Consider the following 57671-nt stretch of genomic DNA (forward strand, 5'->3'; position numbering starts at 1 on the left):
CCCCCGCCCCAAGCGCCAGCGAAAAACGCACTCCAACGCAAAAACACGGAAATTCGATGGGAATCACAGACGATCTCTTCGCCGATCAGGAAGCCGCGCCCGAAGGCGAGCAACTGACCCTCGGCGACTACGCCGAACGCGCCTACCTCGACTACGCGGTGAGCGTGGTGAAAGGCCGCGCGCTGCCCGACGTGTCGGACGGGCAGAAGCCCGTGCAGCGCCGCATCCTCTTCGCCATGAACGAAATGGGACTCGCCAATACGGCGAAGCCGGTGAAGTCGGCGCGCGTCGTCGGCGACGTGCTCGGCAAGTATCACCCGCACGGCGACCAGTCGGCGTATGACGCGCTCGTGCGTCTCGCGCAGGACTTCTCGATGCGCTATCCGCTGATCGACGGCCAGGGGAATTTCGGCTCGCGCGACGGCGACGGCGCAGCGGCGATGCGCTACACCGAAGCGCGCCTCACGCCGATCGCGAAGCTTCTGCTCGATGAAATCGACCAGGGCACCGTCGATTTCATGCCGAACTACGACGGCTCGTTCGAAGAGCCGAAGCTGCTGCCCGCGCGCCTGCCGTTCCTGCTGCTGAACGGCGCGTCGGGCATCGCGGTCGGGCTCGCGACGGAAATCCCCTCGCACAACCTGCGCGAAGTCGCGGGCGCGGCGGTTGCGATGATCCGCGATCCAAAGATCAGCCACGCGGCGCTGATGGACCGGATTCCCGGCCCGGACTTTCCGGGCGGCGGGCAGATCATCTCGTCGCAGGCGGAAATCGCGGCGGCATATGAAACGGGGCGCGGCAGCCTCAAGGTCCGCGCGCGCTGGAAAATCGAAGACCTCGCGCGCGGGCAGTGGCAGCTCGTCATCACCGAACTGCCGCCGAGCACCTCGGGCCAGAAGGTGCTCGAGGAAATCGAGGAACTGACGAACCCGAAGATCAAGCTCGGCAAGAAGGCGCTCTCGCCCGACCAGTTGCAGACCAAGCAGACGCTGCTCGCGCTCCTCGACACCGTGCGCGACGAATCCGGCAAGGACGCGCCGGTGCGCCTCGTGTTCGAGCCGAAGTCGAGCCGCATCGACCAGACCGAGTTCGTCAATTCGCTGCTCGCGCATACGAGCCTCGAATCGAACGCGGCGATCAACCTCGTGATGATCGGCACCGACGGCCGGCCGCGCCAGAAGGGGCTGACCGAGATCCTGCACGAGTGGGTCGGCTTCCGCTTCACGACGGTCACGCGCCGCACGCAGCATCGTCTGGGCAAGGTCAACGACCGGATCCATATTCTCGAAGGGCGGATGATCGTCTTCCTGAATATCGATGAAGTGATTAGCATCATCCGCGAAGCCGACGATCCGAAGCAGGCGCTGATTGCGCGGTTCGGCTTGTCCGAGCGCCAGGCCGACGACATCCTCGACATCCGTCTGCGTCAACTGGCGCGGATGGAGTCGATCAAGATCGAGCAGGAGCTGAAGGAATTGCGCGACGAAAAAGCCAAGCTCGAAGAACTGCTCAACAGCGACGCCGCGATGAAGCGTCTGCTCATCAAGGAAATCGAAGCCGATGCGAAGCAATACGGTGACGACCGGCGCACGCTGATCCAGCAGGAAAAGCGCGCGACGTTCGAGGCGCGCGTGGTCGATGAACCGGTGACCGTGGTCGTGTCGCAGAAGGGCTGGGTGCGCGCGCTGAAAGGCCACGGGCTCGACCCGGCGGGCTTCCAGTTCAAGGCCGGCGACGGCATCTACGCGGCGTTCCAGGCGCGCACGCCCGACATGCTGATCGCGTGGGGCAGCAACGGGCGCGTCTATTCGGTGCCGGTCGCGATGCTGCCGGGCGGACGCGGCGACGGCGTGCCGGTCACCTCGCTGATCGAACTCGAATCGGGATCGCACCTGCTGCATTACTACGCGGCGTCGGTGGAGCAGCCGCTGCTGCTCGCGTCGAGCAACGGCTTTGGCTTCATCGCCAAACTCGGCGACATGGTGAGCCGCGTGAAGGCGGGCAAGTCGTTCATGACCATCGACGAAGGCGCGACGCCGCTGGCTCCAATGCCGGTCGTGCCGGACGCGACGCACATCGCGTGTCTGTCGTCGGGCGGACGGCTGCTCGTGTTCGGCATGGACGAAATGAAGACGCTCGCGGGCGGCGGACGCGGCGTCATACTGATGGCGCTCGATGCGAAGGAGACGCTCAGGCAGGCGCTCGCGATCGATGCGAGCGGCGTGCTGATGATCGGCACCGGTCGCGGCGGCAAGCCGCGCGAGGAGAAACTCGCGGGCGGGGCGCTCGAACCGCACCTCGGCAAACGCGCGCGCAAGGGCCGGGCGCCGGATTCGACGATCAAGGTGAGCGAGTTGCGGCCGGTGTTCGAAGGCTGACATCACGCTCCGACGCCGCGCTGTGTGAACGCAGCGCGGCGTTTCTTCATGCAAAGCCGGAACTGGTCCGCCGGACGCCAGTCGAACGCCCAATCCCGCATCCGCTCAATCCATGGAAACTCAATGACCAAAGCCATCGAAGTGGCGCTCTTCCTGCATTTGCTCGGCGTTGCCGTGTGGATCGGCGGAATGGTGTTCGCGAACTTCTGCCTGCGCCCCGCGCTCGGCGACCTCACGCCGCAAATGCGCCTGCCGTTGTGGGAAAGCGTCTTTGCGCGCTTCTTTAACTGGGTCGCGGCGTCGGTGCTCGTGATTTTATTGACGGGCGGATTCTTGTTGACGCAGTACGGTGGTGCGCATGCCGCGTGGCCGCTGCACACGATGGCGGGGATCGGCATCGTGATGATGCTGCTCTTCGGGCATATCCGGTTTGCCGTGTTTCCGCGCATCAGGCGCGCGGTGCAGGCGCAGAACTGGCCGGATGGCGCGCGCGCCGTTGGGACGGTGCGGCGCCTTGTGGTCGTGAATCTTGTGCTGGGTATCGTGACGGTGGGCGCGGCGGTCTTGTCACGGGGGATTTAGGTGCCGGCGCTGGTGTAAACAACCACCCCCAGGCGAAGCCAGCGACCCTCACCGCGTCCCCAGCCGCTCCGGCAACGAATACCGCTGCATCGTCCGTTCCATGCTGTCGAGAAAAGCCTGCTCCGCCGCGTTCATCTTGCGCGCGCGGTGCCAGAGCAAATGGATGTCGACGTCCGCCAGTCCTTCCTCCGGCGGCAAGCGCCACAAACGCTGCTGCGCGATGTCGTCGCGCACGATGTGCTCCGGCAGGCAGCCGATCCCATACCCCGCGAAAATCAGCCGCCTCACTTCGTCGAGACTCGGCGACGCCGCCACGATTCTTCCCGTGAAGCCGCGCTGATCCCGAAACACGGTCAGCGGCGAAAGACTGTCGCCGATCTGGTCGCTCGTGAACGACACGAAATTCTCGGCGAGCAGGTCGTCCATCGTGAGCGCCTGCCGCCCGAACAGCCGATGATGCCGCCCGCAAAAAATCGCGTAGCGCTGGCGCAGGAAGCAGCGCTGCTCGAGCTTGTCGACGGGCGTGCGGCACAGGCCGAGCCCCGCCGTCGCCGTCTTTTGCAGCAGCGACGAAATGATGTCCGACGAGCGCATCACCTCGATATGCAAGTCGATACGCGGATACGTTCGATGAAACTCCGCGAGAAATTCGTCGTACACGGCCGAATCGATCCGGCTCACGGAGAGCAGGCGAATCGAGCCGGTGATGTCGTCGGTGCGGTCGTCGAGTTCGGTTTCGAGCCGCGACATATGGCCGTAGATATCGCTCGCGATGCGGTACACCTCCTCGCCGGCGCGCGTCGGCTCGAAATGCGGCCCGCGCCGCTGGATCAGGTTGCGCCCGAGCGTATCTTCGAGACGCTTGAGCGCCTGGCTGACGGCCGGCTGCGTAAGGTGCAGCCGAGCGGCGGCGCGGCTCACGCTGCGCTCCTGCATGATCACGAGGAATGTGCGCAGCAGGTTCCAGTCGAGCCTGTCGTTGAGAAAGCGCGCGACATCGGCGCGAAGCTGGGTCATCGGTGTGTCCTGGATATAAGCCAGATTTATACGAGAGATAATAAACCGAAATTTGACTAATGTTTTATGGCTGGCGATAAAACGGTCATCCCACGCCGGCTCGTTCGAAGCGAGACGCGGCCCGAACCACGACAGGAGCCTTCGTTGAGTCCATCCCAGCACACAACCCGCCAGCCGGTGCGAGCCGCGGCTGCGGCGTTCATCGGCACGATGATCGAGTGGTACGACTTCTACATCTACGCGACCGCCGCCGCGCTCGTGTTCGGCGAGCTGTACTTCCCGTCGCACGATCCGTTCGTCAGCACGATGGCATCGTTCGCCACCTTCGCGGTCGGCTTCTTCGCGCGGCCGCTGGGCGGCCTGATCTTCGGCCATCTCGGAGACAAGATCGGCCGCAAGAAAGCGCTGATGACCACGCTGATGATGATGGGCGTCGCGACGGTGTGCGTCGGTCTGCTGCCGAGCTACACCAAGGTCGGCCTGCTCGCGCCGGTGCTGCTCGTGCTGCTGCGCGTGGTGCAGGGCGTCGCGGTCGGCGGCGAGTGGGGCGGTGCGGTGCTGATGGCCGGCGAACATGCGCCCGAAGGTCGCCGTACGTTCTTCGCGTCGTTCGCGCAACTCGGCAGTCCGGCCGGCCTGATCCTGTCGCTGGTCGCGTTCCGCGCGGTGACGTCGATGGACCACGCCGACTTCATCGCGTGGGGCTGGCGCCTGCCGTTTCTGGCGAGCGCGGTGCTGCTCGCGGTCGGCATCTTCATCCGGCTCGGCGTGAACGAGTCGCCGGAATTCGAGCGCGAGAAGCAGTCGAAGCGCACCGTCGAGTTGCCGATGGCCGAAGTGTTCCGCACGTCGGGTGCGCTCGTCGCGCTGTGCATCGGCGCGAACACGATCGGCATCGCGGGCGTCTACTTCACCAACACGTTCATGATCTCGTACACGACCCAGTACGTCGGCGTGACGAAATCGCTGATCCTCGATTGCCTGTTCGCCGTGGCGATCATCCAGTTCCTCGTGCAGCCGCTCGCCGCGTATCTCGCCGAAAAACTCGGCGGCGCGCGTTTCCTCAAGCTCGCGGCCGCCTGCGCGATGGTCTCGCCGTACCCGATGTTCATCCTGGTGCAGAGCGGCAACAGGGTTTCGATGATCGTCGGCATCGCGCTCGCGGTGATCTGCATGGCGAGCTTCTATTCGGTGATCGCGGGCTTCGTCTCGGGCGTGTTCCCGACGCACGTGCGCTACTCCGCGATCTCGCTGTCGTATCAGGTGTGCGGGGCTATCGCCGGCGGCCTGACGCCGCTCTTCGGCACGTATCTCGCGCACCGCTTCGTCGGCCAGTGGTGGCCGCTCGCGGTGTTCTACACGTGTCTCGCGGGGCTGTCGTTCGTGTGTGTCGTCGCGCTCGATGCGCTCAAGCACCGCCGCGCCGATGCGCTCGACGCCGTGCCGTCCCATTGAAGTCCCCACGAGGAATCTGAACTCATGTTGCAAGTGAACGGCCCGCGTCTGTGGGCGAGCCTGATGGAAATGGCGCAAGTGGGCGCGACGGACAAGGGCGGCGTGCGGCGACTCGCGCTCACCGACGAAGACCGCCGCGGCCGCGATTTCTTTGCGAAGTGGTGCCGCGAGGCGGGCATGACGGTGAGCGTTGACCAAGCCGGCAACCTGTTTGCGCGCCGCGAAGGCGCGAACCCGATGCAAAAGCCTGTCCTGATCGGCAGTCACCTCGATACGCAGCCGGAGGGCGGGCGCTTCGACGGCGTCTACGGCGTGCTCGCCGCGCTCGAACTCGTGCGCACGCTGAACGACCACGGCATCGTGACCGGCAAGCCGATCGAAATCGTCTCGTGGACCAACGAGGAAGGCGCGCGCTTCACGCCGGCGATGCTCGGCTCGGCGGTGTTCGTCGGCGCGACGCCGTTGCAGACTGCGCTCGACACGAAGGACGCAGACGGCGTGAGCTTGCGCGATGCGCTCGGGCAATGCGGCTATGCGGGCACGCGCAAGGCGACCGGCCAGCCCGTCGACGCGTACTTCGAGGCGCACATCGAGCAGGGCCCGGTGCTGGAAAGCCACGGCAATCCGATCGGCGTCGTCACGGGCGGGCAGGCGATCCGCTGGCTCGACGTGAATGTGACGGGCGTCGCCGCGCACGCCGGCACGACGCCGATGCCGTATCGCCGCGACGCGCTGTTCGCGAGCGCCGACATGGCGCTGCAACTCGAAGCGGTCGCCGCGCGTTTCGCGCCGCAAGGTCTCGTCACGATCGGACAGGTCGCGATTCCGAACTCATCGCGCAACACGATTGCGGGACGCGTCGGGTTCACGGTCGACCTGCGTCATCCCGACGACGCGCAAATCGACGCGATGGAGCGCGACGTGCGCGAAGCGTTCGACAAGATCGCGCGAACACGCGGTCTCGAAGTCGCCATCGATAGCTATTGGACGAGTCCCGCGACGCCGTTCGATGCGGAGTGCGTCGCGCTGGTCCAGGAAGCCGTGACGAAGCTCGGCTACCCTCACGAGCGGATCGTGAGCGGCGCGGGCCACGACGCGATCCACTTGGCCCGTCACGTGCCGACGGCGATGGTGTTCATCCCGTGCGTCCACGGCCTCTCGCACAACGAAGCCGAGGATGCGCTGCCGGAAGACGTCACGTGCGGCGCGAACGTGCTGCTGAATGCGGTGCTCGCGCGGGCAGTCGCGCACGTCCCCGTCGACGCTTGAAAAAGGAACCTGACGATGCTGACTTATTTCCATCCCGAGCAGTTGAAACACCATCCGCGCACGTACTTGTCGCGCGGCCAGATGCGCACGCCGCAGGAAGTGCCCGAGCGCGCGTTGAGGCTCGTCGAGGCGGCGAAGTCGCTTGATTTCGACGTGCGCGAACCGGCGGATTTCGGCCACAAGCCGCTCGCGGCCGTTCATGGCATGAACTATCTGCGCTTCCTGGAGGAAGCGCATGCCGAGTGGAAGAAGGTCCCGCAGGACTGGGGCGACGAAGTGATGTCGAACATTTATGTGCGCGAGGGCAACCCGTTGCGCGGCGTGCTGGGCCGAGCGGCGCGCTATCTCGCCGATGGCAGTTGCCCGATCGGGCCGGATACGTATGTGTCGGCGTACTGGTCGGCGCAATGTGCGGTGGCGGCGGCCGCGGCGCTCAATGAGGGCGCGCGCGAGGCGTATGCGTTGTGCCGGCCGCCGGGGCATCATGCGCGCGCGGAAGCGGCGGGCGGCTTCTGTTATCTGAACAACGCGGCGATTGCGGCGCAGGCGTTACGGGAGCGCTTTGGCCGCGTCGCGATCCTCGATACCGACATGCATCACGGCCAGGGCGTGCAGGAGATTTTCTACGGCCGCGACGACGTGCTGTACGTCTCGATTCACGGCGATCCGACGAACTTCTATCCGGTCGTGGCGGGTTACGAGGACGAGCGCGGAGCGGGCGAAGGCGACGGTTACAACATCAACCTGCCGATGCCGCATGGGTCGGGCGAAGAGGTGTTCTTCGATCAGCTCGAGGTGGCGTTGCGCGCCGTGAAGAGGTTCCAGCCGGATGCGCTGGTGCTTGCGCTCGGGTTCGATATTTATAAGGACGATCCGCAGGCAATGGTCGCGGTGACGACGGAAGGCTTTGGGCGGCTTGGCGGCGCGATCGGCGGGCTCGGGTTGCCGACGGTGATCGTGCAGGAAGGGGGCTACCACATCGATAGTCTTCGCGATAACGCGCGGGCGTTTTTTGGTGGGTTTTCGAGGGGGGGCGCTGGCGGGTGAGGTTTGGGTGTTTACGCCGTTTGATGGTTTTTGCGCTTCTGTGGAACTTGGTTTGGTGTTGGTTTATTTGCTCTGCCCCTGTCCGGGGCGGGACTCACTTTCTTTGCTGCTGCAAAGAAAGTAAGCAAAGAAAGCAGCTTCACAACGCCAATCCTTGCCAGTCGCCGCTAGACCGTTATGTCGGAGTGGTCCAACCGGGGGAGTGTCGTTAGCGGGGTTTTAGCGTTGTTGGCATGTAGAAAAGGTACGGGCGTCGCACCGCTACACAGAGTGGACCAGCAGTCATACATCCAGTCTCGCGCTACGCGCTCACCCGTCAGGCAAAACCGAAATACGAAACCATCGCTATATCACCATCCGATGTTCTTGCTTGCTGCATGCTTCAATTCACCGCTAGCAGACCTGTCGTCGGGCACGAAGTGCCATGACGGATGAATGACTGCTGATCCACTCCGTGTCGCGGTGCGACGTGCGCGCCTCTTCTACATGCCAACAACGATGAAACTCCGCTAACGACACTCCCCCGGTTGGACCACTCCGAGGGCGCGGTCTGGAGGCGCATGGCAAGGATTGGCGTTGGAAAGCTGCTTTCTTTGCTTACTTTCTTTGCAGCAGCAAAGAAAGTGAGTCCCGCCCCGGACAGGGGCAGAGCAAATAAACCAACACCAAACCAAGTTCCATAGAAGCGCAAAACCATCAAACGGCGTAAACGACCCAACCGCAACCCCAAGCGCCAGCGCCCTCAAACCACATTACGCTTCTCAGTCCACTTATCCCGCACCGTCGGCACAAACCGCTGGAGCAATGCGATCATCGCAGCCGGATCACCGGCTACCTGCAGCATATCGAGATACGCCGCCCGCATGAACCCTTCCTCGACGGTGTGCCGCAGCATCGCCAGCAGCGGATCGTAATACCCATCCACATCGAGCAACGCGACCGGCTTCCGGTGATAGCCAAGCTGCGCCCACGTATAGACCTCGAACAACTCCTCGAACGTACCGACACCCCCCGGCATCGCGACAAACGCATCCGACAGATCGGCCATCTTCTTCTTGCGCTCGTGCATGTCCGGCACGACATGCAACTCGGTGAGATCGGTATGGCCGACTTCCTTGTTCAGCAGCAACTCGGGAATCACGCCGACCGCGCGTCCGCCGCACGCGAGCACCTCATCGGCGATGAGCCCCATCAGCCCGACGCGTCCGCCGCCATAGACCAGCGACATGTCCGCTTCCACCAGCGCACGGCCGAACGCCTTCGCGGCTTCGGCATAAACAGGTTTGGCTCCGTTCGAGGAGCCGCAATACACACAGACCGCCTTGATCATCGTGAATCCTTGCGAGGTTCGGTTTTGGGCACGGTATCGTCGCGCGGCGGCAGGAAGTCGGCGTATTCGCGCATCGGCATCTTGCCGGAGGCGAGGTCGTCGAACAGTTCCCGCGAGCGGCCGCGCAGATACGGCGCCATCACGGAAATGATGTGCAGGCTCGCCTGATGCAACTCCGCGCGGATCGCTTCCTGGTCGTTGTACTTGCGCGGGTTCATCACGTACTGGTACGACAGCCAGTACGTCGCGATCACGCCGATGTTGGTCGCGATCACCTTGATCTCCGCCGGCGTCGCGACCATCTCCTGATCGGCGACCAGCGCCTCGCACAACTGGCCCGCGAAGTGCACCTTGTGCGTGATGATCTGCTTGAAGTGCGTCTCGAGCGTCCGGTTGCGCGCGAGCAGGTCGTTCAGGTCGCGATACAGGAAGCGATACGTCCAGAGAAAATCGGCCATGTACTGCAGATACGACCACATTTCGTCGATGGTCGGACGGTGGTCGTCGGGGAACCGCAGCCGCTTCTGAATCTGCTGCTCGAACTGCGCGAAGATACTGTTGATGATGTCGTCTTTGTTGCGGAAATGGTAGTACAGGTTGCCCGGACTGATTTCCATCTCTTCGGCAATCGTCGTCGTCGTGACGTTCGGCTCGCCGATATCGTTGAACAACTTCAGCGACAACTCGAGTATCCGTTCGCGGGTGCGGCGGGGAGGTTTGGCTTCCATGTCGTCCGTACCTTGTTACCGGGGCGCATCGGCCTCGTTAAAAGCGTCGCGGACCCGGATCGGTTGCTATTTTTGAGAATATCGGACGATTATAAACCGGTCGTTCGAGGCGACGGACGCGGGCCTGGATTCAAGTCGAAGCAGTTTTAAAAGATACGCGCGAGCCAGTGCCACGCGAGCGGCCCGACGATCAGCGCCCAGGTCAGCACGCACACCGCAAGCGCGACCATGACGGCAGCGCTGCCGAAGTCCTTCGCACGTTTCGAGAGTTCGTGGCGTTCGAGCGAGATGCGGTCGATCGCGGCTTCCACGCTCGAATTCAGCAACTCGACGATCAGCACGAGCAGTACCGACGCGAGCAGCGCCGCGCGCTCGACCGGCGCGACCGGCACGGCGATGCCGCACGGCACCAGGATCGCGGCGAGCGTGAGTTCCTGGCGAAACGCGCTTTCCTCGCGGATCGCAACGCGGATGCCGGAGAGCGAGTTCTTCATCGCGTGCCAGGCGCGCGTGAGCCCGCGATTGCCCTTGTACGGATTGAAGGGGAGCGGGGCGAACGGGTCGTCAGGCGAGAGCGGCTCGGGGCGTTCGCGCTCGGTGTCGGGTTCGCTGTCCTGCTCGTCGGTGTCTTGGTCGAAGGGATCGCGCATGGCGCCGATGTTAGCGCGACCTGATGCACTGCGGTTCGCCGCGCGTAGCGTTCCTGCCTTGTGCATCTCGTACCGCTCATGTTGGTCGTGCACTGGTTGCGGGCGCACGTCGCCATCGTGCTCCGGCCGATCGTCGTACTTTCCGGCGTGGTCGCTTTCGTGCGCGCCCTCGCGCGTAGCAGACCCCGCCGCGCCGCCGTCCATGCCCGCCCGCGCCTCTGCAAACGCGCGCCGCGTCACGCGGTCGCCCGTTTCGTGCTCGCCTCACGAGTGCCAAACGGCTTCAAATGCGACGCGAACTGCTCCGATGCCGCGCGCCACGAGAAGCGCTCGGCCCATGCGCGCGCATCGGCACGTTCGATCTTCAGCGCCTGCAGGCACGCTTCGCGGAGATCTTCGTTCAGCGCGCCCGGGCCTTCGGTGCCGAGCACGTCGATCGGGCCCGTCACCGGATACGCCGCGACCGGCGTGCCGCACGCCATGGCTTCGAGCAGCACGAGACCGAAGGTATCGGTGCGGCTCGGGAACACGAAGACATCGGCGGCGGCATAGACCTTCGCGAGTTCCGGCTGCGACAGCACGCCGAGATAATTCACGTTCGTATAGCGCGACTTGAGTTCGGCGAGCGCCGGACCCTCGCCCGTGACCCACTTCGAGCCGGGCAGATCGAGCTTCAGAAACGCCTCGACGTTCTTCTCGACCGCCACGCGCCCGACATACAGGAAGATCGGCCGCGCGGTGTTGAGCACCTTCGATTCCATCGGCTGGAAGATGTCGAGATCGACGCCGCGCGTCCACAGCACGACGTTCGTGAAGCCATGCTTTTCGAGGTCGCTCCTGACGACCGGCGTCGGCGCCATCACGGCCTGCGACCGCTGGTGGAACCAGTGCAGGAACCGGTAGGTCATCGTGATCGGAATCCCGAAGCGCGCGTTGACATACTCGGGAAAGCGCGTGTGATACGCGGTCGTGAACGGCAGCTTGTGGCGGATCGCATACGAACGCGCGGCCATGCCGAGCGGGCCTTCGGTCGCGATGTGCAGCGCATCGGGGGCGTATTCGTCGATGCGCCGCGCGACGCGCCGTCCCGGCATCAGCGAGAGGCGTATCTCGGGATAGGTCGGGCACGGAATCGTGGTGAATTCGAGCGGCGTGAGCAATTCCACGCGATGTCCGAGCGCGGTCAGTTCGCGCGTCGTGTTCTTCAGCGTGCGAACGACGCCGTTGACCTGCGGTTCCCATGCATCGGTGACGATCATGATCTTCATCGGATTCGGCCCAGGTAGTGAGGAGCTCAGGCGGTTGCCCGGGCTTTTTGTGTGGTTTGTTCCGGCGAGCGCATGACAGTCCAGTAGACGATCTGCAATTCGCCGTCGAGCGTCTCGACGAGCGCCGACAGGCTTTCCACCCAGTCGCCGTCGTTGCAGTAGAGAACGCCGTCGATGTCGCGGATTTCCGCCTTGTGGATGTGCCCGCAGACCACGCCGTCGCTGCCGCGCCGGCGCGCTTCGTCGGTCATGACGTGCTCGAACTGCGAGATGAAATTCACCGCGTTCTTGACCTGGTGCTTGAGGTACTGCGAGAGCGACCAGTAGTTCAGCCCGAGCCGCGAGCGCACGCGGTTGAACCCGCGGTTGAGCAGCAGGATCAGCGTGTAGAGCGTGTCGCCGAGATAGGCGAGCCACTTCGCGTGCTGGATGACGCCGTCGAAGAGATCGCCGTGCACGATCCACAGGCGCTTGCCGGTGAGGGTCGTGTGGAACGCCTCGCCGCGCACGTGGATATCGCCGAACGCGAGGTCGCAGAACTGGCGCGCGGCTTCATCGTGATTGCCGGGGATGTAGATGACCTGCGTGCCTTTCCTCGCCTTGCGCAGGATCTTCTGCACGACGTCGTTGTGCGCCTGCGGCCAGAACCAGCCTTTGCGAAGCTGCCATCCGTCGATGATGTCGCCGACCAGATACAGGTATTCCGATTCGTGATGCCGCAGGAAGTCGAGCAGATACGGCGCCTGGCAGCCGCCCGAGCCGAGGTGGATGTCGGAGAGCCAGATGGTGCGGTAGCGGTGCGGCGTGTGTTCGGGATCCGGGTCGTGCGCGGTCTCGTGACCGTCGAGGTGCTCGGGCGTGGCCGCCGTCGCGCTCGCCAGGGCGTTCGGGAGGAACGCGAGGGCGTCGGTGCCCGCTTCGGGCTGGCGCAGTCGATAGGTCGCTGACGATTTGGATGCCATTGGCTCGCGCGTCGGGTTGCAGTAAGCGCATTGCGCCATGCAGCCGTGACGGAGCCATGACAGTCACGAGAAGTTCTTATTACGGGGCGGGTGAATGGTGCGGCTCTTGTGCTGCCGACTTCGCATGCGCGGAATGTTCTTGCGCGCCGCGACACAACCTGGGCGGCGCCGCGCGTCGGTTCAGCTTGCGGGCTGGACCGCAACGATCCGCGTCCCGGCGATGCGATCGTGCAGAAACTGCCGCGCCGGATCGAGCCATACGGCCGCAGCCCACAGCGCGACCCAGACGGCGAATGCGGCGAGCGTCTGCGGCACGGCGAGCCCGAGGAGCGGGTGCAGCGCGAGCGGCGGCAGGAACCAGAGCCACGCGAGCGCGTAACGCACGAGCGCTCGCGCGGGCTTCACGGGCTGGCCCTGTGCATCGACGAGCTTGAGACGCCAGGTTTTCATCGGCAGCGTCTGGCCGCCGTGGGTCCAGAACCACACGAAATAGCCCGCGAGCACGACGCCGATCCACGTCATCAGCAGGTTGTGATGCGTGAGGCCGTTGCGTTGCTGGGTGAGCGTGCTGAACAGATAGCCGGCGATGAAGACGACGCCGAACAGGATCACGCCTTCGTAGACCATCGTCGCGAGCCGTCGGCGCAGGGCGGGCGCGCGCATCAGGGGCACGGCGGAAGCGTCCGGTGCGCGCATGCGTCTCACGAACCGTTGAAGATGGAAGGGGCTTGTTGCGGAGACACCGGAATCGGCGTCGCGGGGACGAAGCTGGCGGCGCCTGGAATCGGCGGCGCCACCGGTTGCGAACCGGGCTGGTTCGCGGCGCCGTGTGCGCCGGACGCGAGTTCCGCGACCTCCGATGCGTGCCCTTGCTCCCGCGCCGTGACGAGGCGATTGATGTCCTTGACCTCGGTCTTGCCCGTCGGCGGCGCGCTGACGACGTTCGGCCGGCGCGTGCGCTCGGTCGCGGCGAGTTTTTTCTTCTGCTCTTCGGAAAGCTTCTGGTAATCGTCCCAGGCGCTTTCGCGCTTCTCGAGCGGCACCGACTTCGACACCTGATAGTTCTCGCGAGCGACCTTGCGCTGGTCGGGCGTCATCCGCACCCATTCGGCCATGCGCTGATGCAGGCGCTTTTGCGCTTCAGGCGACATCTTGTGATAACGCGATGCGATCTTCAGCCACTTTTGTTTGCGCTCTTCGCTGAACTGGTTCCATTGGCCGGCGAACGGCGCGAGCGCGGCGTGCTGCGCCTCGGTCAGGCGATCCCACGACAGCGGGCTCGATGAAGACGACAACCCGGACAGCGGCAGCAGGCCTTCGCCCGAACTGGCGCTCGCGCCGCCCGGGGCGGCGGCGTTGGAAGTCGCGGGAGTTGCTGTCGGCGAATAAAAGCGCGGATACGTTGCGGCGAACGAGACCATTCCCGCAATCGCGCATCCAAAAACAATCGCGAGACCGCGCTTGTAACTCACCCGGAAACTCCCCGCTATTTTAGTGATTGCGCGTCAGGTACGCGTTGAAGCCGTGATCGAGATAGGCGTCGAGCGGCAGGTTGTCGCTCAGCATGGCGGCGTCGATGTCGGCCAGTTCCGCCGTGCGCTGCTGGTCTTCCCAGTACGCGATGCCGGCGAGCCCGATTACGAGGGCCAGAAGCGGCACGGCAAGGCCGAAGCGCCCGAAGCGCGCGAAGCGTCCGCGCGGCTGCGGCGCGGACGGCGGGCCGAACTGGCCGCCCGCCGCGCCTGCGAAAGCAGGCGAGAACGCGGGCGCCGTGACGGCGGCCTTCTCGGGCTTCTTGCGCGCGAGCGCCGCGCGCCGGGCGGCCGCGAGGCGATCAGCGGCCGCGGCCGGAATACCAGACGCGTTTTCGTCGAGCGCGCGAACTACCTTGCGCGCAAATTCGTTTTCCTTCGATTCAAGAGCGGAGCTCATAGCGTGATCCCTTTCGCCTTCAGCGCGTGTGCGAGCGCATGCGTGGCCCGCGAGCAATGCGTCTTTACGCTGCCCTCGGAGCAGCCCATCGCAGCGGCGGTCTCGGCGACATCCATATCTTCCCAGTAACGCATGAGAAAGGCTTCCCGTTGACGAGTCGGTAATTTCTGGATCTCCGCGTCGATCAGGTTGAGCACCTGTTCACGCTCGAGCTTGTTCTCGCTACTTTCCGCACCGACGGAACCGTTCTCGGATTCGAAGGTTTCGAGCGGGTCGAATTCGTCGTCGTCGGCATTGCCGAACGACGAGAAGAGGCTCACCCACGTATTGCGCACTTTCTGCCGACGGAAATAGTCGTGCGTCGCATTCTGGAGGATACGCTGAAACAATAGCGGGAGTTCCGGCGGAGGGCGATCGCCGTACTTTTCGGCGAGCTTGATCATCGCATCCTGAACGATGTCGAGCGCCGCGTCGTCGTCGCGCACGGTGTAGACCGTCTGCTTGAACGCGCGTCTTTCGACGCCCGCCAGAAAATCGGCGAGTTCCTTGTCTGATGCCATCCGTGGGAGCCGGCGCAGCGAGTGTGCGTCGAAAGGGTTCGTGGGTTTTAAGAAACCTGCGGATGCTAGCAAACTTTTGCTCGTCCCGATAGAAACGCGTAGCGGCTTTTCTCCGGCGCGGCACGGAATCACGGGGAAAACCCGCGATAAAGCCGCGTTTGATGCATGGATCGGCAAGTTTTTACTTGACCCATCGATCGTGCCGGGCTATCGTTTCCGACTCGCATCATAAAGTGAATGTCTAATTTGAGGCGAGCCCAAGAAGCACGCCTGTCAAACCAAGACGCGCCGCTTGAACCCGAGCCATAAGCCCGGCAGAGAGCACCCGATCAATTTTTTGCCGAAAATTCGAAAGGTGATTAATGAATATGCCCAGCGCGGAATTCTCCACGTCGGATACGACTCCCTCTCACGAATCTGAATCCATCGGCGGCACCGTGCTCATGCGCGCGCTGGCGGACGAAAACGTCGAGTTCATTTGGGGCTATCCCGGCGGCTCGGTACTCTATATCTACGACGAGTTGTACAAGCAGGACCAGATCCAGCATATCCTCGTGCGCCACGAGCAGGCCGCGGTCCACGCAGCCGACGCCTATGCGCGTTCCACGGGCAACGTCGGCGTGTGCCTCGTGACCTCCGGGCCCGGCGTCACCAATGCGGTGACCGGCATCGCTACCGCCTATATGGATTCGATCCCGATGGTCGTGATCAGCGGCCAGGTGCCGACTGCCGCGATCGGTCTCGACGCGTTCCAGGAGTGCGATACCGTCGGCATCACGCGGCCTTGCGTGAAGCACAACTTCCTCGTGAAGGACGTGCGTGATCTCGCCGCCACCGTCAAGAAGGCGTTCTACATTGCCCGCACCGGCCGTCCCGGTCCCGTGCTGATCGACATTCCGAAAGATGTGTCGAAGGCGCCGTGCAAGTACGAACCGCTCAAGACCGTGTCGCTGCGTTCATACAATCCGGTTACGAAAGGTCACTCCGGCCAGATCCGCAAGGCGGTGCAACTGCTCCTGTCGGCGAAGCGCCCGTACATCTATACCGGCGGCGGCATCATCCTCGCGGATGCGTCGCGCGAACTGAACCAGTTCGCCGACCTGCTCGGCTATCCGGTCACCAACACGCTGATGGGCCTCGGCGGCTATCGCGCGAGCGACAAGAAATTCCTCGGCATGCTCGGCATGCACGGCACGTACGAAGCCAACATGGCGATGCAGAATTGCGACGTGCTGATCGCGATCGGCGCGCGCTTCGACGACCGCGTGATCGGCGACCCGAAGCATTTCGCGTCGTCGCCGCGCAAGATCATCCATATCGACATCGATCCGTCGTCCATTTCCAAGCGCGTGAAGGTGGATATCCCCATCGTCGGCGACGTGAAGGAAGTGCTGAAGGAACTGATCGAACAGCTTCAGACCGCCGACCATGGCCCCGACACGAAGGCGCTCGCCGACTGGTGGAAGGACATCGAAGGCTGGCGCTCGAAAGACTGCCTCGCCTACGACCGCAAGAGCGACATCATCAAGCCGCAGTACGTGGTCGAAAAGGCGTGGGAACTGACGGACGGCAACGCTTTCGTCTGCTCCGATGTCGGCCAGCACCAGATGTGGGCGGCGCAGTTCTATCGCTTCAACAAGCCACGCCGCTGGATCAATTCCGGCGGGCTCGGCACGATGGGCTTCGGCCTGCCGGCGGCGATGGGCGTGAAGATGGCTTTCCCCGACGAAGAAGTGCTCTGCATCACGGGAGAAGGCTCGATCCAGATGTGCATCCAGGAACTCTCGACGTGCAAGCAGTACAACACGCCCGTCAAGATCATTTCGCTCAACAACCGCTACCTCGGCATGGTGCGCCAGTGGCAGCAGATCGAATACAAGAAGCGCTACTCCAGTTCGTACATGGACGCGCTGCCTGATTTCGTGAAGCTCGCCGAGGCTTATGGCCACGTCGGCATTCGCGTCGAGAAGACGGCGGACGTCGAACCGGCGCTGAAGGAAGCGTTGCGTCTGAAGGATCGCACCGTATTCCTCGACTTCCAGACGGATCCCACCGAAAACGTCTTTCCGATGGTCCAGGCAGGCAAGGGCATCACGGAAATGCTGCTCGGATCGGAAGATCTGTAACGGTGGCTTGCCCTTCAAGGTCCGCGTGCGCACGTCTTCACAAAAGACGTTCGCGGCGCGCGGGCCGGACAGGACTGGCTCATTCACTGGATAAATCGGGAACGCGACATCATGAAACACATCATCTCCGTGCTGCTGGAAAACGAACCGGGCGCGTTATCGCGCGTCGTCGGGCTCTTTTCGGCACGCGGCTACAACATTGAAACCTTGACGGTGGCACCGACCGAAGACAGTTCGCTGTCGCGGCTCACCATCGTCTCCATCGGCTCGGACGACGTGATCGAACAGATCACGAAGCATTTGAACCGCCTGATCGAGGTGGTGAAAGTGGTCGACCTGACAGAGGGCGCCCACATTGAGCGCGAGCTGATGCTGATCAAGGTTCGGGCGGTCGGCAAGGAACGCGAGGAAATGAAGCGGATGGCGGACATCTTCCGCGGCCGCATCATCGACGTGACCGAGAAGACCTACACGATGGAACTGACGGGCGCGAGCGACAAACTCGATGCGTTCATTCAGGGCCTCGATGCCACGGCGATCCTGGAAACGGTTCGCACGGGTAGTTCCGGCATCGGCCGGGGCGAGCGCATCTTGAAGGTTTAGGCGCCGCCAGCAGTTCCACGCGACATCACGTCGTAGTTGCACGCAACACCAAATTTCAACGAATCACGACTCAAGGAACCACCATGAAAGTTTTCTACGACAAGGACGCCGATCTCTCCCTCATCAAGGGCAAGCAGGTCACCATCATCGGCTATGGCTCGCAAGGCCATGCGCACGCGCTGAACCTGAAGGAAAGCGGCGTGAAGGTGACGGTCGGTCTGCGCAAGGGCGGCGCATCGTGGAGCAAGGCCGAGAACGCGGGCCTGACCGTCAAGGAAGTGGCGGAAGCCGTGAAGGGCGCCGACGTCGTGATGATGCTGCTGCCGGACGAGCAGATCGCCGAGGTGTACAAGAGCGAAGTGCACGCGAACATCAAGGAAGGCGCGGCGCTCGCCTTCGCGCACGGCTTCAACGTGCACTACGGCCAGGTGATCCCGCGCGCTGACCTCGACGTGATCATGATCGCGCCAAAGGCCCCGGGCCACACGGTGCGCAACACGTACCAGCAAGGCGGCGGCGTGCCGCACCTGATCGCGGTCGCGCAGGACAAGTCGGGCGCAGCCCGCGACGTCGCGCTGTCGTACGCGGCGGCCAACGGCGGCGGCCGTGCCGGCATCATCGAGACGAACTTCCGCGAAGAAACCGAAACCGACCTGTTCGGCGAGCAGGCCGTGCTGTGCGGCGGCACCGTCGACCTGATCAAGGCTGGCTTCGAGACGCTGGTGGAAGCGGGCTACGCGCCGGAAATGGCGTACTTCGAGTGCCTGCACGAACTGAAGCTGATCGTCGACCTGATCTACGAAGGCGGCATCGCGAACATGAACTACTCGATCTCGAACAACGCCGAGTATGGCGAGTACGTGACGGGCCCGCGCATCGTGACGGAAGAAACGAAGAAGGCGATGAAGGCCGTCCTGAAGGACATCCAGACGGGCGAGTACGCGAAGAGCTTCATCATCGAGAACCGCGCGGGTGCACCGACGCTGCAGTCGCGCCGCCGCCTGACCGCGGAGCACGAGATCGAGCAGGTCGGTTCGAAGCTGCGCGCGATGATGCCGTGGATCGCGAAGAACAAGCTGGTCGATCAGTCGAAGAACTAAGCTTGTAGCCGTTCAGTCGCAATACCGAAGAGCCGTCCGGGCGTCGCTGACCCCGGACGGCTTTTGCTATCCTACGGTTTTAAAAAACCCAGAACTCATCCATGAACTATCCTCATCCGATCATCGCCCGCGAAGGCTGGCCGTTTATCGCTATCGCGGTCATCGTCGCCATCCTGATCCAGGCGATCGGCGGCTTCGGCTTCGCCTGGCTCTTCTGGCTGATCGTGATTTTCGTCGTCCAGTTCTTCCGCGATCCGCAGCGTCCGATTCCGACGCAGGCGAACGCCGTGCTGTGCCCCGCCGACGGCCGCATCGTCGCCGTGGAAACCACGCGCGATCCGTACGCGAACCGCGAAGCCGTGAAAATCAGCGTGTTCATGAATGTGTTCAACGTGCACTCGCAGCGTTCGCCGGTCGACGGCGCGATCAGCAAGGTCGAGTATTTCCCGGGCGCGTACCTGAACGCGGCCGTCGACAAGGCGTCCACCGAGAACGAGCGCAATGCCATCGTCATCCAGACGGCCGCCGGGCATACCGTGACGTCGGTGCAGATTGCCGGCCTGATCGCGCGGCGCATTTTGTGCTACGTGCATGTCGGCGAGCCGCTCACGCGCGGCCAGCGCTACGGCTTCATTCGCTTCGGTTCGCGCGTGGACGTGTATCTGCCGGTAGGCAGCCGGCCGCGTGTGTCGATTGGCGAGAAGGTGTCGGCGTCGTCGACGATCCTCGCCGAATTCGCCGAATAACAAGCGATAACCAGCGATAACAAGCGATAACAAGCGACAAAGAGCGGCATAACGGAGAACTCGATGGCGGCATTCAAACCGCGCCGTACCCGAACCAACGGAACGCCTCCGCGCGCGTTTCGCCGCAACAAGGCCATGCAGGACGTCGGCGCCGTGGAGACGCGGCGCGCGAAGCGGCAGCAATTCCTGAGAAAACGCGGCATCTACCTGCTGCCGAACGCATTCACCACCGCCGCGCTCTTCTGCGGCTTCTTCGCCGTCGTCCAGGCGATGAACGTGCGCTTCGAAATCGCGGCCATCGCGATCTTCGTCGCGATGGTGCTCGACGGCATGGACGGCCGCGTCGCGCGCATGACGCACACGCAAAGCGCGTTCGGGGAGCAGTTCGACAGTCTGTCGGACATGGTGTCGTTCGGCGTCGCGCCGGCGCTCGTGATGTACGAGTGGGTGCTCAAGGACCTCGGGCGCTGGGGCTGGCTCGCGGCATTCGTCTATTGTTCGGGCGCGGCCTTGCGGCTCGCGCGCTTCAACACGAATGTCGGCGTCGTCGACAAACGCTATTTCCAGGGTTTGCCGAGCCCGGCGGCGGCGGCGCTGATCGCCGGTTTCGTGTGGCTCGCGAGCGACAACCGCGTGCCGCTCAAGCTCGTGTGGCTGCCGTGGGTCGCGTTTGCGCTGACGATTTACGCCGGCGTGACGATGGTGTCGAACGCGCCGTTCTACAGCGGCAAGGCGCTCGACGTGCGGTATCGCGTACCGTTCGCGGGCGTGCTGCTCGTGGTGGTGGCGTTCGTGCTGGTGTCGTCCGATCCGCCGCTGATGCTGTTCGGCCTGTTCGTGCTGTACGGCTTTTCCGGCTACGCGTGGTGGGGTTACATGGCGATGCGCGGCCGACCGAACCCCGCGCGCAGTTCGCAGCGGGATCACTGAGGTAGAACGAAAGGCGGCTCGCATGGCCGCCTTTTCGTTGTTTTCGCGAATCGCGTGGCCGAATCGAGGCGATGATCGAGCCCAATCTTGCTCAATCGTGCCGATGGGAAAGCCCAATTGCACGCATCCTGAAATCTCGCTATAGTTTGCGGATGAATTTTTCTCCGTTCCCCTTCTCGTCTCTTCTAGCTGGTGCGCCCCTATGCGCGCTATCGCTACTAGCGCGCCTACCGCGCTAATCCGTCTCGCCTCCCGTCTGCTCGTTCGTGGTTTTCGACGCCAGCGGTGGCGCGGACACCCGAATTCCGCTTTAGTTTTCCCTACCGTTTTTCAAAATCCAAAATCTCCCCACTGGAGGCCGACATGGCAGACAAGCTGATCATTTTCGACACGACCTTGCGCGATGGTGAACAATCCCCCGGCGCGTCGATGACGAAGGAAGAAAAGATCCGTATCGCGAAGCAACTCGAACGGATGAAGGTCGACGTGATCGAAGCGGGCTTTGCCGCCAGCTCGAACGGCGACTTCGACGCGATTCAGACGATCGCCGCGCTGGTGAAGGACAGCACGGTCTGCTCGCTCGCCCGCGCGAACGACAAGGACATCCAGCGCGCCGCCGATGCGTTGAAGCCCGCGAACCAGTTCCGCATCCATACGTTCATCGCCACTTCGGCGCTGCACATGGAAAAGAAGCTGCGCATGACGCCGGAGCAAGTGTACGAACAGGCGCGCCTTGCGGTGCGCTTCGCACGCAAGTTCACCGACGACGTCGAATTTTCGCCGGAAGACGGCAGCCGCTCGGATCTCGACTTTCTGTGCCGCGTGCTCGAAGCCGTGATCGACGAAGGCGCACGCACGATCAATATCACCGACACGGTCGGCTACGGCGTGCCGGAGATGTACGGCAATCTCGTGAAGACGCTGCGCGAGCGCATTCCGAATTCGGACAAGGCGATCTTCTCGGTGCACTGCCACGACGACCTCGGCCTTGCGGTCGCGAATTCGCTCGCAGGCGTGCAGATCGGCGGCGCGCGGCAGGTCGAGTGCACGATCAACGGTCTCGGCGAGCGCGCGGGCAACACGTCGCTCGAAGAAATCGTGATGGCCGTCAAGACGCGCAAGGATTACTACGGGCTGGAGGTCGGCATCGATACGACGCAGATCGTGCCGACCTCGAAGCTCGTGTCGCAGATCACCGGTTTTGTCGTGCAGCCGAACAAGGCGGTCGTCGGCGCTAACGCGTTCGCGCACGCGTCGGGCATCCACCAGGACGGCGTATTGAAGGCGCGCGACACCTACGAAATCATGCGCGCGGAAGACGTGGGCTGGGCGACCAACAAGATCGTGCTCGGCAAGCTGTCGGGCCGCAACGCGTTCAAGCAGCGGCTCCAGGAACTGGGCGTAGCGCTGGAATCGGAGGGCGAAGTGAACGCGGCGTTCGCGCGCTTCAAGGAACTCGCCGACCGCAAGGCCGAAATCTTCGATGAAGACATCATGGCGATCGTCTCCGAGGAATCGGCGGAAGCGCAGGCGAAGGAGCACTTCCGCTTCGTGTCGATGGCGCAGCATTCGGAAACCGGCGAGCAGCCGCAGGCACGCGTCGTGTTCGCGGTCGATGGCGCCGAGGTGACGGGCGAATCGCGCGGCAATGGTCCCGTCGACGCGACGCTGCACGCAATCGAATCGAAGGTCGAGAGCGGCGCCGAACTGGTGCTGTATTCGGTCAACGCGATCACGACCGGCACGCAGGCACAGGGCGAAGTCACGGTGCGGCTCTCGAAGAGCGGCCGTATCGTGAATGGCGTCGGTACGGATCCGGATATCGTTGCCGCGTCCGCGAAGGCGTATATCGCCGCGCTGAACAAACTGCATTCGAAGGTCGAAAAGCTGAATCCGCAGCTTTGATGAGTGTTTGCCCGTGGCGCTGATCGCGTCGCGGGCTCTTCCATAGATTTCCGGCGAGGTGTGTTTCAGGTGTCAGGCCGGCCTTGCTTCACCTCGAAGTTTTGCTTTTCTATTACCCAGCCGCGCCCGCGCTTGCATTGAATTTCAGTGTGTAGATAAGACTTCATAATGACTTCCCGTATCGGAGTGCATGCGTCTCCGACATCGAGCACGAACAAAACCGGCTCGTTGCCCGATTCGCCGTTGGATGCGTAGACCGGGGTCTGTTGAGTCGTGATCCATATTTCGTGCTTTTGAGAACAACCGAACATCAAAGCACCTGTCACGATAATCATTCCGACGCTAAGGCTTCTCATAACCCAGACTTTGGATAAAGTCGCTGCTCCTTTACGCGCTTCGAATGTGACAGACCTACGGCGATATCTTCTGGACTGACCATACCAAAGGCCGACCAGCGTGGGTCGTATGCCACGATTCCCACCAGGTTGAGCACGTCCGCAATGTTCGATGAGCAACTGTTGTCGAGCAAGCTGTATTCGTGATTTCGTGGATCGCGATTGGTTACGGCTGCGCGGCGCATCAATTCCGTTTTGATCAATCTTTTCGTGCGGAGAGACCCGCACTATATATCCAACAGAACCGCGAAAAGTCTCTTGAATCGAAATGTACTGCGAATATGTCTTTTTTGAATCGTAGCCGTCATGGGCTCGCGAGTATGCGATGCCATCGACGACGATCGCTACGTGACCAAATTGCGATCCTCTGCTAATTAGGCGTGAGTCGCTGACGATGACTTCGATGCTATCGGTTTCCACCCGAATTTCCTTCGCTTCCGCATCCGTCGCTGGCGTGGTGGTCCTGGTTCCGATTAATCGATACTTCACACCGTCAGGTGAGGTGAGCGTCTGTTCGGCCATGCTTATCCTGCAAGGTAGACATTGATGTTTTCTTTGAGTGCCGTGGACGACAGCAAATGCGTGTGGCCGTCCGGGTCGGTTTTGCCATACTCGACGTCGCACGTTTCTCGTTGAATCGCATAGGCAAGGTTGACGAGCGGCTTGCCCGTCGAATCCTTTAGTACGAATCGGTCGTCGAAACAGATCGTGCGATGGGCAACCGCCTCGCATGTTTTCACTTCCGCCTTGCCACTCGGGCCAGGCGGGACGGTGATGAAGATTCCAGGGTTACTGCCCACGATGACTCTGTTTTTCATACACGGACAAAGCACCCGATCGCCGTCGACGACAACGGCTCGTCCTTTCTCGGACATTCCCTCGCCGGTGCCGAATATCTTGAATACGCCCTTGTAGTTGCCGCACGTTGCGTCGTCGTCGGGTCGCCGTGCCATACCGCCGCCTTACGCATCGATATACAGCGTCATTGCTTGACGTGCTGCCTCGATCATTACCTGTGCAACACGTGCGACGCGCTTCGTGGGTGAATTGACGGCGCCGACGTGATGCATCGTTTCGTTGTTTTCTCTATCCGGCATATTAGGTTTCTACGTAGCGCCGCATCTGACGGCAACCTCGTAAAAATAACTTATATTCATCAGATCATTTGTTAAAAGTGATCGACGTTTGAAAGCGCCGCCGCGCGGCGGAAGCCTCGCGTAATAAATTCGCAGAAACCGCTGACATCGGTCATTCGATAAAGAAAATGCCGCCTTCGCAGGCGGCATTTTCTTCGATCATTGAGCGGGTCGGAAAAAGCAAAACCGTCAGAACATATTCCGTCGATCCGGATCATGCAGCGGATCAGGCGTCTTCTGCGTGAGCCGCAGGATGCCCTGATCGTCGAAATAAAAGCTATACATCATGTACCAGACGTTTGCCTCCATATACCGGTAGGTCCAGACCTCGCGCTTCATCAGCGGAAAGTAGGAAGTCTCCACCGGCCGGCCGAAGTTCACGAGCACGTCCTTCTTCGTCCAGGTGCCGATCTCCGCCTTGTAGAACTCGTTCGCGTCGAGCACCTGGCGCACGCTGACGATCTTGCCGGATGCGTCGATGTCGGCGGCGGTCGTGAATTCGCCGAGCGGCTGGGTCGGCCACATCAGGCGCTTGCCGCCGTTGGGGAGATCGTAGACCTCGCGCGGCGGGCCGAGGCGGGCGGTGATCGTCGATGCATCGGCGCCGGCCTGGTAGTTCTGCCAGGGCTGCACACAAGCCGAGAGCAGCAGTGCGAGTCCGGCGGCGGCGAGCACGCGGTTCACGCGGGTGAGTTTGAGCGACATTAATACCTCCAGAAACGGGATGCGCGGGCGTAGCTGCCCGGACTTCCTAGTGCTTCGGATTTTGACACGCGAACGGTAAAAAGCTTCCTGACGAGACGCAGGATATTCGTCCCTCGCTTGCGCATGCTGCACGGCGCGGCCTATGATCCGCGCTCTCTTCGAAACGAATCGAACCTTTGGGCGGAGCGGCAATGTCGGGTGCGAACAAGAGGCGGGTGTCGGCTGGCGTGCGGTGGCTCGCGGGGGCGGCGTGGATCGCGTGGTCAATGGCGGCGTCGGCGGCGGTGGCCGCGGTGGTGGCTAACCCCGTGCCGATCCGCATCGCGATGATCGAGGGCATGTCCGGGCCCTTCGCCAACGCCGGCGCGGCGGTCGAGCGCAATCTGCGCTTCGGCGTCGAGCGCGTGAACGCGCGGGGAGGCGTGAAGTTGCCCGACGGCGCACATCCGCTGCAACTGGTCGTGCTCGACGGCAAGGGCAGCAGCGAGGCGAGCCTCGTGCAACTGCGCGCGGTGGCGGATGACAAAATCGGCTTCGTGATGCAGGGCAACAGTTCTGCCGTCGCGGCGGCGCTGATTGCGGCCATCGACAAGCAGAACGCGCGCGAACCGGATGCGCGCGTCGTCTTCCTCAACTATTCCGCCGACGATCCCGCGCTGACCAACGCTTCCTGCAGTTTCTGGCACTTTCGCTTCGATGCGCACGCCGGCATGCGGATGGACGCGCTCGCGGAGGCGATCCGGCGCGACGACTCGGTGAAGAAGGTGTATCTGTTGAACCAGGACTACAGCTTCGGCCACGACGTCAGCCGCGAGGCCCAGCGCGCGTTGAAGGAGCGCCGGCCGGACATCGCCATCGTCGGCGACGAGTTTCATCCGATCGGCCGTGTGAAGGATTTCGCGCCCTATGTCGCCAAGATTCGCGCGAGCGGGGCGGACGCGGTCGTGACGGGCAACTGGGGCAACGACCTCACCTTGCTTGTGAAAGCCGCGCGGGAACAGGGCCTGAACACGAAGTTCTACACGTTCTACGGCAACAGCCTCGGCGCGCCCGCCGCGCTCGGCGACGCGGGCGTAAAGCGCGTGGTAGCGGTCGCGGACTGGCATCCGAACGTGGGCGGCGCGGCGTCCGACGCGTACTATCAGGCGTTCCGCGCACGCTATCCGTCACCTGCCGACGACTATCTCGTGCTGCGCATGCCGTTGATGATCGACATGCTCGCAGACGCGATGACCCGCGCCGGCAGCGCCGACCCGACGGCCGTCGCCCGCGCGCTCGAAGGCATGAAGTTCGACAACGGCTTCCACGCCTCGACCATGCGCGCACAGGACCATCAGTTGATCCAGCCGCTCTACGTGATGGAGATGGATCGCGCGGGCACGCTCGGCGTGCACTTCGACAACGAGGGCTCCGGCTACGGCTTTCGCACCTTGCTGGCGTTGCCGCCGGAAAAGACCGTCCAGCCGACGACCTGCAACATGGCCCGTCCGTCGCGCTAGGGCGCTTCAGGCAACCTTCGACGGGCAAACGAGCTGTGCTATAATTCGCCCTTCGTTTTGAGCCGGTCCGCCATAAAAGCTCCGTGTGAGCTTCTTATAAGCAGCACAGAAGCAGCAAACGAGACCGTTTCAATCCGAAGAAACCACCGAACCAACCGACGTAACCACGGCACGGCCTTTCTTCCGTGACCGCCTGTCTGTTTTAAAGGAAAAGCAAATGTCCGCAGTAATCCACGCCAAGAAGTCCGACGTCGTCGCAGAATATGCGCGCGCCGCCAACGACACCGGTTCGCCCGAAGTGCAGGTTGCACTGCTGACGACCCGCATCAACGAACTGACCCTGCATTTCAAGGCTCACTCGAAGGATCACCACAGCCGCCGCGGTCTGCTGCGCATGGTGAGCCGCCGTCGCAAGCTGCTCGATTACCTCAAGGGCAAAGACGCCGACCGTTATCGCTCGCTGATCGAGAAGCTGGGCCTGCGTAAGTAATTGGCATCAATCGGCCAGCGTTCCATCGAAATGCCTGTGTCAGTCCGCTGATACAGGCATTTTGTTTTTGAACGGTCACCGGCCGGCATGTGTTTCAAGCGTTTTATCTGTTGCACCGGGATTCTGATCGAATCCGATACCCGGCTGGCCTCGCGGCGGAGCTTTGTGTCATTCCAGCGCGTCATGCGCATCGCGTGTCGTGTTGCGTTGGAATGGCATAACACACCTCTTCTTGCGCGGTTCGGCCGAAAGCCTGGCTTAGCGCCGCTCATCGGCATGTTTCGGGTTGAGCGCGGCGCGGCGTAACGAACAAGGAGTGACAATGTTCAATAAAATCGTCAAAGAATTTAAGTGGGGACAACACAACGTCCGTCTGGAAACGGGTGAGATCGCCCGTCAGGCCGGCGGCGCGGTGATCGTCGACGTCGAAGACACGGTGGTGCTCGCGACGGTCGTCGGCGCGAAGACGGCGAAGCCGGGCCAGGATTTCTTCCCGCTGACCGTCGATTACCTCGAAAAGACCTACGCCGCCGGCAAGATCCCGGGCGGCTTCTTCCGCCGCGAAGGCCGTCCGTCGGAAGGCGAGACGCTCATTTCGCGCCTGATCGACCGGCCGCTGCGCCCGCTGTTCCCGGAAGGTTTCTACAACGAAGTGCAGGTCGTGATTCACGTGCTGTCGCTGAATCCGGAAATCCCCGCCGACATTCCCGCGCTGATCGGCGCGTCGGCGGCGCTGGCTGTTTCGGGCCTGCCGTTCAATGGTCCGGTCGGCGCCGCGCGGGTCGCGTACATCAACAATGAATACGTGCTGAACCCGACGCGCGCGCAGATGAAGGAATCGGCGCTCGACCTGATCGTCGCCGGCACCGAGCGCGCCGTGCTGATGGTGGAATCGGAAGCGAAGCAACTGAGCGAAGAAGTGATGCTCGGCGGCGTCGTGTTCGGCCACGAGCAGATGCAGACGGCCATCGACGCGATCCACGAACTCGTCCGTGACGGCGGCAAGCCGGAATGGGACTGGCAGCCGGCGCCGAAGAACGAAGCGCTGATCGCCCGCGTGACGGAAATCGCGCAAGGCGAACTGCTCGCCGCCTACCAGTTGCGCAACAAGCAGGCGCGTTCGGCGAAGCTGAAGGAAGTCTACGCAGCGACGTCCGCCGCGCTCGAGCAGGACGCAGCGGCGTCGGGCACGGTCGCCGCGGACAAGGCGACCGTCGGCAACGTGCTGTTCGACATCGAAGCGAAGATCGTCCGCTCGCAGATCCTGAACGGCGAGCCGCGCATCGACGGCCGCGACACCCGCACCGTCCGCCCGATCGAAATCCGCACGGGCGTCCTGCCGCGCACCCACGGCTCGGCGCTCTTCACGCGCGGCGAAACGCAGGCGCTCGTCGTTGCAACGCTCGGCACGAAGGGCGATGAACAGAATATCGACGCGCTCGAAGGCGAGTACCGCGAGCGCTTCATGCTCCACTACAACATGCCTCCGTTCGCGACCGGCGAAACGGGCCGTGTCGGTTCGCCGAAGCGCCGTGAAATCGGTCACGGCCGTCTCGCCAAGCGCGCGCTCGCCGCATGCCTGCCGGGCGCCGATGAATTCGGCTACTCGATTCGCGTCGTGTCGGAAATCACGGAATCGAACGGTTCGTCGTCGATGGCTTCGGTCTGCGGCGGCTGTCTCGCGCTGATGGACGCCGGCGTGCCGATGAAGGCGCACGTCGCGGGCATCGCGATGGGCCTGATCCTCGAAGGCAACAGGTTCGCGGTTCTGACCGACATCCTCGGCGACGAAGATCACCTCGGCGACATGGACTTCAAGGTGGCCGGCACGGCGCAAGGCGTGACCGCGCTGCAGATGGACATCAAGATCCAGGGCATCACGAAGGAAATCATGCAGGTCGCGCTCGCGCAGGCGAAGGAAGGCCGCATGCACATCCTCGGCAAGATGACGACGGCGGTTCCGGGCACGAACACGGAACTGTCGGACTACGCGCCGCGCATGATCACGATCAAGATCAACCCGGAAAAGATCCGCGACGTGATCGGCAAGGGCGGTTCGGTGATCCGCGCGCTGACCGAAGAAACCAACACGACGATCGACATTTCGGATGACGGCGTCGTGACCATCGCGAGCACGAGCAGCGAAGGCATGGCCGAAGCGAAGAAGCGCATCGAGAACATCACGGCCGAAGTGGAAGTCGGACAGATCTACGAAGGTCCGGTGCTGAAGCTGCTGGATTTCGGCGCGATCGTGAACATCCTGCCGGGCAAGGATGGCTTGCTGCACATCTCGGAAATCGTCAACGAGCGCATCAAGGACATCAACGATTACCTGAAGGAAGGCCAGATCGTGCGCGTGAAGGTCATCCAGACGGATGAGAAGGGGCGTGTGCGCCTGTCGGCGAAGGCGTTGCTGAATGAAGGCACGCCGCACGCAGAACCGACGCATCCGCAGCACTAAGACGGAGTGTCACGACGGCCGGTCGCGTTTTTCGCGCACCGGCCGTTTTTTTGCCTGACTCGATGGCAGTGTGGATTAAGCTTTGCTTGCGTCCACAGTTCCATCCGGTTACCAATCCCGCACATGACTGCCGGCGAATCCGACTCGAAGGGGAAGCAGATGAAAGCGATCGAAATCACTGAATTTGGCGCACCCGAGGTGTTGAAACTGGGCGAGCGTCCGATGCCCGCGCCGAAGTCGGGCGAGGTGCTGATCAAGGTCGCGGCATCGGGCGTGAATCGTCCGGACGTGTTTCAGCGAAAGGGCGGCTATGCGCCGCCGCCGGGCGCGTCTGACTTGCCGGGGCTGGAAGTGGCGGGCGAAATCGTCGATGCCGCCGACGATGCGTTCGATTCGAAGCACAACCCGTTTGGTCTGAAGAAGGGCGATCGCGTGTGCGCGCTGCTCGCGGGCGGCGGCTATGCGGAGTACGCAGTTGCGCCGACCGAACAATGCCTGCCGGTGCCGAAAGGCCTGTCGGATGTCGAGGCGGCGTCGCTCCCGGAGACGTTCTTCACCGTCTGGAGCAACGTGTTCGAGCGCGCGCATCTCGGCGCGGGGGAAAACGGCGCGGAAGAAACGTTGTTGATCCAGGGCGGGTCGAGCGGTATCGGCGTGACGGCGATCCAGATCGCGAAAGCGCTCGGGCATCGCGTGTTCGTAACGGCCGGCACCGATGAGAAATGCCGCGCCTGCGAAGAACTGGGTGCGGAGCGTGCGATCAACTACAAGACCGAAGATTTCGTCGAAGTGGTGAAGTCGCTGACGAACGATCGCGGCGTCGACGTGATTCTCGACATGGTCGCGGGCGATTATCTGCCGCGCGAACTGAAGGCGCTCGCCGATGGCGGGCGCGTCTGCGTCATCGCGCTGCTCGGCGGCGCGAAGGCGGAGATCAATCTGAACGACGTGCTGCGCCGCCGGCTCGTGATCACTGGTTCGACGCTGCGTCCTCGCCCGATCGCGTTCAAGGGCAAAATCGCCGCTCAACTGAAAGAGCGCGTCTGGCCGGAAATCGAGGCGGGGCGCATCAAACCGGTCATCCATCAGGTGTTTCCCGCGCAAAACGCCGCAGCGGCACACACGTTGATGGAAGGCAGCACGCACGTTGGCAAGATCGTTCTGGACTGGAATCAGGTTGCGTAGGCGCGCGAGATTTTCCGCCGGTTTGACCGGATTTGCCGCGACACAGTAAAATTGCATGTTTTGCGGGCGATTCAGGCGGCGCGCTCGATGAGCGAATAGACCGAAACCATACCAACAGCGCGGCGGCAAGGCCGCCAAGCGGCGAGACACATGTCGAAACAACGAGCGAAACTAGTAGTTGGGAACTGGAAAATGCATGGACGCCTCGCGGAGAACGGCGCGTTGCTGACCGAGGTGGCTGCGGGCGCTTCTGCTTTGCAAAACGGAGTGCGTGTCGGTGTCTGCGTTCCGTTTCCGTATCTCTCGCAGTCGCAAGCGTTGTTGAGCGGATCGGTCGTCGCCTGGGGTGTGCAGGACGTGTCGGCGTATACGCAGGGCGCGTATACGGGCGAGGTTGCGGCGGAGATGGCCGCCGACTTCGGTGCAACCTATGCCATCGTCGGACATTCCGAGCGTCGCGCGTATCATCGCGAAAGCTCCGATCTCGTCGCTGTAAAGGCCCGCCGCGCACTCGAGTTCGGCCTCACGCCGATCGTATGCGTCGGGGAGACCCTCGAACAGCGCAACACGGGTGTCACGGAACAGGTCGTCGGCACGCAACTCGAAGCGGCGCTGCTGGTGCTGACGGAGGAGCAGGCGACGAACATCGTCGTTGCCTATGAACCCGTCTGGGCGATCGGCACCGGCAAGAGCGCGAGCGCTGCGGAAGCGCAGCATGTTCACGCGTTCTTGCGCGCGAAGCTCGCCGAAAAGGGTGCCGCGGTCGCTGGCGTGCCGTTGCTCTACGGCGGCAGCGTCAAGCCGGAGAATGCGCAGGAGTTGTTTGCGCAGCAGGATATCGACGGTGGCCTGATTGGCGGCGCGTCGTTGAAGTCAAAGGATTTTCTGGCGATCTGCCAGGCGGCACAGGATGTGTCGAACTGAGCGCAACTGGCGTTCAGGCGAAGGAAAGCAGGAAGCGCGACGCATCGGTGTCGCGTCAACATTAAAGATCCAGGTGAGTGGAAATGCTGTATTTGAAGACTTTGATCATCGTTGTCCAATTGATGTCGGCGTTGGGTGTTATCGGCCTTGTGCTGTTGCAGCATGGCAAAGGCGCCGACATGGGCGCAGCGTTCGGTAGCGGTGCATCCGGCAGCCTGTTTGGCGCAACCGGCTCGGCGAACTTTCTTTCACGCACGACCGCGGTTCTCGCGGCTGTGTTCTTCATCTCGACGCTGACGCTGACCTACCTTGGCAGCTATAAACCACAAGCGTCGGCGGGCGTGCTGGGTGGTGCTGCGATGGCTCCCGCGTCGGCTACTGCCGGGTCTGCGCCGGCTTCGGCACCGGTTGTTTCCTCGGCGCCGGGCGCCGATGTACCCAAGTGATGCTGAAATAAATTTTTCGCGAAATTCGCTTTTTGTGCGTTGAACAAACCGTTGGGCCCAGTTATAATTCAAGTCTTGAAGCGATTCGCGGCAATTAGAAGTTGTTTTCCCGGATTGCAGGACAGTGCCGACGTGGTGAAATTGGTAGACACGCTATCTTGAGGGGGTAGTGGCGAAAGCTGTGCGAGTTCGAGTCTCGCCGTCGGCACCAAAGTTATCCAATGCCAGCCGCATGCATCGCTTCGGCTGGCATTGTCACTTCTGGAGTATGCTTACGATCCGATTGTGTTCGTGAGCGATCCGAAGCGAAATTCTTGACCGGGTGGTCTGTCCCGGCTGAAACGCCCGTATCAATTAACTGACCCAACCGATTTGAGGATAGCCTTGAACCTCGCACCCTATTACCCCGTCTTGTTGTTCCTCCTGGTGGGCACTGGTTTAGGCATAGCGTTGGTCAGTATCGGCAAGCTCCTCGGTCCCAACAGGCCTGACACCGAAAAGAACGCACCGTACGAATGTGGCTTCGAAGCCTTCGAAGACGCACGTATGAAATTTGATGTGCGTTACTATCTCGTCGCCATTCTGTTCATTATTTTCGACCTTGAAACCGCTTTCCTGTTCCCGTGGGGCGTGGCCCTGCGCGATATCGGTTGGCCGGGCTTCATGGCCATGATGATTTTTCTGCTCGAATTTTTGCTCGGTTTCGCCTACATCTGGAGAAAGGGCGGTCTCGACTGGGAATGACTGTTAAATCACCGGATTCATGGGCGGCTTTGGCTGGCGGCTCATCTGGAGTGGAAAGCAAATGAGTATCGAAGGGGTCTTGAAGGAAGGGTTTGTCACCACCACGGCTGACAAGCTGATCAACTGGACGCGCACCGGCTCCCTCTGGCCGATGACGTTCGGTCTCGCGTGCTGCGCGGTCGAGATGATGCATGCGGGCGCTGCCCGCTACGACCTCGACCGTTTCGGCGTGGTGTTTCGTCCGAGTCCGCGCCAGTCGGACGTGATGATCGTTGCCGGCACGCTTTGCAACAAGATGGCGCCCGCGCTGCGCAAGGTCTACGACCAGATGGCCGAGCCGCGCTGGGTGATCTCGATGGGTTCGTGCGCGAACGGCGGTGGCTACTACCACTACTCGTATTCCGTCGTGCGCGGCTGCGACCGGATCGTGCCGGTCGACGTCTACGTGCCGGGCTGTCCGCCGACGGCGGAAGCGCTGGTCTACGGCGTAATCCAGTTGCAAGCGAAGATTCGCCGCACCAACACCATCGCCCGTCAATAAGGCCTGAGCCTCCCCAACTATGGCAAGCAAACTCGAGACCCTTAAAGCGAACCTCGAGGCGGCGTTTGGCGACCGCCTTCAGAGCATCACCGAGGCGCTTGGGCAACTGACGATTGTCGTCAAGGCGAGCAACTATGCCGAAGTCGCGCTCCAGTTGCGCGACAATCGCAAGCTCGGCTTCGAACAACTCGTCGACCTGTGCGGCGTCGACTACTCGACTTACGGCGAAGGCGCCTATGAGGGCCCGCGTTTCGCCGCCGTGCTCCATCTTCTCTCGATCTCGAACAACTGGCGTCTGCGCGTGCGCGTGTTCGCACCCGACGACGAAGTGCCGATCGTGCCGTCGGTCGTCGACGTGTGGTCGTCGGCGAACTGGTACGAGCGCGAGGCGTTCGACTTGTTCGGCATCGTGTTCGAAGGGCATCCGGACCTGCGCCGCATTCTCACCGACTACGGTTTCATCGGCCATCCGTTCCGCAAGGACTTCCCGGTGTCGGGCTACGTCGAAATGCGTTATGACCCGGAAGAAAAACGCGTGGTTTATCAGCCAGTGACGATCGAGCCGCGCGAAATCACGCCGCGCGTGATTCGCGAAGATCGCTATGGCGGTCTGAAACACTAAGAGAACGCCATGGCAGAGATCAAGAACTACACGCTGAATTTTGGCCCCCAACACCCGGCAGCGCACGGTGTGCTGCGCCTCGTGCTCGAACTCGATGGCGAAGTGATCCAGCGCGCCGATCCACACATCGGCCTCCTGCATCGCGCGACCGAAAAGCTCGCCGAAACGAAGACGTTCATCCAGTCGGTGCCGTACATGGATCGTCTCGACTATGTGTCGATGATGGTCAACGAGCACGGTTACGTGATGGCGATCGAGAAGCTGCTCGGCATCGATGTGCCGGTGCGCGCGAAATACATTCGCGTGCTGTTCGACGAAATCACGCGCGTGCTGAACCACCTGATGTGGATCGGCTCGCACGCGCTCGACGTCGGCGCGATGGCCGTGTTTCTGTATGCGTTCCGTGAACGCGAAGATCTGATGGACGTGTACGAGGCGGTGTCCGGTGCGCGGATGCATGCGGCGTACTATCGTCCGGGCGGCGTCTATCGCGATCTGCCTGACGCAATGCCGCAATACAAGGCGTCCAAGATTCGCAATGCGAAGGCGCTCTCGAGGATGAACGAGAACCGCCAGGGGTCGCTGCTCGACTTCATCGACGATTTCTTTACGCGCTTCCCGCATTGCGTCGACGAGTACGAAACGCTCCTCACCGACAACCGCATCTGGAAGCAGCGTCTGGTCGGCATTGGCGTGGTCAGTCCCGAGCGCGCGATGCAACTCGGCATGACGGGCGCGATGCTGCGCGGCTCGGGCATCGAGTGGGACTTGCGCAAGAAGCAGCCGTACGAAGTGTATGACCAGCTCGATTTCGACATTCCGGTCGGCGTGAACGGCGATTGTTACGACCGCTATCTGGTGCGCGTCGAGGAAATGCGTCAATCGACGCGAATCGCGAAGCAGTGCATCGAGTGGCTGCGCAAGAATCCCGGCCCCGTGATGATCGACAATCACAAGGTCGCACCGCCGTCGCGGGTTGGCATGAAGACCAACATGGAAGAGCTGATTCACCACTTCAAGCTCTTCACTGAAGGCTTCCACGTGCCCGAAGGCGAGACGTACGCCGCCGTCGAGCATCCGAAGGGCGAGTTCGGCATCTACTTGGTGTCGGACGGGGCGAACAAGCCGTATCGCCTGAAGATTCGTGCACCCGGTTACGCGCATCTCGCCGCGCTCGACGAAATGGCGCGCGGCCACATGATCGCGGATGCAGTGACGATCATCGGTACGCAGGACATCGTGTTCGGCGAGATCGATCGCTGATCCAAATTCGGTCGCTTGCAAGGCGCGCGCTGACACTTACGCCGCGCGAACAGGCGAACAAGCAACAGCAGGACGCCAGGTCTGCCGCAACAAGAAGGGCGCGGCAGGTTTTCGTTCGGTAGGAATTGAAAGAGTCGTGTCTGAAAATGATCTCAGCTGAAGGCCTGAAAGAAATCGATCGTGCGATCGCGAAATATCCCGCGGACCAGAAGCAGTCCGCGGTGATGTCGGCGCTGGCTACCGCACAGGAAGAGCACGGCTGGTTGTCGCCCGAGCTGATGCAGTTCGTCGCCGACTATCTCGGCATGCCGGCCGTTGCCGTGCAGGAAGTCGCGACGTTCTACACGATGTACGAGACGTCGCCGGTCGGCAAGCACAAGATCACGCTTTGCACGAACCTGCCGTGCCAACTGGGCCCGGACGGCGGCTCCGACAGCGCCGCCGAGTACCTGAAGCAGAAGCTCGGCATCGACTTCGGCGAAACCACTGCCGACGGCAAGTTCACCTTGAAGGAAGGCGAGTGCTTCGGTTCGTGCGGCGATGCGCCGGTGCTGCTGGTGAACAACCATCGCATGTGCAGCTTCATGAGCCGCGAGAAGATCGACCAGTTGATCGAGGAACTTTCGAAATGACGTCTCTCCACGATCGTCACATCAAACCGCTGATCCTTGCCGGCCTGAACGGCGAGAACTGGCATCTCGAAGACTACGTCGCGCGCGGCGGCTACAAGCAGTTGCGCCGGATCCTCGAAGAAAAGATTCCCCCCGAGCAGGTGATTGCCGAAGTGAAGGCGTCGGGTCTGCGCGGCCGTGGCGGTGCGGGCTTCCCGACCGGCCTGAAATGGAGCTTCATGCCGCGACAGTTTCCAGGGCAGAAGTATCTCGTCTGCAATTCGGACGAAGGCGAGCCGGGCACGTTCAAGGATCGCGACATCCTGCGCTGGAATCCGCATTCGCTGATCGAGGGCATGGCGATCGGCGCGTATGCGATGGGCATCACCGTCGGCTACAACTATATTCACGGCGAGATCTGGGAAGTCTACAAGGTGTTCGAAGCGGCGCTCGAAGAAGCCCGCGCGGCCGGCTATCTCGGCGCGAACATCTTGGGCTCGGGCTTCTCGTTCGAACTGCACGCGCACCACGGTTACGGCGCGTACATCTGCGGCGAAGAAACGGCGTTGCTCGAATCGCTCGAAGGCAAGAAGGGCCAGCCGCGCTTCAAGCCGCCGTTCCCGGCGAGCTTCGGCGTGTACGGCAAGCCGACGACCATCAACAACACCGAGACGTTCGCAGCCGTCCCGTTCCTTCTGGAAGTCGGTCCGCAGAATTACCTCGAGATGGGCAAGCCGAACAACGGCGGCACGAAGATTTTCTCGATCTCCGGCGACGTCAATCGTCCGGGCAACTACGAGATTCCTCTCGGCACGCCGTTCTCGACGCTGATGGAACTCGCCGGCGGCGTGCGCGGCCAGTCGATCAAGGCGGTGATTCCGGGCGGATCGTCGGCGCCTGTCGTGCCGGGTGACATGATGCTCGCCACCGACATGGACTACGACTCGATTGCCAAAGCTGGCTCGATGCTGGGCTCGGGCGCGGTGATCGTGATGAACGAAACGCGCTGCATGGTCCGTTCGCTGCTGCGTCTGTCGTATTTCTACTACGAGGAATCCTGCGGTCAGTGCACGCCGTGCCGCGAGGGCACGGGGTGGCTCTATCGCGTCGTGCACCGTATCGAACACGGTCTTGGCCGCAAGGAAGATCTGGATCTGCTCAACTCCGTTGCCGAAAACATCATGGGCCGCACGATTTGCGCCCTCGGTGACGCAGCCGCCATGCCGGTGCGCGGCATGCTGAAGCACTTCTGGAAAGAATTCGAATATCACGTCGAGCACAAGCATTGTCTCGTCGGCGGGCACGCGCACCACGCGGCGTCCGAAGCGCTTACCGCGTGATCAGGCGCGATATAAAGGTTAAGGACCATTCCCCATCATGGTTGAACTAGAAATTGACGGCAAGACGGTAGAAGTGCCTGAAGGCAGCATGGTGATCCAGGCTGCGCACAAGGTCGATTCGTACATTCCGCACTTCTGCTATCACAAGAAGCTGTCGATCGCGGCGAACTGCCGTATGTGCCTCGTCGAAGTCGAGAAGATGCCGAAGGCCGTGCCCGCCTGTGCGACGCCGGTGTCGGCTGGCATGATCGTGCGGACCACGTCCGACAAGGCCGTGAAAGCGCAGCAGTCCGTGATGGAATTCCTGCTGATCAACCATCCGCTCGATTGCCCGATCTGCGATCAGGGCGGCGAGTGCCAGTTGCAGGATCTGGCGGTGGGTTATGGCAAGTCGCAGTCGCGCTACAGCGAAGAAAAGCGCGTCGTGTTCCACAAGAACGTCGGCCCGCTGATCTCGATGGAAGAAATGACGCGCTGCATCCACTGCACGCGTTGCGTCCGCTTCGGCCAGGAAGTGGCCGGTGTGATGGAACTCGGCATGCTGGGTCGTGGCGAGCATTCGGAAATCACGTCGTTCGTCGGCAAGACGGTCGATTCGGAACTGTCGGGCAACATGATCGACCTGTGCCCGGTCGGTGCGCTGACGAGCAAGCCGTTCCGCTACAGCGCGCGGACGTGGGAACTGTCGCGCCGCAAGTCGGTGAGCCCGCATGATTCCGTTGGCGCGAACCTCGTCGTCCAGGTGAAGAACAATCGCGTGATGCGCGTGCTGCCGATGGAAAACGAAACCATCAACGAGTGCTGGATCTCGGACAAGGACCGTTTCTCGTACGAAGCGCTGAACAGCGCCGAGCGCCTGACCACGCCGATGCTGAAGCAAGACGGCAAGTGGCTCGAAACGGACTGGCCGACGGCGCTCGAATACGTCGCGAAGGGTTTCAAGGGCATCAAGGCCGATCACGGCGCGAATGCCATTGCTGCGCTGGCTACGCCGCACAGCACGATCGAAGAGCTGTATCTGCTGAAGCAACTGGCTGAGGGCGTTGGCACGCCTAACATCGATTTCCGTCTGCGTCAGAGCGATTTCTCGGCGCCTGTGGGCGTGGGCGTGCCGTGGCTCGGTGTGAAGATCGCGGATCTGACGAACATCGACACCGCGTTTGTCATCGGCTCGTTCCTGCGTCGCGATCACCCGCTGTTCGCCGCGCGTCTGCGTCAGGCCGCGAAGAGCGGCGCGAAGCTCACGTTCCTCCATGCAAGCAACGACGACTCGCTGATCCCGGCCGCGCATCGCGTGGTCGCGGCGCCTTCGGTGTGGCTCGACCAACTCGCGGGCATCGCTGCGGCGGTTGCCGAAGCGCGCGGCGTCGAATTGCCGGATGCGTTTGCGGGCCGCGAAGTGTCGGCGGCTGCCAAGGATGTGGCGGCGTCGCTGTCGGCGGGCGAGAAGCGCGTCGTGCTGCTCGGCAACAGTGCGGTCCAACACCCCGATTTCGCCCAGATTCAAGCGGCGGCCCAATGGATCGCCGACAGCACCGGCGCGACGCTCGGCTTCCTGACGGAAGCGGCCAACACGGTCGGCGCGCATCTCGTCGATGCATTGCCGGGCGAAGGCGGACTGAACGCACGCGAAGTGTTCGAGCAGCCGCGCAAGGGTTATGTGCTCTTCAACGTCGAACCCGAATTCGATACTGCGAATCCCGCTCAAGCGCTCGCCGCGCTGAAGCAGGCGGAAATGGTCGTCGCGCTGTCGGCGTTCAGGCACGGCGCGGATTACGCCGACGTGCTCCTGCCGATCGCGCCGTTCACGGAAACGTCGGGCACCTTCGTCAACGCGGAAGGTACGGCGCAGTCGTTCAATGGCGTCGTGCGTCCGCTCGGCGAGACGCGTCCGGGCTGGAAGGTGCTGCGCGTGCTCGGCAGCGTACTGGGCCTGCCGGGCTTCGAATTCGATACCGCCGAGGAAGTTCGCAACGCGGCGCTCGGCACGGGCGATCTGACTGCGCGCCTGTCGAACAAGACCGGTGTCGCTGCGCAGCGCAAGACCGCTGCCGCAACGCGCGAAGGCACGTTCGAACGCCTCGCCGACGTGCCGATCTATCATGCGGATGCACTGTCGCGCCGCGCGGAATCGCTGCATCTGACGGCGGCAGCTCGCGACGCGAACGTGGCCGCCCTGCCGACGTCGCTCTTCGACAAGCTCGGCCTGAAGAACGGCGACGCAGTGCGCGTCGCCCAAGGCAACCTCTCGGTGGTCCTGCCGGCGGTTCGCGATGCGAACCTGGCGGAAACGGTGGTCCGCGTGTCGGCGAGTACGACGGCTGGCGCCGCGCTCGGCGGCTTGTTCGGTGAACTGGTAGTGGAGAAGGCGTAAATGGGCTTGTTCGATACGATCAACGCGGGCGGCACGCAGATTCTCGGCGTCGCATGGCCGACGGTGTGGGCGCTGGTCCGCATCCTGGTGGTCTCCGTCGTCATCCTGCTGTGCGTGGCGTACCTGATCCTTTGGGAACGCAAGCTCATCGGCTGGATGCACGTACGGCTCGGCCCGAACCGTGTCGGTCCGATGGGCTTGCTGCAGCCGATCGCCGACGTGCTGAAACTGTTGCTGAAGGAAGTGATTCAGCCGCTGCAGGCGAGCAAGTGGATCTACCTGATCGCACCGGTCATGACGGTGGTGCCCGCGTTCGCCGTGTGGGCGGTGATTCCGTTCCAGGCGCAAGCCGTGCTCGGCGACATCAACGCGGGCCTGCTGTACGTGATGGCGATCTCGTCGATCGGCGTGTATGGCGTGATTCTCGCGGGCTGGGCGTCAAACTCGAAGTACGCATTCCTCGGCGCGATGCGCGCGGCCGCGCAGATGGTCTCGTATGAAATCTCGATGGGTTTCGCGCTCGTCGTCGTGCTGATGGTCGCGGGTTCGCTGAACCTGTCGGACATCGTGACGTCGCAGCAGCGCGGTATCTTCGCGGGCTTCGGTGTCAACTTCCTGTCGTGGAACTGGCTGCCGCTGCTGCCGATGTTCGTCGTGTACTTCATCTCGGGCATCGCCGAAACGAACCGCCATCCGTTCGACGTGGTGGAAGGCGAATCGGAAATCGTCGCGGGCCACATGATTGACTACTCGGGCATGGCGTTCGCGCTGTTCTTCCTCGCCGAGTACATCAACATGATCGTGATCTCGGCGATCGCAACCACGCTGTTCCTCGGCGGCTGGGACGCGCCATTCGGTTTCCTGCACTTCATCCCGGGCTTCTTCTGGTTCGTGCTGAAGGTTTTCTTCCTGCTGTCGATCTTCATCTGGGCGCGTGCGACGTTTCCGCGTTACCGCTACGACCAGATCATGCGTCTCGGCTGGAAGGTGTTCCTGCCGGTGTCGGTGGTGTGGGTGATCGTGGTCGGCTTCTGGATCATGTCGCCGCTGAACATCTGGAAATAAAGGGCGGATGAAATAACCATGACCGCAATTCAGAATTTTTTTAAGACATTCTTCCTGACCGAGCTGCTGAAGGGCCTCGCGCTGACCGGCGGCTACGTGTTCCAGCGCAAGATCACCGTGCAGTTCCCCGAAGAGAAGACACCGATTTCCCCGCGCTTCCGCGGCCTGCACGCACTGCGCCGCTATGAGAACGGCGAAGAGCGCTGTATCGCATGCAAGCTGTGCGAAGCGGTGTGCCCGGCGCTCGCGATCACGATCGAATCCGAAACGCGCGCCGACAACACGCGACGCACGACGCGCTATGACATCGACCTGACCAAGTGCATCTTCTGCGGCTTCTGCGAAGAAAGCTGCCCGGTCGATTCGATTGTCGAAACGCACATCCTCGAGTATCACGGCGAGAAACGCGGCGACCTGTATTTCACGAAGGACATGCTGCTTGCCGTCGGCGACCGTTATGAGACGGAAATCGCGGCGGCGAAGGCGGCTGACGCGCCTTATCGTTGAGATTGCGCTGATGTGCACGAGAGCGGGGAAGAATCAGAACGACGTTCCCGCTCGAAACGAATACACCTGCTGTTGCGGCGCGCGCGCCGGGTTGCCTTGATCCATCGCAACGAAGCGCGCATGTCCAGACACAACGCCTGATGATGGCCTAACGATGAACCGGTAATCATGGAATTCACGACCGTACTGTTCTATATCTTCGCGCTGCTGCTGACCGTGTCGGCGCTGAAGGTGATCACTTCGCGCAATCCGGTGGCATCCGCGCTGTTTCTCGTGCTTGCGTTCTTCAACGCGGCCGCGATCTGGATGCTGCTCCAGGCCGAATTCCTCGCGATCCTGCTGGTTCTCGTCTATGTCGGCGCCGTGATGGTGCTGTTCCTGTTCGTGGTCATGATGCTCGACATCAACCTCGACGTGCTCCATCGCGACTTCAAGAAATTTGTGCCGCTCGCGAGCATCGTCGGCGCGATCATCATCATCGAGACCGCGCTGATCCTGTGGCACGGCTATGGCGCCACGGTCACGCCGGTGCACGACGTGACGGCGGGCGCCGGCGTCGGCGGCGGGGCGATGATGTCGAACACCGGCCTGATCGGCAAGGTCATCTACACCGACTACATCTTCGCGTTCGAAATCGCGGGCCTGATCCTGCTGGTCGCGATCATCGCTGCGATCTCGCTCACGATTCGCGAAAAGAAGGACAACAAGCGCCAGAAGATCGGCGATCAGGTCAAGGTGCGCGCGTCGGACCGGGTCCGCATCGTCAAGATGAAGTCAGAAACGGAAGCGCCCGACGCGACGACCAATCCTCCCGTGACCGGCAATGTCGGTGCGGGCACGGTCGACCACAAAGGCTGAGCGGGAAGGAGAGAAGAAAAATGTTGAGTCTTGCCCATTACCTCGTGCTTGGCGCGATCCTGTTCGCGATCAGCATCGTCGGGATTTTCCTGAACCGCCGCAACGTGATCATCATCCTGATGGCGATCGAACTCATGCTGCTTGCGGTGAACACCAATTTCGTCGCGTTTTCACATTATCTCGGCGATGTGCACGGCCAGATTTTCGTGTTCTTCGTGCTGACCGTGGCCGCCGCTGAAGCGGCGATCGGTCTCGCGATTCTGGTGACCCTGTTCCGCAGCCTCGACACGATCAACGTCGAGGATCTCGACCAGCTCAAAGGTTAAATTCAGGCTAGGCTGTTATGTCCACGACACTCAATGAAAACCTTCTGCTCGCGATTCCGCTGGCACCGCTAGCCGGTTGTCTGATCGCCGGGCTGTTCGGAAAAGCGGTAGGGCGCAAGGGCTCGCATCGCGTCACCATTCTCGGCGTCATGATCTCGTTCGTGCTGTCCGCGATCGTCTTCTTCGACGTAATGAACGGCGCCAGTTTCAACGGCACCATCTATGAATGGATGAACGTCGGCTCGCTGAAGATGGAGGTCGGCTTCCTCGTCGACTCGCTGACCGCGATGATGATGGTCATCGTGACCTTCGTCTCGCTGATGGTGCACATCTACACGATCGGCTACATGGCCGACGACGACGGCTACGAGCGCTTCTTCTCGTACATCTCGCTCTTCACGTTCTCGATGCTGATGCTCGTCATGAGCAACAACTTCCTGCAGCTTTTCTTCGGCTGGGAAGCGGTGGGTCTCGTGTCGTATCTCCTGATCGGCTTCTACTACACCCGTGAAAGCGCGATCTACGCGAACATGAAGGCGTTTATCGTGAACCGCGTTGGCGACTTCGGGTTCCTGCTCGGCATCGGCCTGCTGCTGGCGTTCGGCGGATCGCTGAACTACGGCGACATCTTCGCGCAAGGCACGAAGCTCGCGGGCATGACGCTCCCGGGCACCGACTGGGGCCTCCTGACCGTCGCGTGTATCTGCCTTTTCATCGGCGCGATGGGCAAGTCGGCACAGTTCCCGCTGCACGTCTGGCTGCCGGACTCGATGGAAGGCCCGACGCCGATCTCCGCACTGATCCACGCGGCAACCATGGTGACGGCCGGCATCTTCATGGTCACGCGCATGTCGCCGCTGTTCGAACTGTCGGATTCGGCGCTGTCGTTCGTCACGGTGATCGGCGCGATCACGGCGCTCTTCATGGGTTTTCTCGGCGTCGTACAAAACGACATCAAGCGCGTCGTCGCTTACTCGACGCTCTCGCAACTCGGCTATATGACGGTCGCGCTCGGTGTGTCGGCGTATCCGGTGGCGGTGTTCCACCTCGCGACGCACGCGTTCTTCAAGGCGCTGCTGTTCCTCGGCGCGGGTTCGGTGATCATCGGCATGCACCACGACCAGGACATGCGCAACATGGGCGGCCTGCGCAAATACATGCCGATCACCTGGATCACGTCGCTGGTCGGTTCGCTCGCGCTGATCGGCACGCCGTTCTTCTCGGGCTTCTATTCGAAGGATTCGATCATCGATGCGGTGAAGCTCTCGCATCTGCCGGGTTCGGGCTTCGCATACTTCGCGGTGGTGGCGAGCGTGTTCGTCACGGCGCTGTACTCGTTCCGCATGTACTTCATGGTGTTCCATGGCGAAGAGCGCTTCCGCGGTCCGAAGCACCCTGAGTCGCCGATGGGCATCGAAGCGGCGCACGGGCATGGCCATGACGATCACGGCCACGGCCACGGTCATGACGACCACGCGCACGAGCCGCACGAAACGCCGTGGGTGGTCTGGGTGCCGCTCGTCCTGCTGGCGATTCCGTCGGTGGTCATTGGCGCGATCGCGGTCGGCCCGATGCTCTTCGGCGACTTCTTCTCGCACGGCGTGGTGTTCGACAAGGTGATCTTCATCGGCGAGAACCATCCGGCGCTGCACGAAATGGCCGAGGAATTCCACGGCTGGGCGGCGATGGGTCTGCATTCCGTGTCGGGCCTGCCGGTGTGGCTGGCACTTGCCGGCGTGGTCGTCGCATGGTTCCTGTATCTGAAGCGCACGGACCTGCCGCCGGTGATCCGTCAACGTTTCTCGGGCATCTACACGCTGCTCGACAACAAGTACTACTTCGACAAGATCAACGAAGTCGTCTTCGCAAAGGGCGCGGTCGCGATTGGCCGCGGGCTCTGGAAGGAGGGCGATGAAGCCGTCATCGACGGTATCGTCAACGGCAGTGCGCGGTTCGTCGGCTGGTTTGCCGGTGTGATCCGCTTCCTTCAATCCGGTTACATCTATCACTACGCGTTCGCCATGATTATCGGCATGTTGGGGCTCTTGACCCTGTTTGTAACGCTCGGCGGCAAATAAGGCGAGGGACCCTATGCACTCTTTTCCGATTCTCAGTGTCGCGATCTGGTTGCCGATCGTATTCGGCCTCCTGGTCCTGGCTGTCGGCTCCGACCAAAACCCGGGGCCTGCGCGCTGGGTCGCGCTGATCGGCTCGATCCTCGGGCTGCTCGTCACGATTCCCTTGATCACCGGCTTCGACTCGTCGACGGCCGCGTTGCAGTTCGTCGAACAGGCGAACTGGATCGAACGCTTCAACATTACGTACCACCTCGGTGTGGACGGCATCTCGATGTGGTTCGTCGTGCTGACCGCGCTGATCACGGTGATCGTCGTGATCGCCGGCTGGGAAGTGATCACCGAACGCGTCGCGCAGTACTTCGCCGCGTTCCTGATCCTGTCGGGCATCATGGTCGGCGTGTTCTCGACCGCCGACGGCATGCTGTTCTACGTGTTCTTCGAAGCGACGCTGATTCCGATGTACATCATCATCGGCGTGTGGGGCGGGCCGAACCGCGTGTACGCGGCGTTCAAGTTCTTCCTGTACACGCTGATGGGCTCGCTGCTGATGCTGATCGCGCTCCTGTATCTGTACACGCAGACGCACACGTTCGACCTCGCAACCTGGCAGGCCGCGAAGATCGGCTTCACGCCGCAGGTGCTGCTGTTCATCGCGTTCTTCCTGGCGTTTGCCGTGAAGGTGCCGATGTGGCCGGTTCACACGTGGTTGCCTGACGCGCACGTCGAGGCACCGACCGGCGGCTCCGTCGTGCTGGCCGCGATCATGCTGAAGCTCGGCGCCTACGGTTTCCTGCGCTTCTCGTTGCCGATCGCACCGGACGCCAGCCACTTCCTCGCGCCGGTCGTGATCACGCTGTCGCTGATCGCGGTGATCTACATCGGTCTTGTCGCGCTGGTGCAGACAGACATGAAGAAGCTGGTGGCGTATTCATCGATTGCGCACATGGGCTTCGTCACGCTCGGCTTCTTTATCTTCAGCCAGCTCGGCGTGGAAGGCGCGATCATCCAGATGATCTCGCACGGCTTCGTGTCGGGCGCGATGTTCCTTTCGATCGGCGTGCTCTACGACCGTGTCCACTCGCGCCAGATCGCGGATTACGGCGGCGTCGTGAACACGATGCCGAAGTTCGCGGCCTTCTCGATGTTCTTCGCGATGGCGAACTGCGGCCTGCCGGGCACGTCGGGATTCGTCGGCGAGTTCATGGTGATTCTGGCTGCCGTGAAGTTCAACTTCTGGATCGGTTTCCTCGCGACGTTCACGCTGGTGCTCGGCGCGGCCTACACGCTGTGGATGTACAAGCGCGTGCATTTCGGCGCGATCGCGAACGACCACGTCGCGAAGCTCAAGGACATCAACAAGCGTGAAATTCTGATGCTTGCCGTGCTCGCGATCTTCACGCTGTACATGGGCCTGTATCCGCGACCCTTCACCAACGTGATGCACGAATCCGTGTCAAACCTCCTCTCCCACGTCGCGCAGTCGAAGCTGCCGCTCACCCAGTAACGTCGTGCGGAGGAACTAAAAGATCATGCAAAACGCCCCTATGAGTGCCCTGTTGCCCGACACGATCCTGATGCTCGCGATCGTCGTGGCCTGGTTGAACGACACGATCTTCGGCTACCCGAGCCGTCGCGTTACGTATCTGATTTCGGTGGTGTCGGCGCTCGTCGTCGGCGTGTGGTTTGCGTTCGTCGCGCTCGATCCGGTGCCGCATTACTTTTTCTCGCGCATGTACATCGTCGATTCGTTCGCGAGCGCGATGAAGGCCGTGGTGTGCCTGGGCTACGCGGTGTCGGTGATCTACTCGCGCAAATACCTTGAAGACCGCGACCTGTTCCGCGGCGACTTCTTCCTGCTCGGCTTGTTCTCGCTGCTCGGCCAGTGCGTGATGATTTCGGGCAACAATTTCCTGACGCTGTATCTCGGCCTCGAATTGATGTCGCTGTCGCTGTACGCCGTGATCGCGTTGCGCAAGGATGCGCCGCAGTCGAACGAAGCGGCGATGAAGTACTACGTGCTCGGCGCGCTCGCATCCGGCTTCCTCCTCTACGGCATTTCGATGCTGTACGGCGCGACGGGTTCGCTCGAACTGAACGAAGTGCTGAAGGCGGTCGCTTCCGGCCATATCAACGACGCGGTGCTGCTCTTCGGCGTGATCTTCGTCGTGGCTGGCGTGGCGTTCAAGATGGGCGCGGTGCCGTTTCACATGTGGGTGCCCGACGTCTATCAGGGCGCACCGACCGCGATGACGCTCCTTACCGGCGGCGGCCCGAAGGTCGCGGCGTTCGCGTGGGGCCTGCGCTTCCTGGTGATGGGCCTCTTGCCGCTCGCCGTCGACTGGCAGGAAATGCTGGTGATTCTCGCGGCGCTGTCGCTGATCGTCGGCAACGTGACGGGTATCGTGCAGAAGAACATCAAGCGGATGCTGGCTTACTCGGCGATCTCGAACATGGGCTTCGTGCTGCTCGGCCTGCTCGCGGGCGTGGTGGACGGCAAGCTGACGGGCGCAGCCGGCGCGTACAGCTCGGCGATGTTCTACAGCATCATCTATCTGGTGACGACGCTCGGGACGTTCGGCGTGGTGATGCTGCTCGCGCGCCGCGATTTCGAAGCCGAAACGCTCGACGATTTCAAGGGCCTGAATCAGCGCAGCCCGGTGTTTGCGTTCGTGATGATGGTGATGATGTTCTCGCTCGCCGGGATTCCGCCGACGGTCGGCTTCTACGCCAAGCTCGCCGTGCTCGAAGCCACGATGAACGCCGGGCTGACGTGGCTGGCCGTGCTGGCCGTGATCACGTCGCTGGTCGGCGCGTTCTACTACCTGCGCGTCGTCAAGCTGATGTACTTCGACGCCCCGCAGGATGCCTCGCCGATCGTCGCCGATGGGTTGAACCGTGGCCTGCTCGCGTTCAACGGCCTGGCCGTGCTCGTGCTCGGCCTGGTTCCGGGTCCGCTGATGTCGGCGTGCCTCACGGCCATTACGCACACGCTCTCGTTCTAATGTCGGCTGCGGGCTGGTTTATCGTGTTGTTGGCGCTCGTCGGCGCCAATGTTCCGTTCCTGAACCAGCGCCTCTTCGCCGTCGTGCCGATTCATCTTGCAAGCAAGGTCGGCAGGAGAGCGCCGAGGAAGAACGCCTGGATTCGCATCGCCGAGGTGATCGTCCTGTATTTTGTCGTGGGCGCGCTCGGCTTCATGCTGGAAGCGCGCGCGGGCAATCGCTTCGAACAGGGCTGGCAGTTCTATGCAATCACCTTCAGCCTGTTCATCGTGCTCGCGTTTCCCGGCTTCACCTATCAATACCTCGTCAAACGCCGCTGACAGCGCATCCGCTGTCGCGGCTCATTCGCACAGGGCGCACGATGGCTGAACATACCTCTCTTCCCCATAGCGACGACGACCTCATCGAAAAGAAGGTCGAAAGCGTCACCTTGCACGAAGGCAAGTTTCTGACGGTCAAGTGCGATACGGTCGAATTGCCCGATGGCAAGCACGCGACGCGCGAATTCGTCGAACATCCGGGCGCTGTGATGATCCTCCCGCTGTTCGACGATGGCCGCGTGTTGCTCGAACGGCAGTTCCGCTATCCGATCGGCAAGGTCCTGGTCGAGTTTCCCGCCGGCAAGATCGATCCGAACGAGGACGAGCTGACTTGCGCGAAGCGCGAGTTGCAGGAAGAGACGGGCTACACCGCACGCGAATGGTTTTTCCTGACGCGCATTCATCCCGTCATTTCCTACTCGACGGAGTTCATCGATCTGTATCTGGCGCGCGGCCTGACCGAAGGCGAGCGCAAGCTCGACGACGGCGAGTTCCTCGAATCGTTCATCGCCGGGCAAGCGGAACTCATCGACTGGGTCAAGAGTGGCCGCATCAGCGATGTGAAGACGATCATCGGCGTGTTCTGGCTCGAGAAGATCATGTCGGGCGAATGGACGCTTGGCGACCCGATCGGCGGCTGATCCCACGCGATCGATCTCACCGGAAAAAGCGGCCGCCCATGGCCGCTTTTTCGTTGGCGGACGGCGCGCCGGCAGAGGAAGAGCCGAAAGGCTAAAATGATTTTTTCCCGGTCCCGGTTGTTTGGGCCGATCATGATCGGTGTTTTTACGAACGACCGTTCACAAAACGCAATTTTGCGATAAACTCAAGCGAAGCTCCGATCAGCATGAAGGTCCTCGATTTAAAGTGCTCCCACGAACATCGGTTTGAAGGCTGGTTCGCTTCTACCGAAGAGTTCGAATCGCAGTTGTCGCACGGACTCGTGGCATGTCCAGTCTGCTCGACGGCCGAGGTGAGCCGCATGCCTTCGGCGCCGCGCCTGAATCTGTCGTCGAGCCGGAACGACGGTACGCCGCCACACCAGCCTCCGGTGAGCGACGCCGCATCCGATTCGAATGCGCTCCAGGCGCGTGCGCTGCGGTTCCTGCGCGAGGTTCTTGAAAAGACTGAGAACGTGGGCGACCGCTTTGCCGAGGAAGCGCGGCGCATTCACTACAACGAAGCGCCGGCGCGCAACATTCGCGGCGTGACCACGTCCGAAGATGCGCACGCCTTGCTCGAAGAAGGTATCGACGTAATGCCGCTGCCCGTTCCGGCCGCACTGAAAGAACCGCTGCAGTAAGTCCTGTTGCGGTGTCTCTCGCGCGTGGCCGATTCGTGCCACGCATGGGACTGGAGACACCCCGCATGGACTTGAACTATTCCCCCGCCGACGACGCATTTCGCGCCGACATCCGCGCCTGGCTCGAAGCCAACCTGCCGCAAGCGCTGCGTGACAAGGTCCTCAAACACAAACGTCTGAACCGCGACGACTACGCGAGCTGGCACAAGCTGCTCGGCACGCGCGGCTGGTCGGTGGTCGCGTGGCCGACCGAATATGGCGGCCCGGGCTGGAACGCCACCCAGCGCCACATCTGGGACGAGGAATGTGCACGCATCGGTGCGCCCGGCGTGTTGCCGTTCGGCGTATCGATGGTCGCACCCGTATTGATGAAATACGGCAGCGACGCGCAGAAGGCCCGCTATCTGCCACGCATCCTCGACGGCACCGACTGGTGGTGCCAAGGATATTCGGAACCCGGCTCCGGTTCCGATCTCGCGTCACTCAGAACGCGCGCCGAACGCCAGGGCGATTTCTACGTCGTCAACGGCCAGAAGACCTGGACGACGCTCGGCCAACACGCCGACATGATGTTCTGCCTCGTGCGCACCGATCCGGCCGCGAAAAAGCAGGAGGGCATCTCGTTCCTCCTGATCGACATGAAGACGCCGGGCATCACCGTGCGTCCGATCATCACGCTCGACGAAGATCACGAGGTCAACGAAGTCTTCTTCGAGGACGTGAAGGTGCCGCTCGACAATCTCGTCGGCGAGGAAAATCGCGGGTGGACCTACGCGAAGTATTTGCTTGGCCACGAGCGTACGGGCATCGCGCGGGTCGGCGGGTCGAAGCGTGAGCTCGTGTTCCTGAAGCATCTCGCGCTCAGCCAGACGAAGAATGGCCGCCCGCTGCTCCACGATCCCATGTTCGCGTCGAAGATCGCCGCGCTCGAAATCGAATTGATGGCGCTGGAAGTGACGGTGCAGCGCGTCGTCGCGAGCGAGACGAAAGGGCGCGGGCCGGGTCCGGAAGCGTCGATGCTGAAGATCAAGGGCACCGAAATCCAGCAGGCGCTGACCGAGCTGATGTTCGAGGCGATCGGCCCGCAGGCCGCCGCGTTCGATCCCGCGTTCCTCGAAGGCGAACGCGAACACAGCATCGCCGGCGACGACGATGCCGCGCCGCTCGCCGCGTACTACTTCAACTTCCGCAAGACCTCGATCTACGGCGGCTCGAACGAAATTCAAAAGAACATCATCGCGCAGATGATTCTGGGACTGTGAGGAGCAGCGCATGGACTTCAATTTCACGGACGAACAGGAACAGTTCCGCGATGCGCTGCGTCGCTATCTCGACAACGAATACAGCTTCGACGCGCGGCAGAAGATCGTGGCGTCGGCGGCGGGCGTCGATGCGAAGCATTGGCACGCGTTCACCGAACTCGGCCTGACAGCGTTGCCGGTGCCGGAGGCGCAGGGCGGATTCGATGGCGGCGCATTCGACATGCTCGTCGTCATGCAGGAGCTTGGCCGGGCACTCGTCGTGGAGCCGTACTGGGCGACGGCGGTGGGCATCGAGGCGCTGCGGCTGGCCGGTTCGCACAACGCGTTGCTGGAACGCGCGGCGGCGGGCGAAATCAAGCTTGCCGTGGCCTTCCACGAGCCGCGTGCTCGCTATGACCTCTTCGACATCCGCACGACGGCGCGCGCCGAAGGCGACGCGTTCGCACTGACCGGCGAAAAGTCGATCGTGCAGCACGCCGCGCAGGCCGACCACTGGATCGTGCCCGCGCGACTCGACGGCGAGATCGCGCTCTTTCTGATCGCGCGCGATGCAACGGGCGCCGAGGTCACCGAATATCGGACGATCGACGGCCAGCGCGCCGCGACGCTGAAGTTCACCGGCACGCCGGCCACGCGTCTCGGCGATGCGCACGTCGGCGCGGCCACCTTCGAACAGATCGCCGACTACGCGACGCTGCTCTTGTGCGCCGAAGCCATCGGCGCACTCGATGCGCTGAATCTCGCGACCGTCGACTACACGAAGGACCGCCAGCAGTTCGGCACGCCGATCGCGCGTTTCCAGGCGCTGCAGCACCGGATGGTCGAGATGCTGATCCACGCCGAGCAGGCGCGCTCGATCACGTATCTCGCTGCCGCACGCTATGCAGCCACGGACGCCGACGCGCGTCGCCAGGCGATCTCCGCCGCGAAGGCGCGGGTCGGGCAGGCCGCGCGCTTCGTCGGCCAGCAGGCGGTGCAGTTGCACGGCGGCATGGGCGTGACGAACGAAGTCGCGGCGGCGCACTGGTTCAAGCGCCTTTCGATCATTGAAACGACGCTCGGCGACGTCGATCATCATCTCGCGCGTTTTGCTTCGTTGCCGGCTTTCGCCGACACCGATGTCTGACGCGTTGATAACCAGGAGCCATGCATGACGTTCAGCTATGAAGATTACGAAGTCGGGTCGGCGGTGCAACTCGGCGCGCACACGTTCACGCGCGAGGAGATCGTCGGGTTTGCAGAACGGTACGATCCGCAGCCGTTCCATGTATCCGAGGAAGGCGGCGAAGCGTCGCACTTCGGCGGGCTCGTCGCGAGCGGCTGGAACACATGTGCCGCGATGATGGGCATCCTCGTTCGCGAACTGCTGAGCGATTCGACGTCGATGGGTTCGCCCGGACTTGACAACATTCGCTGGCTCAAGCCGGTGCGCGTCGGCGATACGGTGCGGCTGACCGTGCGCGTGCTCGACAAGCGCGTCTCGGCGAGCAAGCCGGATCGCGGGATCGTTTCGACGCGCTGGGAAGCGCATAACCAGCACGGAGAACTCGTGCTGACGGTCGATTCGGCCGCGCTCTTCGGATTGCGCAATCCGGCCGCGAGCCGGTGAGTCCGGGGAAGCTCGCCAGCCGCGCCGATTTGCATGCGGCGGCGAGCATCGCGGGGCGAGGCGCGCTCAGTGCTTCGCGTACTGAGTCGCGCCGAACAACACTTCCTTTTCCTTGTCGGTGAATGGCTTGCGTTCGAACGCCAGGACTTCGACACCCCGCTGCACGGCGGGACGCGCCGCAATGGCATCGAACCAGCGCTTCACGTTGGGAAATTCGTCGAGCACGATGCCCTGGTTCTGCCAGGACCGCGTCCATGGGAACGTCGCGATATCGGCGACGGTGTAGTCGTTGCCCGCAAGGTACTGCGTGACGCCCAACTGCTTGTCCATCACGCCATAAAGCCGCCTGGCTTCATTGGTGTACCGGTTCACCGCATACTCGATCTGCTGCGGCGCGTAGTTTCGAAAGTGATGCGTCTGCCCGAGCATCGGCCCGATGCTACCCATCTGGAACATCAGCCACTGAAGCGTCGTGTACCGCCCAACGGGATCGGTGGGCAAGAACTTGCCCGTCTTCTCGGCGAGATAAATGAGGATCGCGCCGGACTCGAACAACGACAGCGGCTTGCCCTCGGGCCCGGCGTTATCGATGATCGCCGGAATCTTGTTGTTCGGGCTGATCGCGAGAAAGTCCGGCGCGAACTGATCGCCCGCGCCGATATCGACGGCGTGTACCTTGTACTCGAGCCCCGTCTCTTCGAGCATGATGTGGATCTTGTGGCCGTTGGGCGTGGCCCAGCTATAGACGTCGATCATTTTCGCTCCTGAATTCCATTGGATAATTCGGGCGGCGGCTTCGTGAATTCACGAGACCGCCGCGGAATCGGCCTTAAAGCCAGGCGAAAATTAGAGCATGTTTCGACAAGCCACGCAGAAGTGGCCGATGCCCCGGCTCAACCGTGCGGTTCCTGATTCCGCGCGAGTTCCAGCTTCGCGATTGCATTGCGATGCACTTCGTCGGGACCATCGGCGAGACGCAGCGAGCGCGCCGACGCATACGCATAAGCCAGCGGAAAATCATCGCAGACGCCGCCCGCTCCGTGCGCCTGTATGGCCCAGTCGATCACCTGACACGCAACGTTTGGCGCGACGACCTTGATCATCGCGATCTCGCCGCGCGCGCCCTTGTTGCCGACGGTGTCCATCATGTACGCGGCCTTGAGCGTCAGGAGCCGTGCCTGTTCGATCATGATGCGCGCCTCGGCGATGCGTTCCTGCGTCACGCCATGTTGCGCAATCGGCTTGCCGAACGCGACGCGCTGAAGTGTGCGCTTCGACATCAGTTCGAGCGCACGCTCCGCGAGGCCGATCAGGCGCATGCAGTGGTGAATGCGGCCCGGTCCGAGGCGTCCTTGCGCGATCTCGAATCCGCGTCCCTCCCCGAGCAGGATATTCGAAGCGGGCACGCGCACGTTCTGCAGCGTGATGTCCATGTGACCATGCGGCGCGTCGTCGTAGCCGAACACGTTCAAAGGCCGATGCACGGTGACGCCGCTCGCGTCCGCCGGAACGAGGATCATCGATTGCTGCTGATGCTTCGGCGCTTGCGGGTCCGTCTTGCCCATTACGATATAGACCTTGCAGCGCGGATCGCCCGCGCCCGACGACCACCATTTGTGGCCGTCGATCAAATAGCTGTCGCCATCGCGCGTAATGCTGCACTGAATGTTCGTCGCATCCGACGACGCTACGTCCGGCTCCGTCATCAGGAACGCCGATCGGATCTCGCCGCGCAAGAGCGGTTCGAGCCATTGCTGCTTTTGCTCGTCGTTGCCGTAGCGTTCGATGGTTTCCATGTTGCCGGTATCGGGTGCGTTGCAGTTGAACACTTCCGGCGCCCACGGTACGCGGCCCATGATTTCGCAGAGCGGCGCGTATTCCAGGTTCTTGAGTCCCGCGCCGCGATCCGACGCCGGCAGGAACAGGTTCCACAGCCCGGCCTCACGCGCCTGCTCCTTCAGCGCCTCGATCAGACCGGTCGGAATCCATGCGTTACCGTTCGCGCGATTGGCCGCGATCTCGTCGATGAACGCGCGCTCGTTCGGATAGATATGCGCGTCGAAGAAGGCGAGAAGCTTTTCGCGCAGTTCCTGAACCTTCGGGGTGTAATCGAAATTCATGCCTTTCCTTTCTTAAGGATGGATTGCCCGGCGAACTCAGACGCGGACTTTCTGCGCATAAACCCAGGCAAGCTCGGCCATCGGTTTGGCACGCCGGCCGGCGTCCACCGCTTGCGCACTCGACGCCGTTCCCTCCGTCACGCGCTTCATGATTCCCTGCAGGATCGCGGCGATGCGGAACATGTTGTAGGCGAGATAGAAGTTCCAGTCGCCTTCGATCGTGAGGCCGGTACGCTCGCAATACCGTTCGACATAGGCCGCTTCGTCGGGAATGCCGAGCGCGGCCCAGTCGAGTCCCGCGATGCCGCGAAACTGCGACGGATCGACGTGCCAGGCCATGCAGTGATAGGCGAAGTCGGCGAGCGGATCGCCGAGCGTCGACAGTTCCCAATCGAGCACGGCGAGCACGCGCGGTTCGGTCGGGTGGAAGATGAGGTTGTCGAGGCGATAGTCGCCGTGGACGATCGACGGGCGTTCGCTCACTCCGGGCGAACCGCGCGGAATATGCTTCGGCAGCCACTCGACGAGCTTGTTCATCGATTCGATCGGCTCGGTTTCGGAGGCGACATACTGCTTGCTCCACCGCCCGATCTGCCGCTCGAAGTAGTTGCCCGGCTTGCCATAATCGGCAAGGCCGAGCGCGCCGACATCGACCGAATGCAGCGCCGCGATCACGCGATTCATCTCGTCGTAGATGGCGCCGCGTTCGGCGGGCGTCATGCCGGGCAGCGATTGATCCCACAGCACGCGGCCCTCGATGAACTCCATCACGTAGAACGCGCGGCCGATCACGCTTTCGTCCTCGCACAGCGCGAACATTTTCGCGACGGGAACGTCGGTGCCGCGAAGCGCATCCATCACGCGATACTCGCGCTCGATCGCATGTGCCGACTTCAGCAGCTTCGCCGCCGGGCCGGGCTTCGAGCGCATCACATAGCTGCGCGCGGGCGTGATCAGCTTGAACGTCGGATTCGACTGGCCGCCCGCGAACTGCTCGATGCTCAACGGACCTTCGAAACCATCGACATGCGACGCGAGCCACGCGCCGAGCGCATCGGCATCGAAGCACAAGCGCTCATTGACGGGCCGCGTTCCTTCGAACGCGGAGAAATCCTGCGGCGGTTGTGGCTGTTGTTCGTCGCTCACTGCCATTGTCTCCTCCGTGATGGATGCGAGCGCGGCCGGCCGCGTCGTCATCGACGCTGTGTTGGCGCGCCCGGATCGAAGCCCGATTCACTTCGTCAGATGCGAACTGAAGCGGACGAATTGCGCGTAGAGCAGTTCCATCGTCGTGTTGCGCACCTCCGTGTGAAGCGGCGAGGGCGGCGAATGATTGATCGCGTGGATGACCCAGTCGCCCGGTTTGTCGCCGACGTCGAGCGCGTTGATGCAGCCGGTCGCCTGCGACAAATGGCCGAAGAACGCGCGCCCGCCCGCCGTGATCGCATGCGAAAGCAGCGCCCGGTTGACCCCGCCGTGCAGCACGAGCAGCACGGTGTCCCACGTCGCGTCTTCACGAAGCCGCGCGATGGCGGGCAGCACGCGGTCGAGCAATTCCCGGATCGTCTCGCCGCCGAGGAACTGCGTATCCTCCGGCACGACGCCGTCGAACACGGACAGAAACGCGTGCTCGATATCCTCGGTTGAAAGTTGCTTCAGATGTCCGCCGCGAATCTCTTCCCACTCGGGCCAGGTTTCGACCTCGACGGCTTGACCCGTTTGCTCCAGCACGCGCCGCGCCGTTTCGACCGTGCGCGGCAGTCCGCTCGCGATCACCCGATCGAAGCGCACGTCCTCTGCCGCGAACGCCCGGCCGGCGGCGCTGGCTTCCTCGCGTCCGCGTTCGTTCAACGCCACGCTGACCGGATCGATCGCGCGGCCGGTGTCGTCGAAATAGGTGACGTCGCCGTGACGCATCAGGAAGATGCGGCGGCGTTTCGGCAATTGGTATTCGCTCATTTGTAGTTCGGCTGGCGCTTTTCGAGGAACGCGCTGATGCCTTCGAGCGCGTCGCCGTGATGCAGCGAATCGACGAAGCTGTCGCGTTCGGCATCGAAATGCGCGGCGAGCGGTTGCACCTCGGCGGCGGTGATCAGCGACTTGATGCGCGCGAGCGCCTTGGGCGACATGCTGCCGAGATCGTCGGCCCACGCGATCGCCGAGTCGAGCGCGGTGCCGCGGCGCGTCAGCCGGTTCACGACGCCGACATCATGCAGGCGCACCGCGCCGATCGGCTTCGCTTCCAGCAGGATCTCGCTCGCGAGTGCTCGCGGCAGCGCGCGCGAGATGAACCACGAGCCGCCGCCGTCGGGCGTGAGGCCCACGCGCGCATACGACATCACGAACTTGGCGTCGTCGGCGGACACGATCAGGTCGCACGCGAGCGCGAGCGAAAAGCCCGCGCCGGCCGCCGCGCCCTCGACCGCCGCGATCACCGGTTTCGACGACGCCCGGAGCGCGCTGATCCATTCGGCGAGCAGGTCGATGCTCTCGGCCTGCACCGACGGATCTTTCGCGCGGTTCTCAAGCAGCCGGTTCAGGTTGCCGCCCGCGCAGAAGAAGTTGTCGGCGCCGGTCAGCACGATGGCGCGCACCGAGTTGTCGCGCTCGGCGGTGTTGAGCGCTTCGATGCCGGCGGCGTACATGTCGGGATGCAGCGCGTTCTTCGCGCCCGGATTCGAGAGCTTGAGGACGAGCGTGGTGTCGCTGCCGGCGGGGCGGTCGGTCAAGAGTTCAGCGCTCATTGCTTATTCCTCGATGTGGGTGAGAGAAAGGCCGAGTTGCGCACGCCGGGCAAGCCACGGCGACGGCCGGTAGCGCGGATCGCCGAGCACGCTGTACATGTTGCGCAGGATCGTGAGGATCGTCTTCGCGCCGAGCGTGTCGCCGAGCGCGAGCGGACCATGCGGATAGCCGAGGCCGAGCGTCACGGCCAGATCGATGTCTTCCGGTGTCGCGATCCGCTGCTGCGCGATGTCGCAGCCGATGTTGACGATCGTCGCCACGACGCGTTGCGCGACGAAACCCGTCGAGTCGCGGATCACGGTGACGGGCACGCCGTCGGCGGCGAAGAGCGCGTGCGCGGCGTCGCGCGAGGCGCGGGAGGTCGCGGGCGTCGTCATCAGCGTACGGCGCGCGACCGTGTCGAGCGGGAACAGCGTATCGATCGCGACGACGCGCGTCGCGTCCAGGTTTTCGGCCAGCGCATCCGTGGTCGCGTCGAGGCCGAGCGGCGTCACGACGATCAGCGAATCGGGCGCGGGCGTGCTGCCGGTATCGATGGTGACGGCGGCATCCGACTTCGCGATCAGCTTCAGCACCTGTTCGCGCGCCGAATGCGACGCGCGGCTGATCCACACGCGGCGCGGCAACTGGGTCGGCGCGGGTGGTTCGTCGGGGGTCTGCTGCTTGCCGTCGACGTACTTGTAAAAGCCCTCGCCGGTCTTGCGTCCGATCAGCCCGCCGGCGAGCCGCGTGCCCGTGATCGGCGACGGCGTGAAGCGCGGCTCTTCATAAAACTGGTGATAGATCGACTCCATCACCGGATGCGAAACATCGAGCGCGGTCAGGTCGAGCAATTCGAACGGCCCGAGACGGAAACCGGCCTGCTCGCGCATGATCCGGTCGACATCGGCGAAACTCGCGACCCCTTCGCTCGCGATCCGCAGCCCTTCGGTATTCATCCCGCGTCCGGCGTGATTGACGATGAAGCCGGGCATGTCCTTCGCGCGCACCGGCGTGTGCCCCATGCGGCGCGCGAGGTCCATCAGTGCGTCGCCGGCGGTGGGGTCGCCGCGCAGGCCGTCGATCACTTCGACGACCTTCATCAGCGGCACCGGATTGAAGAAGTGAAAGCCCGCGACGCGTTCCGGACGCGCACAGCCCGCCGCAATCGCG

Annotated in this window: 56 protein-coding genes and 1 tRNA gene (1 of these 57 running past the window's edge); 38 read left to right on the plus strand and 19 right to left on the minus strand. The window is 62.6% G+C overall.

Features of this window, described 5'->3' with window-relative positions; genetic code table 11:
* The first annotated feature begins 56 nt into the window (after positions 1-56).
* On the plus strand, positions 57-2378 hold the full coding sequence (parC, locus tag AWB68_RS17535) for a DNA topoisomerase IV subunit A (RefSeq protein WP_087645620.1): 2322 nt from the start codon (positions 57-59) through the stop codon (positions 2376-2378).
* 123 nt (positions 2379-2501) lie between these two features.
* Entirely contained in the window at positions 2502-2960 is a 459-nt protein-coding gene (locus tag AWB68_RS17540; protein WP_087645621.1) for a CopD family protein, read from the plus strand.
* A gap of 48 nt (positions 2961-3008) precedes the next feature.
* Here AWB68_RS17540 and AWB68_RS17545 read toward each other — a convergent pair whose 3' ends face one another.
* Positions 3009-3977 (minus strand): LysR family transcriptional regulator, encoded by a 969-nt coding sequence (locus tag AWB68_RS17545; RefSeq protein ID WP_087645622.1) that lies wholly within the window; start codon positions 3975-3977, stop codon positions 3009-3011.
* Positions 3978-4121: 144 nt separating this feature from the next.
* Here AWB68_RS17545 and AWB68_RS17550 point away from each other — a divergent pair, with 144 nt between their 5' ends.
* Genes AWB68_RS17550 through AWB68_RS17560 form a run of 3 tightly spaced genes read left to right on the plus strand, consistent with a single transcriptional unit; the run spans position 4122 to position 7748 of the window.
* Entirely contained in the window at positions 4122-5432 is a 1311-nt protein-coding gene (locus AWB68_RS17550) for an MFS transporter (RefSeq protein ID WP_087645623.1), read from the plus strand.
* A 24-nt stretch (positions 5433-5456) separates the two neighbouring features.
* The gene (locus AWB68_RS17555) at positions 5457-6701 is read left to right on the plus strand and encodes a Zn-dependent hydrolase (protein ID WP_087645624.1); all 1245 of its coding nucleotides are present in this window, start codon (positions 5457-5459) and stop codon (positions 6699-6701) included.
* A gap of 15 nt (positions 6702-6716) precedes the next feature.
* Positions 6717-7748: a histone deacetylase family protein gene (locus AWB68_RS17560; RefSeq protein ID WP_087645625.1), complete on the plus strand. Its 1032-nt coding sequence runs from the start codon at positions 6717-6719 to the stop codon at positions 7746-7748.
* 742 nt (positions 7749-8490) lie between these two features.
* On the opposite strand, the gene AWB68_RS17565 is transcribed toward AWB68_RS17560, so the two are convergent.
* From AWB68_RS17565 to AWB68_RS17605, 9 genes are all read right to left on the minus strand, one after another.
* Positions 8491-9075, minus strand: coding sequence for an LOG family protein (locus AWB68_RS17565; protein WP_087645676.1), 585 nt, complete (start codon positions 9073-9075; stop codon positions 8491-8493).
* Positions 9075-9806 carry a TetR/AcrR family transcriptional regulator gene (locus tag AWB68_RS17570; RefSeq protein ID WP_087645626.1) on the minus strand — a complete coding sequence of 244 codons (732 nt, stop codon included), beginning with the start codon at positions 9804-9806 and terminating at the stop codon, positions 9075-9077. The genes AWB68_RS17565 and AWB68_RS17570 overlap by 1 nt, the downstream gene beginning before the upstream one ends.
* 146 nt (positions 9807-9952) lie before the next feature.
* Positions 9953-10696 (minus strand): diacylglycerol kinase, encoded by a 744-nt coding sequence (locus tag AWB68_RS17575; RefSeq protein ID WP_374729582.1) that lies wholly within the window; start codon positions 10694-10696, stop codon positions 9953-9955.
* The gene (locus AWB68_RS17580) at positions 10693-11724 is read right to left on the minus strand and encodes a glycosyltransferase family 4 protein (RefSeq protein WP_087645627.1); all 1032 of its coding nucleotides are present in this window, start codon (positions 11722-11724) and stop codon (positions 10693-10695) included. Before AWB68_RS17580 ends, AWB68_RS17575 begins: the two co-directional genes overlap by 4 nt.
* Before the next feature lie 26 nt (positions 11725-11750).
* Positions 11751-12686, minus strand: a complete 936-nt coding sequence (locus tag AWB68_RS17585) for a UDP-2,3-diacylglucosamine diphosphatase (RefSeq protein WP_087645628.1) — start codon at positions 12684-12686, stop codon at positions 11751-11753.
* Positions 12687-12866: 180 nt separating this feature from the next.
* Positions 12867-13382: an RDD family protein gene (locus AWB68_RS17590; protein WP_087645629.1), complete on the minus strand. Its 516-nt coding sequence runs from the start codon at positions 13380-13382 to the stop codon at positions 12867-12869.
* Positions 13383-13387: 5 nt separating this feature from the next.
* Positions 13388-14158: a DUF3106 domain-containing protein gene (locus AWB68_RS17595; protein ID WP_087645630.1), complete on the minus strand. Its 771-nt coding sequence runs from the start codon at positions 14156-14158 to the stop codon at positions 13388-13390.
* Positions 14159-14177: 19 nt separating this feature from the next.
* Positions 14178-14618: a DUF3619 family protein gene (locus AWB68_RS17600; protein ID WP_087645631.1), complete on the minus strand. Its 441-nt coding sequence runs from the start codon at positions 14616-14618 to the stop codon at positions 14178-14180.
* Positions 14615-15178: an RNA polymerase sigma factor gene (locus AWB68_RS17605; protein ID WP_087645632.1), complete on the minus strand. Its 564-nt coding sequence runs from the start codon at positions 15176-15178 to the stop codon at positions 14615-14617. Before AWB68_RS17605 ends, AWB68_RS17600 begins: the two co-directional genes overlap by 4 nt.
* Before the next feature lie 362 nt (positions 15179-15540).
* Here AWB68_RS17605 and AWB68_RS17610 point away from each other — a divergent pair, with 362 nt between their 5' ends.
* From AWB68_RS17610 to AWB68_RS17635, 6 genes are all read left to right on the plus strand, one after another.
* On the plus strand, positions 15541-17304 hold the full coding sequence (locus AWB68_RS17610) for an acetolactate synthase 3 catalytic subunit (RefSeq protein WP_087645633.1): 1764 nt from the start codon (positions 15541-15543) through the stop codon (positions 17302-17304).
* 111 nt (positions 17305-17415) lie between these two features.
* Complete coding sequence (ilvN, locus tag AWB68_RS17615; protein ID WP_035939651.1) at positions 17416-17907, plus strand: acetolactate synthase small subunit; 492 nt, start codon at positions 17416-17418, stop codon at positions 17905-17907.
* Between the two features lie 83 nt (positions 17908-17990).
* Entirely contained in the window at positions 17991-19007 is a 1017-nt protein-coding gene (ilvC, locus tag AWB68_RS17620) for a ketol-acid reductoisomerase (RefSeq protein ID WP_087645634.1), read from the plus strand.
* A gap of 101 nt (positions 19008-19108) precedes the next feature.
* The gene (locus AWB68_RS17625; protein WP_087645635.1) at positions 19109-19753 is read left to right on the plus strand and encodes a phosphatidylserine decarboxylase; all 645 of its coding nucleotides are present in this window, start codon (positions 19109-19111) and stop codon (positions 19751-19753) included.
* 63 nt (positions 19754-19816) lie between these two features.
* Complete coding sequence (gene pssA / locus AWB68_RS17630) at positions 19817-20683, plus strand: CDP-diacylglycerol--serine O-phosphatidyltransferase (RefSeq protein ID WP_087645636.1); 867 nt, start codon at positions 19817-19819, stop codon at positions 20681-20683.
* Between the two features lie 363 nt (positions 20684-21046).
* Positions 21047-22588, plus strand: coding sequence for a 2-isopropylmalate synthase (locus tag AWB68_RS17635; protein WP_087645637.1), 1542 nt, complete (start codon positions 21047-21049; stop codon positions 22586-22588).
* 65 nt (positions 22589-22653) lie between these two features.
* Here AWB68_RS17635 and AWB68_RS46555 read toward each other — a convergent pair whose 3' ends face one another.
* The 3 genes from AWB68_RS46555 to AWB68_RS17650 all read right to left on the minus strand — a co-directional run bounded on the left by AWB68_RS46555 (position 22654) and on the right by AWB68_RS17650 (position 24824).
* Complete coding sequence (locus AWB68_RS46555; RefSeq protein WP_125482958.1) at positions 22654-23505, minus strand: hypothetical protein; 852 nt, start codon at positions 23503-23505, stop codon at positions 22654-22656.
* A gap of 2 nt (positions 23506-23507) precedes the next feature.
* On the minus strand, positions 23508-23936 hold the full coding sequence (locus tag AWB68_RS17645; protein WP_087645639.1) for a PAAR domain-containing protein: 429 nt from the start codon (positions 23934-23936) through the stop codon (positions 23508-23510).
* 372 nt (positions 23937-24308) lie between these two features.
* Positions 24309-24824, minus strand: a complete 516-nt coding sequence (locus AWB68_RS17650) for a hypothetical protein (protein WP_087645640.1) — start codon at positions 24822-24824, stop codon at positions 24309-24311.
* 266 nt (positions 24825-25090) lie between these two features.
* On the opposite strand from AWB68_RS17650, the gene AWB68_RS17655 reads away from it, so the two are divergent.
* From AWB68_RS17655 to AWB68_RS17785, 27 genes are all read left to right on the plus strand, one after another.
* Positions 25091-26323, plus strand: a complete 1233-nt coding sequence (locus AWB68_RS17655; RefSeq protein WP_235028394.1) for a branched-chain amino acid ABC transporter substrate-binding protein — start codon at positions 25091-25093, stop codon at positions 26321-26323.
* A 217-nt stretch (positions 26324-26540) separates the two neighbouring features.
* The gene (rpsO, locus tag AWB68_RS17660; protein WP_087645642.1) at positions 26541-26813 is read left to right on the plus strand and encodes a 30S ribosomal protein S15; all 273 of its coding nucleotides are present in this window, start codon (positions 26541-26543) and stop codon (positions 26811-26813) included.
* 316 nt (positions 26814-27129) lie between these two features.
* Positions 27130-29274 (plus strand): polyribonucleotide nucleotidyltransferase, encoded by a 2145-nt coding sequence (gene pnp / locus AWB68_RS17665; protein WP_200828725.1) that lies wholly within the window; start codon positions 27130-27132, stop codon positions 29272-29274.
* Positions 29275-29433: 159 nt separating this feature from the next.
* Entirely contained in the window at positions 29434-30459 is a 1026-nt protein-coding gene (locus AWB68_RS17670; protein WP_087645678.1) for an NAD(P)H-quinone oxidoreductase, read from the plus strand.
* 150 nt (positions 30460-30609) lie between these two features.
* Positions 30610-31383: a triose-phosphate isomerase gene (gene tpiA, locus AWB68_RS17675; RefSeq protein WP_087645644.1), complete on the plus strand. Its 774-nt coding sequence runs from the start codon at positions 30610-30612 to the stop codon at positions 31381-31383.
* 83 nt (positions 31384-31466) lie between these two features.
* Entirely contained in the window at positions 31467-31829 is a 363-nt protein-coding gene (secG, locus tag AWB68_RS17680) for a preprotein translocase subunit SecG (protein ID WP_087645645.1), read from the plus strand.
* 126 nt (positions 31830-31955) lie between these two features.
* Positions 31956-32040 (plus strand) — tRNA-Leu (locus AWB68_RS17685).
* 173 nt (positions 32041-32213) lie between these two features.
* Positions 32214-32573 (plus strand): NADH-quinone oxidoreductase subunit A, encoded by a 360-nt coding sequence (locus tag AWB68_RS17690; RefSeq protein ID WP_087645646.1) that lies wholly within the window; start codon positions 32214-32216, stop codon positions 32571-32573.
* 61 nt (positions 32574-32634) lie between these two features.
* Positions 32635-33114, plus strand: a complete 480-nt coding sequence (locus AWB68_RS17695; protein WP_006052903.1) for a NuoB/complex I 20 kDa subunit family protein — start codon at positions 32635-32637, stop codon at positions 33112-33114.
* Between the two features lie 19 nt (positions 33115-33133).
* Complete coding sequence (locus tag AWB68_RS17700; protein ID WP_087645647.1) at positions 33134-33736, plus strand: NADH-quinone oxidoreductase subunit C; 603 nt, start codon at positions 33134-33136, stop codon at positions 33734-33736.
* A gap of 9 nt (positions 33737-33745) precedes the next feature.
* Positions 33746-34999 (plus strand): NADH-quinone oxidoreductase subunit D, encoded by a 1254-nt coding sequence (locus tag AWB68_RS17705; protein WP_087645648.1) that lies wholly within the window; start codon positions 33746-33748, stop codon positions 34997-34999.
* Between the two features lie 146 nt (positions 35000-35145).
* Positions 35146-35631 carry an NADH-quinone oxidoreductase subunit NuoE gene (nuoE, locus tag AWB68_RS17710; protein WP_087645649.1) on the plus strand — a complete coding sequence of 162 codons (486 nt, stop codon included), beginning with the start codon at positions 35146-35148 and terminating at the stop codon, positions 35629-35631.
* Complete coding sequence (gene nuoF, locus AWB68_RS17715) at positions 35628-36950, plus strand: NADH-quinone oxidoreductase subunit NuoF (RefSeq protein WP_087645650.1); 1323 nt, start codon at positions 35628-35630, stop codon at positions 36948-36950. Before nuoE ends, nuoF begins: the two co-directional genes overlap by 4 nt.
* A 37-nt stretch (positions 36951-36987) precedes the next feature.
* Complete coding sequence (gene nuoG / locus AWB68_RS17720) at positions 36988-39324, plus strand: NADH-quinone oxidoreductase subunit NuoG (RefSeq protein ID WP_087645651.1); 2337 nt, start codon at positions 36988-36990, stop codon at positions 39322-39324.
* A complete protein-coding gene (nuoH, locus tag AWB68_RS17725; protein WP_087645652.1) occupies positions 39325-40389 on the plus strand; it encodes an NADH-quinone oxidoreductase subunit NuoH in 1065 nt (354 codons plus the stop codon).
* 18 nt (positions 40390-40407) lie between these two features.
* On the plus strand, positions 40408-40896 hold the full coding sequence (nuoI, locus tag AWB68_RS17730; RefSeq protein WP_087645653.1) for an NADH-quinone oxidoreductase subunit NuoI: 489 nt from the start codon (positions 40408-40410) through the stop codon (positions 40894-40896).
* Positions 40897-41064: 168 nt separating this feature from the next.
* The gene (locus tag AWB68_RS17735) at positions 41065-41754 is read left to right on the plus strand and encodes an NADH-quinone oxidoreductase subunit J (protein WP_087645654.1); all 690 of its coding nucleotides are present in this window, start codon (positions 41065-41067) and stop codon (positions 41752-41754) included.
* A 20-nt stretch (positions 41755-41774) separates the two neighbouring features.
* Positions 41775-42080, plus strand: coding sequence for an NADH-quinone oxidoreductase subunit NuoK (gene nuoK / locus AWB68_RS17740; RefSeq protein ID WP_007588140.1), 306 nt, complete (start codon positions 41775-41777; stop codon positions 42078-42080).
* A 17-nt stretch (positions 42081-42097) separates the two neighbouring features.
* Complete coding sequence (gene nuoL / locus AWB68_RS17745) at positions 42098-44158, plus strand: NADH-quinone oxidoreductase subunit L (RefSeq protein ID WP_087645655.1); 2061 nt, start codon at positions 42098-42100, stop codon at positions 44156-44158.
* Between the two features lie 13 nt (positions 44159-44171).
* Positions 44172-45662: an NADH-quinone oxidoreductase subunit M gene (locus AWB68_RS17750; protein WP_087645656.1), complete on the plus strand. Its 1491-nt coding sequence runs from the start codon at positions 44172-44174 to the stop codon at positions 45660-45662.
* A 25-nt stretch (positions 45663-45687) separates the two neighbouring features.
* The gene (gene nuoN / locus AWB68_RS17755) at positions 45688-47160 is read left to right on the plus strand and encodes an NADH-quinone oxidoreductase subunit NuoN (protein ID WP_087645657.1); all 1473 of its coding nucleotides are present in this window, start codon (positions 45688-45690) and stop codon (positions 47158-47160) included.
* Positions 47160-47480: a DUF2818 family protein gene (locus tag AWB68_RS17760; protein ID WP_087645658.1), complete on the plus strand. Its 321-nt coding sequence runs from the start codon at positions 47160-47162 to the stop codon at positions 47478-47480. Before nuoN ends, AWB68_RS17760 begins: the two co-directional genes overlap by 1 nt.
* A gap of 41 nt (positions 47481-47521) precedes the next feature.
* Positions 47522-48121 (plus strand): NUDIX domain-containing protein, encoded by a 600-nt coding sequence (locus AWB68_RS17765; protein ID WP_087645659.1) that lies wholly within the window; start codon positions 47522-47524, stop codon positions 48119-48121.
* Between the two features lie 206 nt (positions 48122-48327).
* On the plus strand, positions 48328-48783 hold the full coding sequence (locus AWB68_RS17770) for a DUF1178 family protein (protein WP_087645660.1): 456 nt from the start codon (positions 48328-48330) through the stop codon (positions 48781-48783).
* 65 nt (positions 48784-48848) lie between these two features.
* On the plus strand, positions 48849-50045 hold the full coding sequence (locus AWB68_RS17775) for an acyl-CoA dehydrogenase family protein (RefSeq protein WP_087645661.1): 1197 nt from the start codon (positions 48849-48851) through the stop codon (positions 50043-50045).
* A 10-nt stretch (positions 50046-50055) separates the two neighbouring features.
* Positions 50056-51171, plus strand: coding sequence for an acyl-CoA dehydrogenase family protein (locus AWB68_RS17780; RefSeq protein WP_087645662.1), 1116 nt, complete (start codon positions 50056-50058; stop codon positions 51169-51171).
* Positions 51172-51195: 24 nt separating this feature from the next.
* On the plus strand, positions 51196-51654 hold the full coding sequence (locus AWB68_RS17785; protein WP_087645663.1) for a MaoC family dehydratase: 459 nt from the start codon (positions 51196-51198) through the stop codon (positions 51652-51654).
* 66 nt (positions 51655-51720) lie between these two features.
* Here AWB68_RS17785 and AWB68_RS17790 read toward each other — a convergent pair whose 3' ends face one another.
* The 6 genes from AWB68_RS17790 to AWB68_RS17815 all read right to left on the minus strand — a co-directional run.
* Positions 51721-52410 (minus strand): glutathione binding-like protein, encoded by a 690-nt coding sequence (locus AWB68_RS17790; protein ID WP_087645664.1) that lies wholly within the window; start codon positions 52408-52410, stop codon positions 51721-51723.
* Between the two features lie 137 nt (positions 52411-52547).
* A complete protein-coding gene (locus AWB68_RS17795; protein WP_087645665.1) occupies positions 52548-53774 on the minus strand; it encodes an acyl-CoA dehydrogenase family protein in 1227 nt (408 codons plus the stop codon).
* Positions 53775-53810: 36 nt separating this feature from the next.
* Positions 53811-54926, minus strand: coding sequence for a phosphotransferase (locus AWB68_RS17800; protein WP_087645666.1), 1116 nt, complete (start codon positions 54924-54926; stop codon positions 53811-53813).
* An 81-nt stretch (positions 54927-55007) separates the two neighbouring features.
* Positions 55008-55733: a histidine phosphatase family protein gene (locus AWB68_RS17805; RefSeq protein ID WP_087645667.1), complete on the minus strand. Its 726-nt coding sequence runs from the start codon at positions 55731-55733 to the stop codon at positions 55008-55010.
* Positions 55730-56518: an oxepin-CoA hydrolase, alternative type gene (locus tag AWB68_RS17810; protein ID WP_087645668.1), complete on the minus strand. Its 789-nt coding sequence runs from the start codon at positions 56516-56518 to the stop codon at positions 55730-55732. Before AWB68_RS17810 ends, AWB68_RS17805 begins: the two co-directional genes overlap by 4 nt.
* Positions 56519-56521: 3 nt before the next feature.
* On the minus strand, positions 56522-57671 hold the 3' portion of the coding sequence (locus AWB68_RS17815) for a 3-hydroxyacyl-CoA dehydrogenase (protein ID WP_087645669.1). 386 nt of this gene lie beyond the right edge of the window; 1150 of the gene's 1536 nt are visible here — the last part of the coding sequence; its start codon lies beyond the right edge, outside the window — the gene reads right to left on this strand; it ends in the stop codon at positions 56522-56524.

The organism is Caballeronia choica (assembly GCF_001544535.1).
In the GTDB taxonomy this organism is placed as follows: domain Bacteria; phylum Pseudomonadota; class Gammaproteobacteria; order Burkholderiales; family Burkholderiaceae; genus Caballeronia; species Caballeronia choica.

Coding starts and splice junctions, on each gene's coding strand:
- parC (WP_087645620.1), top strand. CDS start 57: ATGGGAATCACAGACGATCTCTTCGCCGATCAGGAAGCCGCGCCCGAA.
- AWB68_RS17540 (WP_087645621.1), top strand. CDS start 2,502: ATGACCAAAGCCATCGAAGTGGCGCTCTTCCTGCATTTGCTCGGCGTT.
- AWB68_RS17545 (WP_087645622.1), bottom strand. CDS start 3,977: ATGACCCAGCTTCGCGCCGATGTCGCGCGCTTTCTCAACGACAGGCTC.
- AWB68_RS17555 (WP_087645624.1), top strand. CDS start 5,457: ATGTTGCAAGTGAACGGCCCGCGTCTGTGGGCGAGCCTGATGGAAATG.
- AWB68_RS17560 (WP_087645625.1), top strand. CDS start 6,717: ATGCTGACTTATTTCCATCCCGAGCAGTTGAAACACCATCCGCGCACG.
- AWB68_RS17570 (WP_087645626.1), bottom strand. CDS start 9,806: ATGGAAGCCAAACCTCCCCGCCGCACCCGCGAACGGATACTCGAGTTG.
- AWB68_RS17580 (WP_087645627.1), bottom strand. CDS start 11,724: ATGAAGATCATGATCGTCACCGATGCATGGGAACCGCAGGTCAACGGC.
- AWB68_RS17585 (WP_087645628.1), bottom strand. CDS start 12,686: ATGGCATCCAAATCGTCAGCGACCTATCGACTGCGCCAGCCCGAAGCG.
- AWB68_RS17590 (WP_087645629.1), bottom strand. CDS start 13,382: ATGCGCGCACCGGACGCTTCCGCCGTGCCCCTGATGCGCGCGCCCGCC.
- AWB68_RS17600 (WP_087645631.1), bottom strand. CDS start 14,618: ATGAGCTCCGCTCTTGAATCGAAGGAAAACGAATTTGCGCGCAAGGTA.
- AWB68_RS17605 (WP_087645632.1), bottom strand. CDS start 15,178: ATGGCATCAGACAAGGAACTCGCCGATTTTCTGGCGGGCGTCGAAAGA.
- AWB68_RS17610 (WP_087645633.1), top strand. CDS start 15,541: ATGAATATGCCCAGCGCGGAATTCTCCACGTCGGATACGACTCCCTCT.
- ilvN (WP_035939651.1), top strand. CDS start 17,416: ATGAAACACATCATCTCCGTGCTGCTGGAAAACGAACCGGGCGCGTTA.
- ilvC (WP_087645634.1), top strand. CDS start 17,991: ATGAAAGTTTTCTACGACAAGGACGCCGATCTCTCCCTCATCAAGGGC.
- AWB68_RS17625 (WP_087645635.1), top strand. CDS start 19,109: ATGAACTATCCTCATCCGATCATCGCCCGCGAAGGCTGGCCGTTTATC.
- pssA (WP_087645636.1), top strand. CDS start 19,817: ATGGCGGCATTCAAACCGCGCCGTACCCGAACCAACGGAACGCCTCCG.
- AWB68_RS17635 (WP_087645637.1), top strand. CDS start 21,047: ATGGCAGACAAGCTGATCATTTTCGACACGACCTTGCGCGATGGTGAA.
- AWB68_RS46555 (WP_125482958.1), bottom strand. CDS start 23,505: ATGGCCGAACAGACGCTCACCTCACCTGACGGTGTGAAGTATCGATTA.
- AWB68_RS17645 (WP_087645639.1), bottom strand. CDS start 23,936: ATGGCACGGCGACCCGACGACGACGCAACGTGCGGCAACTACAAGGGC.
- AWB68_RS17650 (WP_087645640.1), bottom strand. CDS start 24,824: ATGTCGCTCAAACTCACCCGCGTGAACCGCGTGCTCGCCGCCGCCGGA.
- AWB68_RS17655 (WP_235028394.1), top strand. CDS start 25,091: ATGGCGGCGTCGGCGGCGGTGGCCGCGGTGGTGGCTAACCCCGTGCCG.
- rpsO (WP_087645642.1), top strand. CDS start 26,541: ATGTCCGCAGTAATCCACGCCAAGAAGTCCGACGTCGTCGCAGAATAT.
- AWB68_RS17670 (WP_087645678.1), top strand. CDS start 29,434: ATGAAAGCGATCGAAATCACTGAATTTGGCGCACCCGAGGTGTTGAAA.
- tpiA (WP_087645644.1), top strand. CDS start 30,610: ATGTCGAAACAACGAGCGAAACTAGTAGTTGGGAACTGGAAAATGCAT.
- secG (WP_087645645.1), top strand. CDS start 31,467: ATGCTGTATTTGAAGACTTTGATCATCGTTGTCCAATTGATGTCGGCG.
- AWB68_RS17695 (WP_006052903.1), top strand. CDS start 32,635: ATGAGTATCGAAGGGGTCTTGAAGGAAGGGTTTGTCACCACCACGGCT.
- AWB68_RS17700 (WP_087645647.1), top strand. CDS start 33,134: ATGGCAAGCAAACTCGAGACCCTTAAAGCGAACCTCGAGGCGGCGTTT.
- AWB68_RS17705 (WP_087645648.1), top strand. CDS start 33,746: ATGGCAGAGATCAAGAACTACACGCTGAATTTTGGCCCCCAACACCCG.
- nuoE (WP_087645649.1), top strand. CDS start 35,146: ATGATCTCAGCTGAAGGCCTGAAAGAAATCGATCGTGCGATCGCGAAA.
- nuoF (WP_087645650.1), top strand. CDS start 35,628: ATGACGTCTCTCCACGATCGTCACATCAAACCGCTGATCCTTGCCGGC.
- nuoG (WP_087645651.1), top strand. CDS start 36,988: ATGGTTGAACTAGAAATTGACGGCAAGACGGTAGAAGTGCCTGAAGGC.
- nuoH (WP_087645652.1), top strand. CDS start 39,325: ATGGGCTTGTTCGATACGATCAACGCGGGCGGCACGCAGATTCTCGGC.
- nuoI (WP_087645653.1), top strand. CDS start 40,408: ATGACCGCAATTCAGAATTTTTTTAAGACATTCTTCCTGACCGAGCTG.
- AWB68_RS17735 (WP_087645654.1), top strand. CDS start 41,065: ATGGAATTCACGACCGTACTGTTCTATATCTTCGCGCTGCTGCTGACC.
- nuoK (WP_007588140.1), top strand. CDS start 41,775: ATGTTGAGTCTTGCCCATTACCTCGTGCTTGGCGCGATCCTGTTCGCG.
- nuoL (WP_087645655.1), top strand. CDS start 42,098: ATGTCCACGACACTCAATGAAAACCTTCTGCTCGCGATTCCGCTGGCA.
- AWB68_RS17750 (WP_087645656.1), top strand. CDS start 44,172: ATGCACTCTTTTCCGATTCTCAGTGTCGCGATCTGGTTGCCGATCGTA.
- nuoN (WP_087645657.1), top strand. CDS start 45,688: ATGCAAAACGCCCCTATGAGTGCCCTGTTGCCCGACACGATCCTGATG.
- AWB68_RS17760 (WP_087645658.1), top strand. CDS start 47,160: ATGTCGGCTGCGGGCTGGTTTATCGTGTTGTTGGCGCTCGTCGGCGCC.
- AWB68_RS17765 (WP_087645659.1), top strand. CDS start 47,522: ATGGCTGAACATACCTCTCTTCCCCATAGCGACGACGACCTCATCGAA.
- AWB68_RS17770 (WP_087645660.1), top strand. CDS start 48,328: ATGAAGGTCCTCGATTTAAAGTGCTCCCACGAACATCGGTTTGAAGGC.
- AWB68_RS17775 (WP_087645661.1), top strand. CDS start 48,849: ATGGACTTGAACTATTCCCCCGCCGACGACGCATTTCGCGCCGACATC.
- AWB68_RS17780 (WP_087645662.1), top strand. CDS start 50,056: ATGGACTTCAATTTCACGGACGAACAGGAACAGTTCCGCGATGCGCTG.
- AWB68_RS17785 (WP_087645663.1), top strand. CDS start 51,196: ATGACGTTCAGCTATGAAGATTACGAAGTCGGGTCGGCGGTGCAACTC.
- AWB68_RS17790 (WP_087645664.1), bottom strand. CDS start 52,410: ATGATCGACGTCTATAGCTGGGCCACGCCCAACGGCCACAAGATCCAC.
- AWB68_RS17795 (WP_087645665.1), bottom strand. CDS start 53,774: ATGAATTTCGATTACACCCCGAAGGTTCAGGAACTGCGCGAAAAGCTT.
- AWB68_RS17800 (WP_087645666.1), bottom strand. CDS start 54,926: ATGGCAGTGAGCGACGAACAACAGCCACAACCGCCGCAGGATTTCTCC.
- AWB68_RS17805 (WP_087645667.1), bottom strand. CDS start 55,733: ATGAGCGAATACCAATTGCCGAAACGCCGCCGCATCTTCCTGATGCGT.
- AWB68_RS17810 (WP_087645668.1), bottom strand. CDS start 56,518: ATGAGCGCTGAACTCTTGACCGACCGCCCCGCCGGCAGCGACACCACG.